The 57,671-nt window shown below is 29.2% G+C and carries 60 protein-coding genes, 1 pseudogene and 1 riboswitch (1 of these 62 running past the window's edge); of the genes and pseudogenes, 45 read left to right on the forward strand and 16 right to left on the reverse strand.

The features are described from left to right. The first annotated feature begins 157 nt into the window (after positions 1 to 157). Positions 158 to 1,117, forward strand: coding sequence for an HRDC domain-containing protein (locus LJD34_RS03995; RefSeq protein WP_117864140.1), 960 nt, complete (start codon positions 158 to 160; stop codon positions 1,115 to 1,117). Positions 1,118 to 1,552: 435 nt separating this feature from the next. Next, positions 1,553 to 3,577: a glycogen synthase gene (locus LJD34_RS04000; protein ID WP_227359237.1), complete on the forward strand. Its 2,025-nt coding sequence runs from the start codon at positions 1,553 to 1,555 to the stop codon at positions 3,575 to 3,577. Between the two features lie 311 nt (positions 3,578 to 3,888). On the opposite strand, the gene feoB is transcribed toward LJD34_RS04000, so the two are convergent. Further along, the gene (feoB, locus tag LJD34_RS04005; RefSeq protein ID WP_227359238.1) at positions 3,889 to 6,219 is read right to left on the reverse strand and encodes a ferrous iron transport protein B; all 2,331 of its coding nucleotides are present in this window, start codon (positions 6,217 to 6,219) and stop codon (positions 3,889 to 3,891) included. Positions 6,220 to 6,364: 145 nt separating this feature from the next. Between feoB and LJD34_RS04010 the strand changes: the two genes are divergently transcribed. Both LJD34_RS04010 and LJD34_RS04015 read left to right on the forward strand, forming a co-directional pair. Beyond that, entirely contained in the window at positions 6,365 to 7,798 is a 1,434-nt protein-coding gene (locus tag LJD34_RS04010; protein WP_227359239.1) for an ABC transporter permease, read from the forward strand. Between the two features lies 1 nt (position 7,799). Then, the gene (locus LJD34_RS04015; protein ID WP_227359240.1) at positions 7,800 to 8,474 is read left to right on the forward strand and encodes an ABC transporter ATP-binding protein; all 675 of its coding nucleotides are present in this window, start codon (positions 7,800 to 7,802) and stop codon (positions 8,472 to 8,474) included. Between the two features lie 75 nt (positions 8,475 to 8,549). Here LJD34_RS04015 and LJD34_RS04020 read toward each other — a convergent pair whose 3' ends face one another. Further along, on the reverse strand, positions 8,550 to 9,224 hold the full coding sequence (locus tag LJD34_RS04020; protein WP_032091063.1) for a transcriptional regulator: 675 nt from the start codon (positions 9,222 to 9,224) through the stop codon (positions 8,550 to 8,552). 231 nt (positions 9,225 to 9,455) lie between these two features. Between LJD34_RS04020 and LJD34_RS04025 the strand changes: the two genes are divergently transcribed. The 7 genes and pseudogenes from LJD34_RS04025 to LJD34_RS04050 all read left to right on the forward strand — a co-directional run bounded on the left by LJD34_RS04025 (position 9,456) and on the right by LJD34_RS04050 (position 15,551). Then, complete coding sequence (locus tag LJD34_RS04025) at positions 9,456 to 9,833, forward strand: RidA family protein (RefSeq protein WP_227359241.1); 378 nt, start codon at positions 9,456 to 9,458, stop codon at positions 9,831 to 9,833. 26 nt (positions 9,834 to 9,859) lie between these two features. Continuing rightward, on the forward strand, positions 9,860 to 11,476 hold the full coding sequence (locus tag LJD34_RS04030; RefSeq protein WP_227359242.1) for a PTS transporter subunit EIIC: 1,617 nt from the start codon (positions 9,860 to 9,862) through the stop codon (positions 11,474 to 11,476). A 26-nt stretch (positions 11,477 to 11,502) separates the two neighbouring features. Continuing rightward, entirely contained in the window at positions 11,503 to 11,841 is a 339-nt protein-coding gene (locus LJD34_RS04035) for a PTS lactose/cellobiose transporter subunit IIA (protein ID WP_032091060.1), read from the forward strand. A 56-nt stretch (positions 11,842 to 11,897) separates the two neighbouring features. Further along, positions 11,898 to 13,097: a pyridoxal phosphate-dependent aminotransferase gene (locus LJD34_RS04040; RefSeq protein ID WP_227359243.1), complete on the forward strand. Its 1,200-nt coding sequence runs from the start codon at positions 11,898 to 11,900 to the stop codon at positions 13,095 to 13,097. Between the two features lie 5 nt (positions 13,098 to 13,102). After that, a complete protein-coding gene (locus tag LJD34_RS04045) occupies positions 13,103 to 14,575 on the forward strand; it encodes a glycoside hydrolase family 1 protein (RefSeq protein ID WP_147580160.1) in 1,473 nt (490 codons plus the stop codon). Next, positions 14,568 to 14,711, forward strand: coding sequence for a hypothetical protein (locus LJD34_RS16585; RefSeq protein WP_318532709.1), 144 nt, complete (start codon positions 14,568 to 14,570; stop codon positions 14,709 to 14,711). The genes LJD34_RS04045 and LJD34_RS16585 overlap by 8 nt, the downstream gene beginning before the upstream one ends. Positions 14,712 to 14,726: 15 nt before the next feature. Further along, a pseudogene (locus tag LJD34_RS04050) lies at positions 14,727 to 15,551 on the forward strand (proline racemase family protein). Between the two features lie 893 nt (positions 15,552 to 16,444). Here LJD34_RS04050 and LJD34_RS04055 read toward each other — a convergent pair. After that, positions 16,445 to 16,903 (reverse strand): Lrp/AsnC family transcriptional regulator, encoded by a 459-nt coding sequence (locus tag LJD34_RS04055; protein ID WP_032091057.1) that lies wholly within the window; start codon positions 16,901 to 16,903, stop codon positions 16,445 to 16,447. Between the two features lie 150 nt (positions 16,904 to 17,053). Between LJD34_RS04055 and LJD34_RS04060 the strand changes: the two genes are divergently transcribed. Both LJD34_RS04060 and LJD34_RS04065 read left to right on the forward strand, forming a co-directional pair. Beyond that, positions 17,054 to 18,397, forward strand: coding sequence for an MATE family efflux transporter (locus LJD34_RS04060; RefSeq protein WP_227359244.1), 1,344 nt, complete (start codon positions 17,054 to 17,056; stop codon positions 18,395 to 18,397). Between the two features lie 106 nt (positions 18,398 to 18,503). Next, on the forward strand, positions 18,504 to 18,713 hold the full coding sequence (locus LJD34_RS04065; RefSeq protein WP_227359245.1) for a hypothetical protein: 210 nt from the start codon (positions 18,504 to 18,506) through the stop codon (positions 18,711 to 18,713). A 63-nt stretch (positions 18,714 to 18,776) separates the two neighbouring features. On the opposite strand, the gene LJD34_RS04070 is transcribed toward LJD34_RS04065, so the two are convergent. From LJD34_RS04070 to LJD34_RS04085, 4 genes are all read right to left on the reverse strand, one after another. Continuing rightward, positions 18,777 to 18,914, reverse strand: coding sequence for a hypothetical protein (locus tag LJD34_RS04070; RefSeq protein WP_167693749.1), 138 nt, complete (start codon positions 18,912 to 18,914; stop codon positions 18,777 to 18,779). Positions 18,915 to 19,033: 119 nt separating this feature from the next. Continuing rightward, complete coding sequence (locus tag LJD34_RS04075) at positions 19,034 to 19,957, reverse strand: calcium/sodium antiporter (RefSeq protein WP_227359246.1); 924 nt, start codon at positions 19,955 to 19,957, stop codon at positions 19,034 to 19,036. Between the two features lie 201 nt (positions 19,958 to 20,158). After that, a complete protein-coding gene (locus tag LJD34_RS04080; RefSeq protein ID WP_227359247.1) occupies positions 20,159 to 20,998 on the reverse strand; it encodes an HAD family hydrolase in 840 nt (279 codons plus the stop codon). A 197-nt stretch (positions 20,999 to 21,195) separates the two neighbouring features. Continuing rightward, entirely contained in the window at positions 21,196 to 21,432 is a 237-nt protein-coding gene (locus tag LJD34_RS04085; RefSeq protein WP_106987385.1) for a hypothetical protein, read from the reverse strand. Positions 21,433 to 21,919: 487 nt separating this feature from the next. On the opposite strand from LJD34_RS04085, the gene LJD34_RS04090 reads away from it, so the two are divergent. Further along, a complete protein-coding gene (locus tag LJD34_RS04090) occupies positions 21,920 to 22,465 on the forward strand; it encodes a flavin reductase family protein (protein ID WP_032091052.1) in 546 nt (181 codons plus the stop codon). A gap of 23 nt (positions 22,466 to 22,488) precedes the next feature. On the opposite strand, the gene LJD34_RS04095 is transcribed toward LJD34_RS04090, so the two are convergent. Together LJD34_RS04095 and LJD34_RS04100 are read right to left on the reverse strand one after the other, a co-directional pair. Continuing rightward, complete coding sequence (locus LJD34_RS04095; RefSeq protein WP_032091051.1) at positions 22,489 to 23,253, reverse strand: zinc dependent phospholipase C family protein; 765 nt, start codon at positions 23,251 to 23,253, stop codon at positions 22,489 to 22,491. Next, complete coding sequence (locus LJD34_RS04100) at positions 23,253 to 23,600, reverse strand: arsenate reductase family protein (protein WP_256187221.1); 348 nt, start codon at positions 23,598 to 23,600, stop codon at positions 23,253 to 23,255. Before LJD34_RS04100 ends, LJD34_RS04095 begins: the two co-directional genes overlap by 1 nt. Positions 23,601 to 23,700: 100 nt before the next feature. Continuing rightward, positions 23,701 to 23,874: riboswitch (Lysine riboswitch) on the forward strand. Between the two features lie 88 nt (positions 23,875 to 23,962). Between LJD34_RS04100 and LJD34_RS04105 the strand changes: the two genes are divergently transcribed. The 6 genes from LJD34_RS04105 (at position 23,963) to LJD34_RS04130 (ending at position 32,108) form a co-directional block, all read left to right on the forward strand. Beyond that, positions 23,963 to 24,439 carry an ACT domain-containing protein gene (locus LJD34_RS04105; RefSeq protein WP_032091049.1) on the forward strand — a complete coding sequence of 159 codons (477 nt, stop codon included), beginning with the start codon at positions 23,963 to 23,965 and terminating at the stop codon, positions 24,437 to 24,439. 2 nt (positions 24,440 to 24,441) lie between these two features. Beyond that, a complete protein-coding gene (gene dapA / locus LJD34_RS04110; protein WP_119364247.1) occupies positions 24,442 to 25,335 on the forward strand; it encodes a 4-hydroxy-tetrahydrodipicolinate synthase in 894 nt (297 codons plus the stop codon). Between the two features lies 1 nt (position 25,336). Then, positions 25,337 to 26,080 (forward strand): 4-hydroxy-tetrahydrodipicolinate reductase, encoded by a 744-nt coding sequence (gene dapB, locus LJD34_RS04115; RefSeq protein ID WP_227359248.1) that lies wholly within the window; start codon positions 25,337 to 25,339, stop codon positions 26,078 to 26,080. An 11-nt stretch (positions 26,081 to 26,091) separates the two neighbouring features. Beyond that, positions 26,092 to 27,390, forward strand: coding sequence for a diaminopimelate decarboxylase (gene lysA / locus LJD34_RS04120; RefSeq protein ID WP_227359249.1), 1,299 nt, complete (start codon positions 26,092 to 26,094; stop codon positions 27,388 to 27,390). A 205-nt stretch (positions 27,391 to 27,595) separates the two neighbouring features. Next, positions 27,596 to 28,993 (forward strand): ATP-binding protein, encoded by a 1,398-nt coding sequence (locus LJD34_RS04125; RefSeq protein ID WP_178467842.1) that lies wholly within the window; start codon positions 27,596 to 27,598, stop codon positions 28,991 to 28,993. Positions 28,994 to 29,189: 196 nt separating this feature from the next. Beyond that, positions 29,190 to 32,108 (forward strand): TOTE conflict system archaeo-eukaryotic primase domain-containing protein, encoded by a 2,919-nt coding sequence (locus LJD34_RS04130; RefSeq protein WP_227359250.1) that lies wholly within the window; start codon positions 29,190 to 29,192, stop codon positions 32,106 to 32,108. Between the two features lie 33 nt (positions 32,109 to 32,141). Here LJD34_RS04130 and LJD34_RS04135 read toward each other — a convergent pair whose 3' ends face one another. Continuing rightward, entirely contained in the window at positions 32,142 to 32,444 is a 303-nt protein-coding gene (locus LJD34_RS04135) for a hypothetical protein (protein ID WP_227359251.1), read from the reverse strand. A 95-nt stretch (positions 32,445 to 32,539) separates the two neighbouring features. Here LJD34_RS04135 and LJD34_RS04140 point away from each other — a divergent pair, with 95 nt between their 5' ends. The 5 genes from LJD34_RS04140 to hypB (LJD34_RS04160) all read left to right on the forward strand — a co-directional run bounded on the left by LJD34_RS04140 (position 32,540) and on the right by hypB (LJD34_RS04160) (position 37,798). After that, the gene (locus LJD34_RS04140; RefSeq protein ID WP_227359252.1) at positions 32,540 to 33,139 is read left to right on the forward strand and encodes a pyridoxamine 5'-phosphate oxidase family protein; all 600 of its coding nucleotides are present in this window, start codon (positions 32,540 to 32,542) and stop codon (positions 33,137 to 33,139) included. A 184-nt stretch (positions 33,140 to 33,323) separates the two neighbouring features. After that, positions 33,324 to 36,131: an FAD-dependent oxidoreductase gene (locus tag LJD34_RS04145; RefSeq protein WP_227359253.1), complete on the forward strand. Its 2,808-nt coding sequence runs from the start codon at positions 33,324 to 33,326 to the stop codon at positions 36,129 to 36,131. 1 nt (position 36,132) lies between these two features. Continuing rightward, positions 36,133 to 36,492: a hydrogenase maturation nickel metallochaperone HypA gene (locus tag LJD34_RS04150; protein WP_032091024.1), complete on the forward strand. Its 360-nt coding sequence runs from the start codon at positions 36,133 to 36,135 to the stop codon at positions 36,490 to 36,492. Beyond that, on the forward strand, positions 36,473 to 37,135 hold the full coding sequence (gene hypB / locus LJD34_RS04155) for a hydrogenase nickel incorporation protein HypB (protein WP_227359254.1): 663 nt from the start codon (positions 36,473 to 36,475) through the stop codon (positions 37,133 to 37,135). The genes LJD34_RS04150 and hypB (LJD34_RS04155) overlap by 20 nt, the downstream gene beginning before the upstream one ends. Beyond that, positions 37,136 to 37,798 carry a hydrogenase nickel incorporation protein HypB gene (gene hypB / locus LJD34_RS04160; RefSeq protein WP_147580130.1) on the forward strand — a complete coding sequence of 221 codons (663 nt, stop codon included), beginning with the start codon at positions 37,136 to 37,138 and terminating at the stop codon, positions 37,796 to 37,798. A 28-nt stretch (positions 37,799 to 37,826) separates the two neighbouring features. Here the strand turns inward: hypB (LJD34_RS04160) and LJD34_RS04165 are convergent, their stop codons facing one another. Then, positions 37,827 to 38,714 (reverse strand): LysR family transcriptional regulator, encoded by an 888-nt coding sequence (locus LJD34_RS04165; RefSeq protein WP_227359255.1) that lies wholly within the window; start codon positions 38,712 to 38,714, stop codon positions 37,827 to 37,829. 125 nt (positions 38,715 to 38,839) lie between these two features. On the opposite strand from LJD34_RS04165, the gene LJD34_RS04170 reads away from it, so the two are divergent. From LJD34_RS04170 to LJD34_RS04180, 3 genes are all read left to right on the forward strand, one after another. Beyond that, positions 38,840 to 39,448 (forward strand): AEC family transporter, encoded by a 609-nt coding sequence (locus LJD34_RS04170; protein WP_227359256.1) that lies wholly within the window; start codon positions 38,840 to 38,842, stop codon positions 39,446 to 39,448. Further along, positions 39,445 to 39,774 carry a hypothetical protein gene (locus LJD34_RS04175; RefSeq protein WP_227359257.1) on the forward strand — a complete coding sequence of 110 codons (330 nt, stop codon included), beginning with the start codon at positions 39,445 to 39,447 and terminating at the stop codon, positions 39,772 to 39,774. Before LJD34_RS04170 ends, LJD34_RS04175 begins: the two co-directional genes overlap by 4 nt. Positions 39,775 to 39,840: 66 nt before the next feature. After that, entirely contained in the window at positions 39,841 to 41,304 is a 1,464-nt protein-coding gene (locus tag LJD34_RS04180) for a family 1 glycosylhydrolase (protein ID WP_032091019.1), read from the forward strand. Positions 41,305 to 41,668: 364 nt separating this feature from the next. Here LJD34_RS04180 and LJD34_RS04185 read toward each other — a convergent pair whose 3' ends face one another. Continuing rightward, the gene (locus LJD34_RS04185; RefSeq protein WP_022000677.1) at positions 41,669 to 42,349 is read right to left on the reverse strand and encodes a GTP pyrophosphokinase family protein; all 681 of its coding nucleotides are present in this window, start codon (positions 42,347 to 42,349) and stop codon (positions 41,669 to 41,671) included. Between the two features lie 63 nt (positions 42,350 to 42,412). On the opposite strand from LJD34_RS04185, the gene LJD34_RS04190 reads away from it, so the two are divergent. The 10 genes from LJD34_RS04190 (at position 42,413) to LJD34_RS04245 (ending at position 51,714) form a co-directional block, all read left to right on the forward strand. Beyond that, complete coding sequence (locus tag LJD34_RS04190; RefSeq protein WP_032091018.1) at positions 42,413 to 42,775, forward strand: hypothetical protein; 363 nt, start codon at positions 42,413 to 42,415, stop codon at positions 42,773 to 42,775. A 63-nt stretch (positions 42,776 to 42,838) separates the two neighbouring features. Next, positions 42,839 to 44,761 carry an AAA family ATPase gene (locus tag LJD34_RS16370; protein ID WP_264474782.1) on the forward strand — a complete coding sequence of 641 codons (1,923 nt, stop codon included), beginning with the start codon at positions 42,839 to 42,841 and terminating at the stop codon, positions 44,759 to 44,761. 142 nt (positions 44,762 to 44,903) lie between these two features. Next, positions 44,904 to 46,304 carry a glycoside hydrolase family 1 protein gene (locus LJD34_RS04210; protein ID WP_227359258.1) on the forward strand — a complete coding sequence of 467 codons (1,401 nt, stop codon included), beginning with the start codon at positions 44,904 to 44,906 and terminating at the stop codon, positions 46,302 to 46,304. Between the two features lie 65 nt (positions 46,305 to 46,369). Beyond that, positions 46,370 to 46,774, forward strand: coding sequence for a hypothetical protein (locus LJD34_RS04215; protein ID WP_227359259.1), 405 nt, complete (start codon positions 46,370 to 46,372; stop codon positions 46,772 to 46,774). Beyond that, entirely contained in the window at positions 46,702 to 48,039 is a 1,338-nt protein-coding gene (locus LJD34_RS04220; RefSeq protein ID WP_227359260.1) for an ATP-binding protein, read from the forward strand. The genes LJD34_RS04215 and LJD34_RS04220 overlap by 73 nt, the downstream gene beginning before the upstream one ends. A 132-nt stretch (positions 48,040 to 48,171) precedes the next feature. Continuing rightward, positions 48,172 to 49,002: a MurR/RpiR family transcriptional regulator gene (locus LJD34_RS16590; RefSeq protein WP_318532710.1), complete on the forward strand. Its 831-nt coding sequence runs from the start codon at positions 48,172 to 48,174 to the stop codon at positions 49,000 to 49,002. Between the two features lie 118 nt (positions 49,003 to 49,120). Further along, positions 49,121 to 49,966, forward strand: coding sequence for a Cof-type HAD-IIB family hydrolase (locus LJD34_RS04230; protein ID WP_227359261.1), 846 nt, complete (start codon positions 49,121 to 49,123; stop codon positions 49,964 to 49,966). Further along, complete coding sequence (locus tag LJD34_RS04235) at positions 49,924 to 50,319, forward strand: HAD hydrolase family protein (protein WP_227359262.1); 396 nt, start codon at positions 49,924 to 49,926, stop codon at positions 50,317 to 50,319. The genes LJD34_RS04230 and LJD34_RS04235 overlap by 43 nt, the downstream gene beginning before the upstream one ends. A gap of 70 nt (positions 50,320 to 50,389) precedes the next feature. Beyond that, positions 50,390 to 50,560 carry a hypothetical protein gene (locus LJD34_RS04240; protein ID WP_227359263.1) on the forward strand — a complete coding sequence of 57 codons (171 nt, stop codon included), beginning with the start codon at positions 50,390 to 50,392 and terminating at the stop codon, positions 50,558 to 50,560. A gap of 83 nt (positions 50,561 to 50,643) precedes the next feature. Next, entirely contained in the window at positions 50,644 to 51,714 is a 1,071-nt protein-coding gene (locus tag LJD34_RS04245) for a hypothetical protein (RefSeq protein ID WP_227359264.1), read from the forward strand. Between the two features lie 16 nt (positions 51,715 to 51,730). On the opposite strand, the gene LJD34_RS04250 is transcribed toward LJD34_RS04245, so the two are convergent. Continuing rightward, positions 51,731 to 52,648, reverse strand: a complete 918-nt coding sequence (locus LJD34_RS04250) for a nucleotidyltransferase family protein (protein ID WP_032091010.1) — start codon at positions 52,646 to 52,648, stop codon at positions 51,731 to 51,733. 105 nt (positions 52,649 to 52,753) lie between these two features. On the opposite strand from LJD34_RS04250, the gene ispD reads away from it, so the two are divergent. Together ispD and LJD34_RS04260 are read left to right on the forward strand one after the other, a co-directional pair. Further along, on the forward strand, positions 52,754 to 53,392 hold the full coding sequence (gene ispD / locus LJD34_RS04255; RefSeq protein WP_227359265.1) for a 2-C-methyl-D-erythritol 4-phosphate cytidylyltransferase: 639 nt from the start codon (positions 52,754 to 52,756) through the stop codon (positions 53,390 to 53,392). Beyond that, positions 53,389 to 53,739: a hypothetical protein gene (locus tag LJD34_RS04260; RefSeq protein WP_032091008.1), complete on the forward strand. Its 351-nt coding sequence runs from the start codon at positions 53,389 to 53,391 to the stop codon at positions 53,737 to 53,739. Before ispD ends, LJD34_RS04260 begins: the two co-directional genes overlap by 4 nt. Here the strand turns inward: LJD34_RS04260 and LJD34_RS04265 are convergent. After that, positions 53,719 to 54,063 carry a hypothetical protein gene (locus tag LJD34_RS04265; protein ID WP_022001177.1) on the reverse strand — a complete coding sequence of 115 codons (345 nt, stop codon included), beginning with the start codon at positions 54,061 to 54,063 and terminating at the stop codon, positions 53,719 to 53,721. The genes LJD34_RS04260 and LJD34_RS04265 overlap by 21 nt on opposite strands. Positions 54,064 to 54,242: 179 nt before the next feature. Between LJD34_RS04265 and rpsF the strand changes: the two genes are divergently transcribed. Genes rpsF through rpsR form a run of 3 tightly spaced genes read left to right on the forward strand, consistent with a single transcriptional unit; the run spans position 54,243 to position 55,272 of the window. Continuing rightward, on the forward strand, positions 54,243 to 54,524 hold the full coding sequence (rpsF, locus tag LJD34_RS04270) for a 30S ribosomal protein S6 (RefSeq protein WP_022001178.1): 282 nt from the start codon (positions 54,243 to 54,245) through the stop codon (positions 54,522 to 54,524). A 17-nt stretch (positions 54,525 to 54,541) separates the two neighbouring features. Continuing rightward, positions 54,542 to 55,024 carry a single-stranded DNA-binding protein gene (ssb, locus tag LJD34_RS04275; RefSeq protein WP_022001179.1) on the forward strand — a complete coding sequence of 161 codons (483 nt, stop codon included), beginning with the start codon at positions 54,542 to 54,544 and terminating at the stop codon, positions 55,022 to 55,024. Between the two features lie 17 nt (positions 55,025 to 55,041). Continuing rightward, positions 55,042 to 55,272 (forward strand): 30S ribosomal protein S18, encoded by a 231-nt coding sequence (gene rpsR, locus LJD34_RS04280; protein ID WP_227359266.1) that lies wholly within the window; start codon positions 55,042 to 55,044, stop codon positions 55,270 to 55,272. Positions 55,273 to 55,343: 71 nt separating this feature from the next. Here rpsR and LJD34_RS04285 read toward each other — a convergent pair whose 3' ends face one another. Beyond that, on the reverse strand, positions 55,344 to 56,396 hold the full coding sequence (locus tag LJD34_RS04285) for a site-specific integrase (protein ID WP_158548220.1): 1,053 nt from the start codon (positions 56,394 to 56,396) through the stop codon (positions 55,344 to 55,346). Between the two features lie 108 nt (positions 56,397 to 56,504). Continuing rightward, complete coding sequence (locus tag LJD34_RS04290; protein WP_032091005.1) at positions 56,505 to 57,206, reverse strand: helix-turn-helix domain-containing protein; 702 nt, start codon at positions 57,204 to 57,206, stop codon at positions 56,505 to 56,507. A 185-nt stretch (positions 57,207 to 57,391) separates the two neighbouring features. Here LJD34_RS04290 and LJD34_RS04295 point away from each other — a divergent pair, with 185 nt between their 5' ends. Further along, complete coding sequence (locus tag LJD34_RS04295) at positions 57,392 to 57,592, forward strand: helix-turn-helix domain-containing protein (RefSeq protein ID WP_117574420.1); 201 nt, start codon at positions 57,392 to 57,394, stop codon at positions 57,590 to 57,592. A 2-nt stretch (positions 57,593 to 57,594) separates the two neighbouring features. Continuing rightward, on the forward strand, positions 57,595 to 57,671 hold the start of the coding sequence (locus LJD34_RS04300; protein ID WP_032091002.1) for a hypothetical protein. The gene runs 112 nt beyond the window's last position; only the first 77 of its 189 coding nucleotides appear in the window; its start codon is at positions 57,595 to 57,597; its stop codon lies off the right edge, out of view.

Raw genomic sequence — 57,671 nt, forward strand, 5'->3', positions numbered from 1 at the left:
ACAAGAACTTACTTAAACAAAACTTAATTATAAACTTCCCTTTTTAAAAAAGATAATAATAGATAAAAAAACAGATTCTCCCCCTCCCTTTTGAATCTGTTTTTTGTTGTTTCTATATAATGAAAATGATAAGGTAGATAGAGAGAGGTACAAATCTATGTTATTTAAAGATAAATTAAAAGAACCTGTTATTTATAAAGGAAGTAATAAGGCAATAAATGAACTAAATCAAATACAAGAATATTTAAAAACACATACAAGTAAAGAATTAGAAAAGAAAGCAAGACTTATTCAGTATGGTATTGAAGGAGAAGAGAATATTTTATTTGAATTAAAGAATAGCCATTTTCCAATGTATGTTTTACATGATATTTATATGGTAGATCATGATTTAAGTGCACAAATTGATTACATTATTATTACGCCATCAATGGTTTATTTTATTGAATGTAAAAATCTTATAGGGACAATCATGATCGATTCTATGGGAAATTTTACAAGAGAGTACACTTATAATGGAAAAATAATTAAAGAAGGTATTTATTCACCCATAACACAAAATCAAAGACATTTAGAGTTATATAAAATGTTACGTGAAAAGGATAAAGGATCAGTAATGAAATTTCTTTATGATAAGACCTTTTCAAGTGGTTTTAAATCACTTGTTGTCCTTGCTAATCCAAAGTCTATCTTAAAAAGCCGTTATGCTCCTAAAGAAATAAAAGAAAAAGTCATTAAAGCAGACCAGCTTATAGATTATATAAAGAAACATGAACAAAGTGCTTTTAGAAATCAAAAAGATATGATTGCTATGGCAGATGGACTTTTATCGTATCATCAAAAACAAGAAATACCACCAATTCAAGAAGAAAATACATTTGAAAGTATAGAAGCTAATAATGATGATCAATTAATTGAGTCTTTAAAAAAATATCGTATGAATAAAGCTCAAGAAAAGAATTTACCACCTTATTATATATTTAATGATATTACTTTAAATGAAATCATTGCTTATAAACCAACAACAATAGAAGAACTCCTTGCAATAAAAGGATTTGGACCAAAGAAATGTGATTGGTATGGAGAAGATATTTTAGACATAATAAGAAGTTTGTAATGAACTTCTTTTTTAATCCCATAATTTTTGACAAAACAACCAAAGAGAAAACATCAAAAAGTTAAATAAAGTTCATATTTCTTCTTTATGATAATACACGAAAGGAGGAACAAGAACTTACTTAAACAAAACTTAATTATAAACTTCCCTTTTTAAAAAAGATAATAATAGATAAAAAACAGATTCTTCCCTCCCTTTTGAATCTGTTTTTTTGTGCAGAATATATAAACAACATTCATTGATTATGGTACAATAAATAAAAGAACATTTTGAATATAAAAGTAAATTAAAATGAAATAATTTTTGTATGAATAAAGTTTTAAAAAGATACAAAAATCGCAAATTCTAATGACTATAATAGGAGATGTTAATAAGAAAAAATGATGAAGTTAGAGTTTTAAACATGATATTATTTTAAAGATGGGAGAAGAAAGTATGAGTAAAAAAACAGTTCAAAAAAGTAAGAAAAGAACAACAAGAGCCAATAAAAAAAGAACAACGGGTGTAAAGGCCAATACGGTTGTTAAATCGGCACCAGTTACCAGTGAAAAGGTAACTGAAGTCAAACCAGTAGAAGTACCAAAAAAAGTTGATACTGTTGAATCAACACCAAAGACAACTGTTCAACCAAAAGAAACAAGTGAAAAAGTTGTTGCTGCTGAATCAGCACCAGCTGTAAAAACAGCGCCTGCTAAGAAAGCGACTACTAAAAAGGCTACAGCTGCTAAATCAACAACAGCTACAAGTAAAAAGACAGCTACTGCAAAATCAGAAACCACAACTGAAAAAGTTGCTGCCAAAACAACATCAACTAAAAAAACAGCTTCTACTAAGAAAGCAACTACTAAAAAGACAACAACTGCTAAATCAACAACAGCTACAAGAAAAAAAACAACTACTGCTAAACCAAAATCTGTAAAAAGTGAAACACCTGTTGAGCCTAAACCAACAGAAGTTATTCAAGAAGTTCCTGTTGAAAAATCACAACCAATTGATTTAGGACCTCGTAGAAGTGTTGCTTTTATTGGTTCAGAATGTTATCCATTTGTAAAAACGGGTGGATTAGGGGATGTTATGTCAGCTCTTCCAAAGAGTTTAGCTAAATTAAATATGGATGTTAAAGTTATTATTCCTAGATATAAATGTATTCCTCAAAAGTTCCAAGAAAAGATGGAATATAAAGGATCATTTTATATGGATCTATGTGCAGATGGAAAACAATATTATGTAGGTATTATGGAATATCAAGAAGATGGTGTTGTTTATGATTTTATCGATAATGATGAATTCTTCTCATGGGGAAATCCATATACGAATCTAATCGATGATATTCCTAAGTTCTGTTATTTTAGTAAAGCAGCTCTTGCGGCACTTAATTATTTAAATTGGACACCAGATATTGTACATTGTCATGATTGGCAAGCAGCTTTAGTTCCTCTTTATTTAAGAACAAGCTTTAAAGATACAAATGTAGGACGTGCAGGTGCTGTTCTTACAATTCATAACTTAAGATTCCAAGGTATCTATGATCGAAAAACAATTCAATATTGGTCAGCTCTTCCTGATTATGTCTTCAATAAAGATTGTATGACACAAAATTGGTTAGATGCGAATATGTTAAAAGGTGGTATCACTTATTGTAATAAATTAACAACAGTAAGTAATACGTATGCTGGAGAAATTCAAACAGAAGAGTATGGTGAAGGTCTTGAAGAACATTTAAGATATCATAGTAGTAAGATTTTAGGAATTGTTAATGGTATTGACACAGATATTTGGAATCCAGCAAGAGATAAACTTTTAGCTGCTCAATATGATAGCCAATCTGTTATCAAGAATAAAAAAGCGAATAAAAAAGCACTTCAAGAATCCTTAGGATTAGAAGTTGATGATCATAAAATTGTTATTGGACTTATTTCGCGTCTTACAAATCAAAAAGGCCTTGATCTTGTTAATGATGTTATTCCAAGTATTATGGATGAACATACACAAGTTGTTGTTTTAGGTACAGGGGATGCGATGTATGAAGATGCTTTCCGTTATTATGAAAATAAATATAAAGGAAACTTCTGTGCATATATTGCCTACAATGAAAATGTCGCTCACAATATTTATGCAGGATGCGATGCATTATTAGTACCATCAAGATTTGAACCTTGTGGACTTACACAACTTATTAGTATGAGATATGGTTCTATCCCAATTGTAAGAGAAACAGGTGGACTTAAAGATACTGTTCAACCTTATAATCTATTTGATAATACAGGTAATGGCTTTACCTTTGATCGTTATGAAAGTGGACTTCTTTATGATGCAATTAATCGTGCTAAAACACTTTATTTTGAAAATAGAAAATCTTGGGATGAAATGGTTGTTCGCGATATGAATAAAGATGTCTCTTGGCAACAAAGTGCAAAACAATACAAAGATATGTATGTAGAATTAACACCAAAATATTAAAGCAATTTAAAAATGCAATGTTATTTAACGTTGCATTTTTAAATCCCATAATTTTTGACAAAACAAACAAGAAAGAAACATGAAAAAGTTAAATAAAATTCATAAAACTTATCTATGATAATACCCGAAAGGAGGAACAAGAACTTACTTAAACTCAAAACTTAATTATCAATTTCCTTTTTAAAAAATAATAATAGATAATAGTAATAAGCAGATCTTTTCCCTTCCCTTGGATCTGTTTTTTTGTTGTAACAATAAAAATTTCATTGTAACAATCTAATTGTTACAATGAAAAAACTGATGTTACAATACTAAAATACCAATAAAATCAAATGATACACAACAAAAGAGGCAAGCCAGGCGATAAGGCATTGTCCAAAGACAACAATCAATGCCCATTTACCATTAAGTTCTCTTTTGATTGCAGCAATCGCTGCAATACAAGGTGTATAAAGTAAACAGAAAATAAGTAAAGATAAAGCAGCTGGTGTTGTAAGTGACATCAACAATGATTGGGTTGAACCATAAAGAATAGATAATGTCGAAACAACACTTTCCTTTGCCATAAATCCTGAAATAAGGGCTGTTGAAATGCGCCAGTCACCAAATCCTAATGGATTAAAGATTGGAGCAATATATCCTGCAAGAATAGCAAGAATACTATCTTTAGATTCAGTTACAATATTAAATCTTAAATCAAATGTTTGTAAGAACCAAATAACGATGGTTGCGACAAAGATGACAGTAAAAGCGCGTTGTAAGAAATCTTTAGCTTTTTCCCATAATAATTGACAGACGTTTTTAGCACCTGGCATACGGTAGTTTGGAAGTTCCATGACAAAAGGAACAGGTTCACCTTTAAAAAGGGATCCTTTTAAAATCAAAGCAAAGATAATACCTGTTAAAATACCAAAAACATATAAGAAAATCATTACCAAAGCACCTTTGCCTGGAAAAAAGACAGAGGTAAAGAAAGCATAAATTGGTAGTTTTGCTGAACATGACATAAATGGTGTAAGAATAATTGTCATTTGTCGATCTCTTCTTGATGAAAGAGTTCGACTAGCCATAACACCAGGAACAGTACAACCAAAGCCAATCAACATTGGAACAATACTTCTTCCTGAAAGACCAATTTTTCTAAGGAGTTTATCCATAATAAAAGCAACACGAGCCATATAACCACTATCTTCTAATATAGATAAGAAGAAAAATAAAGTAACAATAATTGGTAAGAAACTTAAAACAGTTCCTACCCCATTAAAAATCCCATCAATAATCAAAGAATGTAAAGCTACATTGATTTGTGCTTGGGTTAGAAGAGTATCAACATAATTTGTTACAATAGATACACCATTTTCTAAGATGCCTTGTAAAAAAGAACCAATAACATTAAAGGTCAAAAAGAAAACGATACCCATAATTCCAATAAATGCGGGAATACCTGTATATTTTCCAGTTAAAAATTGATCAATTTTCTGACTTCTTAATCTTTCTTTACTTTCATGAGGTTTCTTCACAGTTTGTCTACAAATATTAATGATTGAATGAAAACGATCACTGGCAATAGCAGCTGAACAATCAAAACTACTTTCTTCTTCAAGTTGTTTACGAATGTGTTCTAAAATTTCCTTTTCATTTTGACTTAAATCAAGTTGTTCTAATAAAAGAGAATCATTTTCTGCAAGTTTACTTGCTGCAAAACGTAAAGGAATTCTTGCTTTTTTTGCATGATCTTCAATAAGATGTTCAATTGCATTAATACAACGATCAAGAGCTTGATTATCAAAATGTTGTAAAAATTGAGGTTTTTCTTGATAATAAGCAACATGTAAAACATGACTGACTAATTCATCAATACCTTCTCCTTTAGCGGCAGAAATAGGAACGACAGGAACTCCTAAATGTGCTTCTAATTCATTAATAAGAACGGTTCCCCCATTTCCTGACATTTCATCCATCATATTTAAAGCAACAACCATAGGCATATTGAGTTCTAATAGTTGCATTGTTAAATAAAGATTTCTTTCAATATTTGTTGCATCAACAATATTAATGATTGCTTTTGGTTTTTCTTTTAATAAGAAATTTCTAGTCACGATTTCTTCACTACTATAAGGTGACATTGAATAAATTCCTGGTAGATCCGTTATAAGGGTATTTTTGTAGCCTTTAATCACACCATCTTTACGATCAACAGTGACTCCTGGAAAATTACCAACATGTTGATTAGAACCAGTTAGTTGATTAAATAAAGTTGTTTTACCACAGTTTTGATTACCAACTAAGGCAAAAGTAAGTAGATCACTTTCATGATAGATTTGGTGATTATTGATTTTATCGTAACTTGATTCACCATACCCTGGATGTTTTTTATTTTTAAAAATAATGTTTTCATTTTTTAACTCTTCTTTTTTAGTAATTTCTTTAACTTCTATTTTTTGAGCATCTTCTTTCCTTAAAGTAAGCTCAAAATCATGTATTTTAATTTCAATAGGATCCCCCATTGGTGCATATTTTACCACAGTTACTTCTACACCTTGGATAAGTCCCATATCTAAAAAGTGTTGTCTTAATGCTCCTGTTCCTCCTACAGAGACAATTACAGCACTTTTTCCTATAGCCAAATTATCTAATTTCATATTTTATCCCTTCTCTTTCTTTATAAGGGTAACTTTAAATAAAAAGAAAAGCAATAAAATATATAATGTATCCCCCTTTTTTTTACATAATTATTCCATTTTATGGATATACTTTTTCTTTATATTGAAGATGGAGGTAGAAAGTATGATAAAAAACGCACTTTTAAGTTTAAAGAAAAACATAGGAAAAACGATTTTATTATTTGTAATAATTGTCGTTATTACCAATCTCGTCATTGCTGGTTTATCCATTCAATCAGCAACACAAAAATCAATGGATCAAATTCGTAGTAGTTTAGGAAATGATGTAACTCTTTCTGTTGATTTTAGAAACATGATGAAAAATAGAGAACCAGGTGCAGCCGTAAGTAATGAGACATCATTAACAACAACCATGGCAGATAGTTTAAAAAATTTAAAGTATGTAGAAAGTTATAATTATCAAATATCTACATCAGCTGATAGTGATTCTATTTCAGCAGTAGAAAATGAATCGGATAATAGTAATAATCAACAAGATACAAAGAAACCAAATGATCAACCAGAACAAGCTTCAAATCAAGGCGATTTTACAATCAGTGCTAATACTACAATGGAATATTTAGATTCATTTACAAACAGTAATTATACCTTAACAGATGGTCGTTTGCTTACAAGTGATGATGCAAATACAAATAACTGTGTCATTGAAACCAATCTTGCAAGTGATAATGATTTAAGTGTTGGTGATACTTTTACTATTACAACAACAGTTAATGATGAAACAATTATTCAAGAACTTACAATTGTAGGTATTTATGAAATTCAATCAACAAATGAAATTGGTGCTGCCCATTTCAATAATCCAGTAAACACGATTTATACTGATTTATCAGTTGGGCAAACACTTACTGGAAGTAGTGAAAACATTACATCAGCAATTTATTATTTAGATGATCCAGAAAATGCAGAAGCTTTTGTAGAACTTGCGAAAAAGAAAAGTGATATTGATTTTGATACATTCTCATTAGATGCCAATGATCGTCTTTATCAACAAAATGCTTCTTCTCTTGAAAGTATGCAATCATTCGCAAAGATGTTTGTATGGATCGTATTGATTGCTGGTAGTGCAATTCTTTGTTTAATTTTAGCTCTAACAATTAGAAATAGATATTATGAAATTGGTGTTCTTTTATCACTTGGACAAAGTAAAGTTAAAATTATTGCTCAACAACTTATTGAAATAGGGTTAATTGCAGTAGTTGCTTTTGTGCTTTCTTTAGGTACAGGACAATTAACATCTCATTATATGGGTAATATGTTAGAAAGTGGTTCTTCTTCAAATGTCATGCAAATGAATCAAAAAGGTGATCAGTCAAATGATAATCAACAAAAAAATAATACACAAACAAAAGAAAATTTCCTAGGAAATATGATGGAAGGACCATCAAATCAAGAATTAGATGTTTCAATTACAGGTGAAAATGTCATTCAACTTGCCGGTGTTACAGCAGCAATCTGTATTGTTTCTATTGCTGTACCTGCAGCCTATGTATTAAGACTTACACCTAGACAAATCTTATCTAGAAAGGAAGGTTAAGATGGAAAAGTTATTAGAATTAGAAAATGTAAGCTATAGTTATCAAGATGGTAAAGAAAAAAATAAAATTTTAGAACATGTTTCTTATTCATTTGAAAAAGGTAAAATATATGCTGTTGTTGGTGCGAGTGGAAGTGGGAAAACAACAACTCTTTCCCTTTCATCTGGTTTAGATAAACCAGATGAGGGAAAAGTCTTATTCAAAGGAAAAGATATTCAAGAAATAGGTTTAAATAAATATCGTCGAGAAGATATCTCTATTGTCTTTCAATCATATAACCTCATTTACTATATGAATGCTTTAGAAAATGTTATGTCTGCTTTAGAAATTGCAGGGATCAAAAGAAAAGATAAAAAAGAATATTGTTTATCTATTCTTGAACAACTTGGACTTTCCAAAGATGAATGTAAAAGAGATATTCGACAACTATCTGGAGGACAACAGCAAAGAGTTGCGATTGCACGTGCTATTGCAAGAGAAGTCGATTTGATCCTTTGTGATGAACCCACAGGTAACCTTGATGAAAAGAATTCAATAGAGATCATGAATACTTTCTTGGATTTAGCACATATTCATCATAAATGTGTTATTTTGGTAACCCATTCACCTACTCTAGCAAAGATGTGTGATGTATCTTTAAAAATTAAAGAAGGAAAAATAGAAGCAAAACGTTAAAGCTTTGCTTCCAAATTGATTAAAAAATTTTAATTAATAAAAACACCTAAGAGAATAGTATCTTAGGTGTTTTTATTAATTTCCTTGAGGCGATAAATTGCGCAAATGTAAATATACAGTATTTTTTGAAATGTTTAATTCGTCTGCAATTTTTGGAACAGAATCTTTTATTTGGAAAATACCCCTATCATATAATTGAGAAATTATAGCCTTGTTTTTATTAGAATATGAAATTGAAGAATCTTCGTATACTTCGTTCTTTACATATTCCAAAGTAGATAAAATCATTTCATCTACGTTACTTGCAAAAGTTTCAGTAACAGATTTAATTTGTACTTCTTCTTGTTTTTTAGGAACATAAGATTGAATAAAATCGTTTAAACTAATATTCATATAATAGTTCATACATAATAATCCAATAATTCTATTATTTTCACCACGAATTGCAATAGTAGTACTTTTTAATGGTTCACCTTTAGCGTTTGTAGAAAAGTAAGTTTCACTTGATTCACCGCTATCTTTTAAACGACTAAGCATTTCTAACGCTTTGTCTGTAATAGGAGCCCCTATCTTACGGCCAGTATGTTCACCGTTTACTATATTTATGACTGAGTGTTCATAACTATCTAAGCTATGCAATACAATTTCATAACCATATCCTAAATATTTTTCTAAGCCTTCTAGTAGTGTACTGTAACTTTTTAAAATTTGTTGATCGATTAATGTAAGTTGAATTTCTTTGAATTTCATAGTTACCTCCAATACCTATTATAACATAAATTAAATAAATTTAAAATAAATAATGAAAAATATTTCATTTAATAAATATGTTTAATATAATTAAGTTAAAAATAAGCGCTACCATTTTATAAAATAGTAAAAAATAGTTTATAAAATTAAAGAAAGTTTATTGACTAAAATAAAATAACATATTACAATGTAATTGTGAAAAATATTTCATTAGAGAGAGGAGCTAAGAAAATGAATAGTGAAATTAAAACAAAAGAAGCCCCAGCAGCAATTGGGCCATATTCTCAAGGAATTATAGCTGGTGAATTTGCATTTGTTTCTGGACAAATTCCAGTTAATCCTAAAACAGGATGTGTGGAATCTGATAATATTGAAGGACAGGCTAAACAGTCTTTAGAAAATGTTAAAGCTGTTTTAGAAGAAGCTGGTTTTAAATTAAGCGATGTTGTTAAGACAGCATGCTTTATTGCAGATATGAATGATTTTGCGACTTTCAATAAAGTATATAGTGAATATTTTAATGGAATGTGTCCAGCAAGATCTTGTGTGGCTGTTAAAGAACTTCCAAAACAAGTGCTTTGTGAGGTAGAAGTAATTGCTCATAAATAATAAAGAAAGAAAATAGGTGAAGAAATATGAAAATATTATTGATGTGCGGTGCCGGTGCTTCGAGTGGGTTCATGGCTCAAGCTATGCGTAAAGCCGCAAAAGAACAAGGATTAGATGATATTGATGTTATTGCAAGAAGCGAAGCTGAGATGACAAATAATCTAAAAGGAACAGACATTATTATGTTTGGACCACACTTAGCTTATAAGAAAGATGCTTTAGCAAAAGATTTAGAACAATATAATATTCCATTTGCTTTTATTGATAAAGATGCATATGGAGCTATTGATGGTGCAGCAACTTTAAAACAAGCAATGGATGTTTTAAAAGGTGCTAAACCACAAGAAGTAGAAAAAGAACCAGTAAAAGAAGTAGAAAAAAAAGAAGTTAAAGCTGACAAAAATGTTGAAAATCAAAAAGGTTTTATGGGTTGGATTACAAATTCATTAGCACCTAAGTTAGATAAATTAACACAAAATGTTTATATTATGGCAATTCAACAATCAATCATGAGCATTTTACCAATGATTATGATTGGATCGGTATCTTCAATTGTTGGTGTATTTAGAAATTTTAAAGCATTGAGCTGGATTCCAGACATTTCACAATTGAATACTTTCTCATTTGGATTAATTGCTATTTTCTTAACAATATTAGTTCCAATGAAAGTATTAGAAAAAAAGGGAAATGAAAAATTAAAAATTTCCGCTATGTTATCAAGTTTAGCATTATTCTTTATTATCACTATACCAAATATTGCAGATGGTAATATTTCATTTGTAATGGATAAAATTGGTACTGGAGGTATGTTGACGGCTGTTGTTACTGCAGTATTTACTGCTTGGATTTTCAATGTAGCATCAAATCATTCAATGTTTAAAAAAGATACAGTTATGCCTGATATGGTTGTGGCTTGGATGGATGCACTTGTTCCAGTTACAATTACATTGGTTATTGGTTTAGTTATCATGAATACTGGATTTGATTTACCATTATTTATTCGTGGATTATTCTCTCCAATTTCAGCATTTGGTCAAACTTGGTTAGGATTAATTGCGATTACATTCTTTACATGTTTCTTATATTCATTTGGATTTACTTGGATCTTATTCCCAATTGCATGGGCAATTTGGATGGAAGGTATGGATGCTAATATGGCGGCTGTAGCTGCAGGGCACGTTGCACAAAATATTAACTTAATGGAAACAGTTATGGGATTAACTTATATCGGTGGTCAAGGATGTACATTAGCATTAGTTATTATGTGTATGCGTTCTAAAGTAAAACGTTTAAAAGCTATTGGAAATGTATGTGTTTTACCAGCAATTTTCAATATTAATGAACCAATTGTTTTCGGTGCACCAGTAGTTTGGAACCCAATTTTAATGATTCCATTATGTTTAAACTCAATTGTCATTCCTAGCATCATGTATTTAGTTATGAGAATTGGATTAGTGCCTGTTCCTAGCGCACCAATGCAAATGTGGTATTTACCAAATATCATTCAAGGTTATTTAACAACAGGAAGTCTTGCTGGAGTTGTTTTAGTAATCGTATTGTTTATCGTTTCATGGTTTATTTGGTTACCATTCTTTAAAGTTTACGAAAAACAACAATATTTAGAAGAAAACAGTAAAAAATAAAATTAGAGTAGAAATGAGGGAATAAAATGAATTTAGAACACGCACAAACAGCAATGAAGATTATTTTACATGCAGGAGATGCTAGAGAAAAAACAATGGATGCTTTAAAAGCTTTGGATACATTTGATATAGAAAATGCAAAAGAATTATTAAAGCAAGCAAATGAAGCTATTGTACAAGCTCATCAAGTACAAACAGATGCTTTACAAGCAGAATCTCGTGGAGAAGAATTAGAATATTCAATATTATTCTCTCATGCACAAGATACATGTATGTGTGCAAGTAGTGAATTAAATGTAGCAATGCATTTAGTTGATTTGTTTGAAGTTATTGATAAAAGATTTAAAAAATTAGAAAATAAATAATTACTTATTTGGCAGGAATATATTCCTGCCAAATTTAGAAGATAGGAGATGAATATATGTCATTTTTTGATGATGAAAATGTAAATTTAGATGTATTAAAAAGAAAAGCGTACAATTTGCGTTGGGCAGAAGTTGAGGAAGGAGTTATTCCATTAACAGCTGCAGATCCTGATTTTCCTTGTCCACCTATGGTAAAACAAGCAATGCTAGATTATATTTCTGATGGGTATTTTTCATACACACCAAAAACAGGATTTGATGATTTTAAAATTGCTTTATCGAATTATGTTAAAGATTTAAAGAATGAAAATATTCCAGCAAAAAATGTATTACCGGTAGATAGCGCAGCACGAGCAATGTATATTGTAGCAAAAGCATTTTTAAAACCTGGAGATGAAATGATTGTTTTTGATCCTTGTGATTTTTTATTTAGAGAATCATGCTTAGCAGCAGGAGCAACACCAGTATATTATTCTTGTGTAATTGATGAAAAAAATAGAAAAATGGATCTTTCTAAATTAGAAAGTTGTATTACTGATAAAACAAAAATGATAGGATTATGTAATCCACATAATCCTTATGGATTGACTTATACAAAAGAAGAATTAGATTATATTATGTCACTTTGTGAAAAATACGATCTTTATATTATGAATGATGAAATTTGGTCAGATATTGTTTATCCAGATGCAAAATTTGAAAGTATTTATTGTTTAGGAAATGAACGATGTCACCGAGTTATGTCTGTATTTGGTTACTCAAAAAGTTTTGGACTAGCAGGTCTTAGAGTGGGATGTGTTTATACTACAAATGATGATGCATTTAATAAATTGGTAGAAGCAAGTGATGTTATGTCTACTGCAGGAGGTGCAACTTCAATTTCTCAAGTAGCTGCCATTGCGGCAATGAATGATTCTAGAGACTGGGGAAAAGAATTTATAAAACATTTAACAGAAAATAGAGACTATGCGGTAGACTTTATTAATAACAATATTCCTCAATTACATGCATATAGACCTAAAGCAACTTATTTATTATATGTAGATATTAAAGATTTAAACTGTACAGCAGTTGAATTAGTTGATTTCTTAAAGAAAGAAGTTAAGCTTTCAGTTGTTCCAGGAGGACATAATTATTTTGGTGATCAATCTGAAGGACATGTTCGAATTTGTATAGCTACAAGTAAAGGAATATTACATGAAGGATTAAATCGTTTAAAATTTGGCGTAGAAAAATTTGTTAGTCAGAAAGGATAATGATTATGAATAATAATGAATTCCCAAAAGGATTTTTATGGGGAGGTGCAACAGCAGCTTACCAATGTGAAGGAGCATGGAATGAAGATGGAAAAGGATTTGCGATAACTGATTTATTAACAGCAGGAACACGTAGAAATCCTAGAAAATTAACAATGAAAGAAGAATCAGGAGTTTATTATCCTGCAAAAATAGGTATTGATCATTACCATCGTTATAAAGAAGATATTAAATTATTTGCTGAAATGGGATTTAAAGTCTATAGAATGTCAGTTTCATGGGCGAGAATTTTCCCAAATGGAGATGATGAAAAACCAAATCAAAAGGGATTAGATTTTTATAGAGATGTATTTAATGAATGTCACAAATATGGAATAGAACCATTAGTATCAATTATGCATCATGATACACCAATGGCATTAGCTATTAAACAAGATGGTTGGTTATGTAAAGATACAATTGGTGCTTATGTTAAGTATGCTAAAACTTTATTTAATGAATATAAAGGTTTAGTTCATTATTGGATTACATTTAATGAAATTAATATGACAATGAACTACTTTGGTGATGTTTATGGTGCAGGTATCTTATCAAATCAAACAACGGTAATTGATATTAATAATGTAAGTGATGATTCAATGTCTAAAGAAAAACAAAATAAACGTTTTGCGGCATTACATAACCAATTTTTAGCTAGTGCTTTAGTGGTTAAAGCAGGACATGAAATTGATCCATCAAATAAAATTGGTTGTATGATAGCATCGGATGCACATTATCCATATTCTTGTAATCCAATTAATATTTTAGCTGCACAAAACTCAATGCGTAAACTATGGTATTGTGGAGATGTGCAAGTAAGAGGTGAATACTCTTACTTTACAAAAAGCTTCTTAAAAGAAAAAGGTGTAACACTAGAAATCACAGAACAAGATAAAAAAATTCTCAAAGAAGGAACTGTGGACTTTTATTCATTAAGTTACTATACTTCTGGAACAGATTGCTTAGATCAAAAAGTTGATACAGATTCAGGAAACTTTAATTTAGGAGCTGCAAATCCCTATTTAAAAAAATCAGAATGGGGTTGGGCTTTTGATCCTGATGGATTACGTTGGGTATTAAATGAAATTTATGGACGTTATCATATACCATTATTTATTGCAGAAAATGGATTGGGTGCAATTGATGAAGTGAGTGAAGATGGTAAAGTTCATGATCCTTATCGTATTGAATATTTAAAAGCACATACAAAAGCAATGAAACAAGCGATTGATGATGGTGTAGACTTATTTGGTTATACTTGGTGGGGACCTATTGATTTAGTAAGTGCTTCAACAGGAGAAATGAAAAAACGTTATGGGTTCATTTATGTAGATTTGGATAATGCTGGAAATGGAACGTTAGAAAGACAAAGAAAAGACTCATTCTATTATTATAAAAAATTAATTGAATCGAATGGAGCGTGTGTCTTTGATGAATAAAAAAGCAATTTGTTTTAAGACGATTGAAACACATACTTTAGGAGAACCTACACGTATTGTTACTGAAGGTTTTCCTAAGCATAAAGCAAAATCTATGATGGAATATCAAGAGTATTTAGAAAATAATTATGATTAATATCGATCAGCACTTATGTGTGAACCTAGAGGTCATAAAGATATGGTTGGAGCACTTCTAGTAGAACCAATTTCTAAGGAAGCGGATATAGGTGTCATTTACATGGATGCCAACCGATGGATAAATATGTGTGGGTATGCTACTATCGGAGTATCTATGACATTGGTTAATGAAAATCTAGTTAAAGTTGTAGAACCTGTAACTCATTTAATTTTAGAAATGCCAGCTGGACTTATTCATGTAGATGTAGAAGTTGAAGATGGAAAGACAAAAAGTGTTTCTTTTGAAAATATTCCTTCTTTCTTATTTGAAGAAAATTATCTCGTAAATAATATCCACTTTGATATTAGTTATTCAGGATCATTTTTTGCTTTGGTAGATGCTGATCAATTAGACATAGAAATCAATATTAATAATGCAAATAAATTTAAAGAACTTGGAGTAAATTTATTGAGACAAATTAACGAAAAATATGATGTGAAACACCCTACTTTACCGATAAATTGAGTGGTTAATGTAGAATTTTATCATAAGACAGATGATGGACAAAAAAATATTGTTATTAGTGAAGAAGGCATAATTGATCGTTCCCCATGTGGTACAGGAACTTGTGCAAAACTTGCATATATGTATAACACAAATAAATTAAAGTTAAATGAAACATTTATTAATCAAAGCTTTACCGGGGTTTCTTTTAAAGGAAGAGTAATAGAAGAAACTAAAATAGATAAATATAAAGCTATTATACCAAGTATTACGGGAGTAGCCTATATTGATGGATATAGTACATTTTTAATAGATGAAGATTATCCTTTAAAATATGGATTTGTTATTAATTAACATGATGAAAATGTGATTTTCCTTCCTTGTATACATTAACATTTTAATTGTTTAATATAATCAAATCTTTTAAAAAAAAGAGAGAAATTTTTAAAATGGACCCTGTAAAACGGACACAAGAAAAAAGTACTTTGGTGCTTAGTCCTGTTTTACAGGGCTTTTATTTTGTGTATTATGATTATTAGAGAAATGGTGGTGTATTTATGGGAGTTAATTATTTGACAGATGAACAGCTTAGTTTATCAGAAGAAAATCCCTATGTAATAAAAGCATAACCTATTCAGAAGAATTTAAAGAACTTCTGCTTGAATTGGATTGATTATCAAAATAGGATGCAGCCAATAGAGATATTTAAAAAATATGGATTTGATCCCTATGCTTTGGGATTAAGAAGACGAAATAATTTTACGAATCGTTAAAAAGGCTGTAAGAGAAGATGGCTTCAAAGACACAAGAAGCAAAAATTGTAGTAGACCATCTACCAAAGATTTATCTTTAGAAGAACAACTGGAATAAGAACAAAGTTCTCCAACAGGAGAATGATTTTTTAAAAAGAGTGAGATCTATCAACAGAAAACAAATTACAAAACAATTGAAAAACAAACAGTAAGAGAAAAATATGAACTTATTGATAGAACGTTAAATTCACCAAAAAATGTATTAACAGTGTCATATATTTGTGAAAAAGAACAGAACATAGAAATATGTCTGTCCTTAACTTAATGATATTTCTTTACAGCTTTTTTTATTCTCGCATTGGCACAAGTTTTCTGACAATATGATGACATGGATAATTGACATAATATGATGTGTTGGAAAAACCTACTAAATGACTATTTCTAGAGCTTGATAGATTTTCAAATAACTCCTTTATTAAAAAAGATGATATATAATTATAAACGTAATCCTTTAATATCTTTAATACGTGAGAGAATAATATTACAACTACAACTCGTAACCCCTGGTAACGTATCAATAGTAGTATGTAAGAAATGTTCCATTTCACTATTAGAAGCAGCAACAGCATGTACATGTAATTTGTTTTTTCCTGTAACACGATAAATTTGAGTAACAATATTATTTTGGTTTAATATGTCTATAACATCAGTAAACGAATTTGACAATGTTTCAATTTCAAAATAGCAAGATATAGCGCCACTGATTTTTTGAGGATTGATAATTGTTGTATATTCTTCAATAACCCCTTTTTTTTCTAATGCTTGAATTCTAGCTTTTACAGCAACTCTAGAAATCCCTACCTCTTTTCCAATATCAGAGTAAGAAAGACGTGCATTTTTTATTAATAATTGAACAATTTTTTGATCTAATTCATCAAGTCCATTTAAATACATAATCATTCCTCCGTTAATCATTTATTTAATACTATCATGCTCCGTATTATAAGTAAATCTTTTAAAAATTAGAGATATTGACTGAAAATAAATATTTGATTATAATACTTACGAAACGTAAGATAAATATTACGAAAGGAATACAAAAAGATGAATAGAGATTTAACAAAAGGTTCAGTTTTAAAGTCAATGCTTCTTTTTTCAATTCCAATGATTTTAGGTGATTTACTTCAACAATGTTATAACATTGTTGATACATTGATTGTTGGTCAATTTCTCGGTAAAAATGCTCTAGCAAGTGTTGGCTCATCGTTTACCTTAATGACATTTATAACATCTATAATCCTTGGTTTATGTATGGGAAGTGGAGCGTTGTTTTCAATTAGATATGGACAAAAAGATGAAAAAGGATTACGGGAAGATGTATGTGCATCATTTTTCTTTATTGCACTCATCACGTTTATACTAACAGTAATATCTTATATTTTTCTTAATCAGCTTTCTGTTTTTTTACATGTTCCGCAAGAAGTGTGGGGAGATATGAAAGGCTATCTTATTGTTATTTTTATAGGAATACCAGCTATTTTTTTATATAACTATTTTGCTTCTTATTTAAGAGCTATTGGTAATTCAATGATTCCACTTATATTTTTAGCTATTTCGGCAATACTTAATATTGGATTAGATTTATTTTTTGTAATTGTATTAAAATTAGGAGTTGAAGGTGCAGCTATTGCTACGGTGATTTCCCAATATCTTTCAGGTATTGGCATCAGCCTTTACTCACTTATAAAAAATATACAAGTACGAGCAATTATGAAATTACAATATTTTCATTTAAAGAGGGTTCATAAAGTGATCTCGTTTTCAGTTCTTACATGTATTCAACAATCAGTAATGAATTTAGGTATTTTAATGGTACAAGGGTTAGTGAATAGTTTTGGAACTGTAGTTATGGCAGCATTTGCTGCTGCTGTTAAAATAGATGCTTTTGCATATATGCCAGTACAAGATTTTGGAAATGCATTTTCTACTTTTATTGCTCAAAACTATGGTGCAAAAGAAAAAATGCGTATTCAATCAGGATTAAAATCAGCAGTTTGTCTTTCTATGGGATTTTGCATGATTATTTCAACTATTGTATGTATTTTTGCTAAAGATTTAATGACTATTTTTATAGATGCAAAAGAAACAGAAATTATTATGGAAGGTGTCAAGTATTTAAAAATTGAAGGTGCCTTTTATTGTGGAATTGGTTGTTTGTTTTTGTTGTATGGTTTGTATCGTGCTTTAGGTAAACCTGGTATGAGTGTCGTTCTTACAATATTTTCTTTAGGGACACGTGTTGTGTTAGCTTATGTTTTATCAGCAATTCCAGCGATTGGTGTTACTGGTATTTGGTGGTCTGTTCCTATTGGATGGGCACTTGCAGATTTAATAGGATTAATTTATTATAGGTGTAAAAAAAAGGAATTGCTTTCTTTTAATATTTAGGGGATTATTTATGAACAACAAATGTGTTTTATTAAATGCCAAAAAAAAATGAATTTTGATAGAAAATTAGATTTATCAATACTATCATCTGATTTAACAGTATACGATGATACGACAATTTCCAGATTCTGTAAAATTAATTTGTGAAGCTGGAACAGGTTATAACAATATAGATCTTGATGCAGCAAAGGAAAAGAAAATTACTGTTTGTAATATTCCATCTTATAGTTCAAAGCGTGTTGCTCATACTGCAATCATGATAACTTTACTCATAATTTACAAGTCCCTCATGTTGAAGTTAATGGTAAAACGTTAGGTGTTGTAGGAGTTGGGCATATAGGTGAAAATGTGATTTAAATTGCACAGGCGTTAGATATTGTTAAAAAATGGCTTGCTCAAGGGCGTGGGTTAGATAAAGATTACTTAGCAAAAGATCTTGGTAACTACATAAAAACGCTTGAGCACAGTTGAAACCTTGGTTATGTAATTCTCTTACTTTTTCTTCTCTTTGACTCATCACCCTCACCTCACATCCATTAGTTTATTGATTTTAAAAAGTTTTGAAATATAAAAAAATGTAAACGGAGAGACATTTACATTTTCTGATTTATTATTTAATTTTTTTGTAAATAGAATTTACATCAAACACAAATACATAAAATAAAGTCCATAACATAAAAGCATAACGATTCCACAAGGTTTCCTTAATTCTTTGTGTTTCATTGTACCAAACCAGAGAACTAATCCAGCTATTACTGCAATCATAGAATCGATCATAAACTTACTTTCAAAAGGAACACTACAAATAAGAGATGTTGTTCCAATAACAAAAAGAATATTAAAAATATTGCTTCCTACAATATTGCCTATCGCAATTCCTGCATTACCACGTTTTGCAGCTGTTACTGAAGTGACGAGTTCAGGAAGAGATGTTCCAAAAGCAACAATTGTTAAACCAATAAATCGTTCACTCATACCAAAATAACGAGCAATGGCACTGGCCCCACTTACCGCAAAGTCACTTCCTTTAACAACAAGGATTCCTCCAAGGAGAATAAAGAGAAGACATTTCCAAACGGGAATATCTTTTTCTTCTTCTTGAGTTTCACTATTTTTTGCCATGATAAATAGATAAACAAGATAAGCAATAAAAAGAATCCAAAGGAAAACACCTTCAATAAAATTAATTTTCATATCTGTCATACCAAAGATCATGAGGATGATTGTTATAAAAATCATAAAGGGAATTTCATAACGGATGGTTGATTTTTGTATTTTTACATTGGTGATCAAGGCTGTAATACCTAAAATAATAAAAATATTTAAGATATTACTACCTACCACATTTCCAATAGTAATCCCTGCATTTTGTTGCATGGCAGCCGTAATACTTACAGCAGCTTCAGGCATACTTGTTCCCATAGCAACAATTGTAAGACCAATGATTAGTTGGGGGATACCCATTTTTCTAGCAATACTTGCCGCCCCGTCTACAAACCAATCAGCTCCTTTTACTAGAAAAATAAAACCTACTAATAAAATAATAATTTGTTGAATCATAACGATTACTCCTTCCTTTTATTTTGCAGTAGGTATAAAAAAAAGCGGACTCCTACTGCATTGCAGTAAAAGTCTCGCTATTCAATCACTTTCCGAGTTATAAATTTTATAACTGTACTGACGAAGAAGTGAACCAAGTGCTTGGCAAGCTACTCCCTTTTATGAAATTTATTCTATCAAATAATATTTATTTAAGCAACTTTAAATTAATTTTAAATATTTAAAGGCATTGTATAAACCATCTTCATTTACATCATCAGTAATATAATCAGCGGCTTCTTTAATTTCAGAACCACCATTACCCATCGCAACATTATAAGCGCAACATTCAAACATCGACAAGTCAATTTTAGCATCACCAAAAGAAATCGTATCTTTAGGATCAGCATGTAAATAATCTAATAGGACTTCAATAGCATTTCTTTTAGTAATACCTGTAGGTCCTAAATCACCAAATAATGCAACTTCTCCTTTACCTCCCCAAGTATTCGCAACTAAATGAGGGAAGTCTACTTTAGAATCTAAATGGTCTTGATATGTTCTTAAAATGAAACTGATTTTATTAACATCGTCGCGGTATAACTCATCTCCTTGTAAATGAATGAAACCATCAATAAAATGTTGAGCAGAACTTTTGGCATTCTCTAAGCTTGCTCCTTTACCTTTGGCGTATTTTACCATGGTTTCAGGTCCTTGTTCTAACATATAATCATTACAATACATACCACTATTAGCTTCTAAATAAAAACCAATATGTCTTTCATTACACCAATCAACAATATTTTTTACATCTTCTTTAGACAAACCTTGATGCATTACAACATGATTATTATCTTCAACATAAGCACCATTTCCACCAATCATTCCATCTAAATCACATAAATTTCTTTGTAAGATTTCTGCTTTTGAACATCCTGTACAAATATAAACTTTATGGCCATTAGCTCTAGCTTGATCAACAGCTTTTGCGGCTGAAGCAGGTAATTTTGCTTCATAATCAATTAATGTTCCATCGACATCTAAAAATACAATTTTACTCATACTTTTCTCCTTTTTCTTATAACTTCATTGTACTAAAAATGAAAGGGAAAGTCATTGATAATATTGCTACAAATTTAAAAGCATAAAAGAAAAGGTTAGAGCTGCAATTCTAACTCTTTCTCTTTAATAAGAACCTTAACATGTAAATATGAATTAACTATTTCTTTTAATAAAACCTGTAAAATTTTTAATAAAGTTTATATTTTTTTTAAAATGTGTTTTTTGACTATGATTTTAATAAAATAATAAAGACAAGCAATAAATACAATAAAAAGGAAAAAGAATGGAATAGGATCTATATTTGCAAATACAAAAAATGCTTGAATTGAATCAAAATTATATTTGATTGTTAATAATAACATACCTATAAAAAAGTTAGAAAAAAATACTAAAAAGTATATCTCGTCTCTATCAATCAATTTTCTATTTTCCATATTATTTACCTCATTTTTAAACTCTTCTATATGAACATTGTATAGGATATAAAATAATTAAAATAGAATTAAAAAAATATAGATATTATGGTATAATATAAGATTTAAAAGGAACTATTTATTGAATATTAAAAATGATAAAGTTTATATTTTTTATCGTAGATAGTCTTAAGATGCAATGCTATAATATTGATGAAATTCAAAAACATTAGATATCACAAAATGAAAAGGCTAGAGTGGCAGCTCTAACCTTTTCTTGTTTTTTAGCGTGAACATTTAACACGAGGCTAGTTATCGTTTGAAAAATCTGTCTAACCATTTGCATATGTAATAAGTCATTACGCCTGCCATGACAGAACAAACTAAGTTAAATACCATCTCCTGTCAAGGAGTGTCCGATAACACTTTTATTATATCAAAGTCTTTTACTCAATTTGTCTCAAATTTAAGAAGTGATATAATAGAAATACACAGGAGAATTATATATATGAGAAAAGATTTAGGAGATAAAATGCAATTTATGCCTTTACCTGTTTTAATGCTTGCAACATATGATCAAGATGGTAAGGCCAATGTCATGAATGCTGCGTGGGGTGGTGTTTATGATTATAATCAAGTTTATGTATCACTTTCTAAACATAAAACAACAGATAATTTAGAATTAAAGAAAGCTTTTACTTTATCTTTTGCGACAAAGAAAACGGAAAAGATTTCTGATTATTTTGGTGTTGTTTCTGGAAATAAAGAAGATAAGATTGAAAAAAGTGGTGTCCATGTAACACCTTCAAAATATGTAGATGCACCAATTATTGAAGAATATCCACTTACTTTAGAATGTACTGTTGAATCTTTTGAAGATGGAAACTTAATTGGAAATGTTGTGAATGTTTCTATTGATGAAGATTATTTAGATGAAAATGGTAAGATAGATGTAGATAAAATGGAAATTATTGCTTTTGATATGGTAAATAATACGTATCGTGTTTTAGGAGAAAATGTTGGTAAAGCTTTCAAAGATGGTTTTGATTTATAAAAAATAGTGCATCGTTTGATGCACTATTTGTAGTTGTGATAGTAGCGTTCTGGTAAAGGAGCGTGTTTTTTATAGTTTTGAATATATAAAGGAAGATAAATAAGAGCTTCTTTTAAGGTTTGTTGGTAGATCTTATCAAGAATATCATTATATTTTTCCATTTCTTTATTATGATGGTAGTTAATAATTAAACCTTGGAGTTTATGAAAATTGAATGTGAGATGGAAACATCCATAAATAAGCCCCCTTTTTAAAAAACTAGGGGCTTTTAATAAATGATCAATTCTTTTTAATCCTTTAAGAGCTTTTTCAATATCTAAATAAGATAGTTCAGGAAAAAAGGATTGAATAGTACATATTTCTTTTTCTTTAAAGCGAATATGTTCATAGATTTCTTTATGTAATGGATCTTGATGATTTCTTTTTAAAAGAAGACGATCGTAATCGGATTCTATTTCAAAATGATCCATATTTGTATTTTTAATCATCCTTTTAATATAAGGGTGCATTTGACTATCTAATAAATAATGACAAATAAAACCAAGAATATAAGCAAGTTGTGCTTCACTTTGAATAATATCTTGTGCCTTTTCAAAGAAAGTATTGGCTTTTTCTTGATGCATCTTTCTTGCTATTTTATTCCATCTTTCATAAAAGAAAATATCTGGACCATGAAGACCAATTAAAAAACAATTTTCATTTCTGAGTAATAAATCTTTAATATTTTGATCATCAAGATGTTTATAAACATCTTTACCAAAACAATAATGTGTATATCCAGCAGGCATTAGAGAAGTTCCTTATATTGTTCTTCTTTAAAACCAACAAGAACTTTGTCTTTCGTTTCAAGTATAGGTCTTTTAACAAGCATTCCATTAGTAGAAAGCAGTTCTAATTGTTCATCTTCACTTAAAGTCGGTAAAATATCTTTTAAATGTTTTTCTTTATAAAGATTACCTGATGTATTAAAGAATCTTTTAAGTGGTAATCCACTCTTTAAATAAAGTGCTTTTAATTCATCTTTATTTAGTTTTTCTTCAACGATATGTCTTTCATCAAACTCAATTTGATGATCCGTTAAGAATTTTTTAGCTTTTTTACATGTAGAACATTTTGGATAACAAATAAATAACATAAATATCCCTCCTGTTTCCATCATATCAAAATTACTGATAAATGAAAAATAATAAGGCTTATTATTGTATACTATTTAAAGATGTGATAAAATCTATTCAAATAAAGATAGAGGCGCAAGATGTTATGAGATTATTATTATTTGATGCAACAAGGTAATGAAGGAGGAGCACTTGCCGAAAGATTGTATCTATTGCATGAGGTATAATCTTGGGTGTCTAGGAAAGACCTATTCAACTGTCATTATCTAAAGGTAATGGGGAGCTATCATTGATAACGAATTTTTTTGTTGCAATGATACTCATTGCAATTTTTTATTTGTCACTTTTTATATGAGGGTGAATAAAATATAGGGAGGAAATTATGAACGATATTATTGAAGCTATAAGTTGTGAAAGAGAAATCATTCAACTTAAGTTATTAAATGTACCAAAACATCCTAAAATGATTGCGAAAATCTTTTCTATATTAAAAGATGAAGAAATTAATGTAGACATGATTTCACAAGTTACTGTTGATGATTTTGTTCAAATTGAAATTACATTAGATCAAGAATTCCAATTAAAACTAAATCAAGCAATCATGAAATTAAAAGATGAATTTAAACAAATTCAAATTTATCAAATTAGAAAATACGCTAAAGTTGCTGTTGGGGGAAAATTGGTGGAAACAACACCAGGTTTAGCAGCTGAAGTATTTGATGTCTTAGGACAAGCTAATATTCATTTTTATCAAATTACGACAAGTAAAAGAACAATTTCTTTAGTTATTGATAAAAAGAATTTAGATCAAGCAATTCAGTTATTAAAAGAAAGATTTCATATCGAGGAGGATAAATAAATATGACAATTTTTGAAGGAAGTGCAGTTGCACTTGTATTACCAATGTTTGATAACGGAGACATTGATTTTGAAGGATTTAAAAAACAAGTTCAAAGAATGATTGATGGTGGTGTACAAGCTTTACTTGTAAATGGAACAACAGGTGAAACAGCAACCATTACAATTGAAGATGAATTTAAATTATTAGATCTAACATTAGAACTTGCGAAAGGAACAGGGGTTAAAGTTATTTGTGGAGCTGGTTCAAATGATACACAAACAGCTTTAAAGAAAGCACGTTATGCTAAAGAAAAAGGGGCAGATGCGATTCTTGTTGTAACACCTTACTACAATAAAACAAGTCAAAGAGGTTTAATTCAACATTATACAACAATTGCTGATGCTGTTGATATTCCAATGATTTTATACAATGTACCAGGAAGAACAGGATTAAATATTTCAGTTGATACCGTTGTTGAACTTGCTAAACATAAAAATATTCAAGCAATGAAAGATGCCACTGATAATATTGCTTATGCCATGGAAGTCTTAGCGAAAACAGCTGATTTAGACTTTGATTTATATTCAGGATGTGATGATAATATCCTTCCATTTATGGCAGCTGGAGGAAAAGGAGTTATTTCTGTTACTTCTAACTTATATCCAGAAGCGGTAGAAAAATTAACACAATTAATTTTAAAAGGAAATATTAAAGAAGCACAACCATTAGCTTATGCTTTAGATCCTATTTCACGTTTATTATTTATTGATGTAAACCCAATTATGCCTAAAGCAGCTCTTGCTAAAATGGGTGTTTGTGGAGAATGTTTAAGATTACCATTAATTACAACAACTGATGAAAATAAAAAAGCATTATTTGATGCAATGGATGAATTTGAAAAATTGGGGTATTAGGATGAAAGTATTATTATATGGATATGGTTTGATGGGTAAGAAAGTTGCTCATCAATTAAGAGAAAAAGATGAGTTTGATTTAATTGGTGTGGTTTCTTATGAATTTGATGAAAAAGCACCAGAAGCAATGTATAGTAATTTAACAGAAGTCCAAGATCGTGCGGATGTGATTATTGATTTTTCACATCCAAACAATCTTGATGATATTTTAGCTTACGCTAAAAAGAATAAAACAAAAGTTGTTTTTGCAACAACTGGTTTTTCTAAGAAAGAATTAGATAAGATTGAAGAAGCTTCTAAAGAAATTGCTATCTTCCAATCTTATAATACAAGCTTTGGAATTCAAATGGTGACAAAAATTTTAAGACAAGTTGCTAAAGAATTCTATGATAATGGTTATGATATTGAAATCTTAGAAAAACATCATAATCAAAAAATTGATGCACCATCAGGTACAGCAAAACTTTTATATGAAGTAATGGAAGATGAAATTCAAGGAACAACACCTGTTTATGATCGTAGTTCACTTCATGAAAAAAGAAAAAAAGAAGAAATTGGTATTCAAGCTCTTCGTGGTGGAACAATTTTTGGTGAACATGAAATTATGTTTGCAGGATTAGATGAAATTATTGAAATTAAACATACAGCTTTATCAAAAGATGTTTTTGTTCAAGGTGCTTTGGCTGCAGCTAAAGCTTTGCAAGATAAAGAAGCTGGTTTATTTACATTAAAAACACTTTATTAGGGAGAAAAGAAATGGTTTTACAAACTGAATTTGCACAAATTAAGGGAAACGATTTATACATAGATGATGTCAAAGCAACTGATTTAGTAAAACAATATGGAACACCACTCTATGTTATGTCTGAAGGACATATTAGAAAACAATTTAATACACTAAAAACAAAAATGATTGATAAATATGAAAATACATTACCACTATTTGCTTCAAAATCATTTTCGTGTAAAGCAATCTATAAATTAGCTATGGAATATGGAGTAGGAATTGACTGTGTTAGTGCAGGAGAAATCTCTGTTGCTTTAAAAGCAGGATTTGATCCTAAAAAAATCTATTTCCATGGAAATAATAAATTACCTTCAGAAATTCAATACGCATTAGAAAACGGTGTTGAAAACTTTGTTATTGATAACTTCTATGAAATTGAACTTGTTGAAGAAATTGCTTCAAAATTAAATGTCATGGTCAATGGTTTAGTCAGAATCACACCAGGTGTTTATGCGGGTGGACATGATTATATCCGTGTTGGAGCCAAAGATACAAAATTTGGTTTTTCAAGTCATGATAATACATACTTAAAAGCAATTAAAAAAGTTATTGATGCACCACATATCAACTTTGATGGAATTCATTGTCACGTAGGTAGTCAAATTGAAGAAATTCAAGCTTATGTACTTGCAATGAATAAATTTGTAGATATCGCTTATGAAATCTATGATATCTTTGGAATCGTTATTAATAAATTAAATGCTGGTGGTGGTTTTGGTATCCAATATACAGCAAGTGATCACCCACTAGAATTTGATGATGTTGTTTCAACGATCATGGATATCATCTATAAAGGTTTCGATAAAAGAGATATGAAAAGACCAATGGTCTTAGTAGAACCAGGACGTTATTGTGTAGGTAATGCTGGAATTACTTTATATACAGTAGGTTCTTATAAATATATTAGAGATATTAGAGATTATATTAGTGTCGATGGTGGAATGACAGATAACATTCGTTCATCATTATATAATGCTAAATACGATGCTGTTATTGCTAATAAAGCAGGAGAAGAAGCAGATCATTTAGTAACAGTTGCTGGTAAAAACTGTGAATCAGGAGATATTTTGATTAAAGATATTATGTTACAAGATCCTCAACCAGGTGATATTCTTGCAATGTTCTCTACAGGAGCTTATCATTATTCAATGTCTTCTAACTACAACCAATTACCAAAACCTGCTGTTGTCTTTACATACCAAGGTCATTCTAAAGAAGTTATTCGTAGACAAACTTTTGATGATTTAGTAGCTTATGATGTAGATTAAAAATATATAAATAGCCTCTAGGTTCATAACCAAGGGGTTTTTAATTTGGAATTGATTAATAAAATTTTTTTTATAGAATGAATATTAATAAATGTGAAAAAATATAATTATAAATTTTATATTAAAAAGCGATGAAATAAATACTATACAATGGTAAAATAGGGTATCTAATATATAAACTTTTTTGAGGAAAGGGGCTTTAGGAATGATAATAAAAAATATTACTAATCAATACCTTATTGAAAGTGAAGAAAATCAGTATTTTGATCGTAAAAGTGCAAGAATAAAACCTGTAGACATTCTTAGACATATAGTTGCTTTTGCAAATGCAAACGGTGGAGTTTTAGTTGTTGGGATAGAAGATAATGGAGAAATTACTGGTTTTGATTGCATGAATGCGCATAAAGTAAATGAATTTTTAGAAGCACCTTATTTAATTGATGGAAATGTAAAAATTAATTATGAAGAAAGGTTAATAGAAAATAAAAAAGTTCTTTTATTTGAAATAGAACCAAGCGAAAATTATGTAATAAAAACTAAAGATTCTAAAGTATATTTAAGAGTAGGCGATAAATCAAAACTATTAAATCATGAACAAATAATTCAATTAGAATATGATAAAGGTGAGAGAAGATTTGAAGATTTAGTAGTAGAAGAATCTACATTTGAAGATGTTGATACCGAATTACTTTCTAAATATAAAGAAATTTTAAATACTAATTTATCTTTAGAAGAAATTCTTGAAGCGAGAGCCCTCATGAAAAAAGGACATTTAACTTATGCTGGAATATTACTATTTGGAAAATTTCCTACAAAATATTTACCTAATGCGCGTGTTAGGTTATTAAAGTTTGAAGGAAATAAAATGGAAACAGGGAGAAGATTAAATATTATTAAAGAAATCAATTATGAAAGTGCAATTCCTAGAATTATAGAAGATATAAAGCGAGAAATGCATTCTCAATTAAGAGATTTTCAATATTTAGCAGAAGATGGTATGTTTAAAACAATTCCAGAATATCCTGAATTTCCTTGGTTTGAAGGAATTGTTAATGCGATAACACATAGAAATTATTCATTACAAGGTGATTGCATTAGAATTTCATTATATGATGATCATTTAGAAATTTTTAGTCCAGGGAAATTACCAAATATAGTAACACTTGAAAACATGAAATATACAAGATATTCTAGAAACCCTCGAATTGCAAGAGTATTAACAGAGTTTGGATATGTTAAAGAATTAAATGAAGGAGTAAAACGTATATATGATGAAATGCAAGAATCATTTTTAAAAGATCCAATATACACAGAACCTAATTCATCATCAGTTTTATTAACTTTAGAAAATAGTATTGTTTCTAGAAAAGCAAGAATAGAAGAGAATAGGAATATTACTTTTGATCCAACCACTCTACCAGAAAAACAACTATTGGTTTACGGTATTATATCTAGTCATCCAGGATTAAATGCAAAGCAAATTTCAGAAATATTAACATTAAAAAAGAGTAGTATAGAAACAGCTATTAAAGGATTAAAAAAGAAAGATATAATAGAACATACTGGAAGTAGAGCTTATGGAGGGTATGTGGTAAAAAAATAAATTAGTATTAGGACCGCCGAAAGACCGCCGAAAGACCGCCGAAAGACCGCCGAAAGACCGCCGAAAGACCGCCGATATGACAACCGAGATGAAAAATTTTGTTAAAGAAAATACGAATAAGTGTTCTCTTTTTTATATATTTATAACTTAATACATTGTAAAATATATGTAATAAATTGTTTAAGGAGATTCTTTTATGAATATTACAGGTTATAACTTAGAAACATTGAGGGAGAAAATAAGAAATTTACAAGAAGAAAATAATAAATTAAAAGAATTGCTAAAAAAGTCAAATATAGTATTTGGTGAAAATATGAATACTCTAACAAATGATATAACTGAATATAATGAAGATCAGGGTGCTTGTATAAAAGACCAATACATTACAAGTAAAATGGCTGCATTTTTTTTAACTATATTTCAAGGTAGAAGAGATGTTTATGCATTAAGAGGTTCACGAGGAGGTTATTTTCCACAATGTATTAATAGATGGAATAATGTTTGTCCTAAACAAAATAACATAAAAATATCATGTACAGATTGTCAACATAAGCAATGGAAAGAATTAAACAGAGATATTGGATTAAACCATTTACTTGGTTACAAAGATAATTGTACAGATGTAATAGGCATTTATCCTCTTTTAGAAAATGACACGTGTAAGTTTATTGTTTTTGACTTTGATAATCATGATGAAGAAAATATAGATAATAGTGATTGGAAAGATGAAGTGGATGCTTTAAGAAAAATTTGTGAAGAAAATAATATTGATATTTTAATAGAACGCTCTCGTTCTGGAAATGGGGCACATGCTTGGATAATATTTACAGAATTTATACCAGCATCTTTAGCAAGAGATTTTGGTTATCTATTAATAGAAAAAGGAGCTGCATCAATTAACTTAAAATCATTTAGATATTATGACCGAATGTTTCCTACACAAGATCATAGTCAAGGGCTAGGGAATGTTATAGCACTTCCGTTACAAGGTAAAGCGTTGAAAAATGGTAATAGTGCTTTTGTTGATGAAAATTGGAACGCTTATTATGATCAATGGTTGATTCTTAATAAATTTAATAGATTAACAAAAAATGATATCGAAAGATATATTAAAAAATGGAAGATTGAATTAGCAGAAGGTAAAGGATTGTTGATAAATCCTAATCGGGAAGCGAGGATTAAGCCATGGAAAAAAGAGGAGGGCTTTTATAAAGAAGACGTTGTAGAAAAAATGACAATTGTACTTGCAGATGGTATTTATATAGATGCTTTGAATTTAAAACCTAGGATTCAAAATCAAATAAGAAGTTTAGTTGCTTTTGATAATCCAATATTTTATAAGAATAATAGATTAGGTTATTCAAATTGGAATCAACCTATGGTTGTTTATATGGGAAGAGATGTTAATGATTATATTAAAATTCCTAGGGGATTAATGGAAAAAATCGTCGAAAAATGTTCACAGGCAAATATTTTATATGAGGTTGTTGATAAAAGAGAACGAGGAAAACCAATTGATGTAGAATTTAAAGGACAATTAAAAAACAATCAAGTTATAGCAGAAAAAGAATTATTAAAATATGATAATGGTATTTTAAATGCAACAACAGCTTTTGGAAAAACGGTTGTTGCGAGCCATATTATTTCAAAAAGAAAAGTAAGTACATTGATTATTATGCAAAGTGTCAATTTAATTAACCAATGGGTAGAAGAATTACACAAATTTTTAGACATAAACGAAGAATTGCCAACTTATCAAACCAAAACAGGAAAAATAAAAACAAGAGCTGATGTGATAGGAGTTCTTTATGGAAATAAAAATACATTAACAGGGATAATAGATGTTGTATCTGTTAATTCAATTTATGATAAAAATGGGAAAAGTAAGTTAAAAGATTCCTATGGTATGGTGATTGTTGATGAATGTCATCATGGGGCATCTACTGTATTTGAAAGTGTACTAAATAAGATAAATTCAAAATATGTTTATGGTGTTTCAGCAAATGATAAGAGAATTGATCGATTAGAAAAGAAAGTATATATGTTGATAGGACCTATAAGGCACCAATTTACAAGTAAACAAAGAATAGAACAACAAAATATAGATCATTATGTTTATCCACGTTTTACCCGTGTTATTAATTTAGGGGATAGTAAACAAGATATAAATAGTGCTTATTTATTAATAGCAAAAAGTACAATAAGAAATGAAATGATTATTTCAGATGTAAAAGAATGTATTAAAAATAAAAGAACACCCATTGTTTTAACTCGTTATAAAGAACATGCAAAATATTTATATGATGTTTTGAAGAAAGATGTGCTAGATAATACTTTTTTGATATATGGTGATAATACACAAAAGAAAAATGAAGAAGTAAGAAAACAATTGTTGGAAATAAATCAAAATGAATCATTTATTTTAGTTGCTACTTCACAATCTGTAGGTGAAGGGTTTAATGTTCCAAGATTAGATACACTCTTTATTACAACACCGGTTTCAGGAGAACCATTGGTAGAACAATTTTTAGGAAGAATAAATAGGGATTATAAATTTAAAGAAAGTGCTATAGTATATGATTATGTAGATTTACATATTAACTTTTTTAATAATATGTATAAAAAGCGGTTAAGAGCTTATAGGAAAATTGGTTTTGATGTTATTACAAATGTAGTAAACAATAAACAAGAGGTTCACCATATTTATAATTATAATGATTATTTTGAGATATTTGCGCAAGATATTCATGAAGCAAATAAAGAAATAATTGTATGTAGTCCACAATTAGATGAAAAGAAAATATTTGAATTTATTGATTTAGTAAAAAACAAACAAGAAAAAGGAATTACAGTAATAGTCATTACAAAAAATCCGAATGATTTACAATTTGATAACCCAGATTATGCAAATTATCTTATATGTCATTTAAAGCAAGCAGGGATAATTGTTGAATTATATGAAAATCTAGATAATCATTATGCTCTTATTGATCAAGAGATTGTATGGCATGGAGGAATTAATTTATTAGGAAGACCAGATATATATGATAATTTGATTAGATTAAAATCAGTTGAAATTGCAACGGAGTTATTAACGTTAGATAAAAATGAATAAGAGGGAATGTTTGGCTTATTTTCCCTCTTTACTTTATCTCGTCATCATTTTAATCCAAGCAGTACTGCCAAATTCAATTTCGTCTTCATAATCATCAAAGTCATTATAATAAAATAAATCATATTCTTTATTAGATGATGTATGTAGATAACCGTAAGTATAATTTTCTATATCTAATTGAAGAAATACAGTATAGTTAGAAAGATTCATTTGTTTAAGAAGTAATTGGATTTCTTCTTCATCTTTATTAGTAGATAAACAATGTATTTGATCATCTTTTAAATTAAATGGATTATTTTGATAATAGGGTTTGATTTGTATTTTTAATGTATTCATATGACACCTCAAAAATATTATAAGATATTTTTCATTTATTGAAAGTCATTTGAAAATAAAACAAAACAAAGTATAGTGTAATTGAGGTGAGTGAAATGAGACGATTTGAAAGAGAAGTAGTCGATTATAAATTAATAGAAGCTATGCTTCAAGAAATGAATATTATTAATGTGGGAATGAATGATGAAGATGGTTTTCCTTATGTTGTGCCAATGAGTTTTGGGTTTGAGATGACAGATGCGCATTTGAATGTATATACACATTTTATGAAAGTAGGAAAAAAAGTAGAATTACTTAAGAAAGATCCAAGAGTATGTATTGAATTTAGTATCTTTAATGATTTTCCTGATAAGAAATATAAAGGACATTATCATGATTATCGTAGTGTGATTGCGAAAGGGAAAATGAAGATGTTAGATTATAAAGATGATCCAGAAACATGGGAAAAAGGTTATAATTTGCTTTATATATGTAATGATCGTGCTATTAAACCATTGAGTGAAAGAAAAGTTATTCCAGGTATATATATTGGTGTTATTGAATGTGATTTAAAAGATGTGACTGCAAAATCAGAGTTTCCACTTAGAAGTGTAGAAGATGTTCCATTTTTAAATGTTTATGAACAAGAAGATGATGAAGTACCATTTGATATTTCTGATATTATTGCTGATAGAAAAGCAAGAAGAGATAAATAGGAGCTTAAAAGTCTCCTTTTATTTTTAGGCAAAAGAAACAAAATGTTTGAATTTATGTGGAAAAATAATCGTTTTTTCAATAAATGTTTCTAAACAATATCTTAATATTTAGGATTCATGTATAATGAAATTGATATATTGTTTTTGATTTAAAACAATTTTATTGGAGAAAGGAATATAAAAAATGAGTATGAAAAAATATGAGGAGTGGAATGCAAACCATAAGCATGACAATCCTCCAAGAGAGAAAATTGTTAAATTAGGAAGAAAGATTACTGATGTTGCCGGACACATTTTCGGTGGTGTCAAAGTTGAAGATCCTGAATATTGGGGATTGGCTGAAATTGTCAGTGATGAAATGGCAGATATTGCTTTAGCAATGAAAAAGCGTACCCCTTATACATTTAAAGAAATGTGTGATTTATGTAAGGTTTCAAAAGATCAAGAAGAGCATTTCCAAAAAACTTTAGATGAAATGAGTTATTTAGGATTGTTAGAATATGATTATGGTTATCATTATGACCATCATGGACGCACAGCGCCACAAAGTGAAAGAAGATATATTCTACCAATGTTTGTACCTGGAAGTGCTGAATTATTTAATATGGAAGAATTACCAGATCGTTCAAATCCTCGTCTAGAAGATCATCCTGATGTCGCGGCATTTTTTGAACGTATGACTTATATTCCTCTTGCCGGTATTACACAAATGGTTCCACCTGGAGGGGCAGGAGTAGGAATGCATGTTATTCCTGTAGAAAAAGCTATTTCAATGGAAAATGAAGCTATTGATATTGAAAAGCTTTCTTACTGGTTAGAAAAATATGAAGGTAAAATTGGTGTAGGAAGATGTTCTTGTCGAGCTTCAAGAAAAGCCATTGATGATGGTTGTGCTGATGATGATTTTGGTTGGTGTATTGGTGTTGGTGACTTTGCTGATTATTGTAGAGAAACAGGTAAAGGACATGATATTACTAAAGAAGAAGCCTTAGCTATTTTAAAGCGTGCGGAAGATAATGGTTTTGTTCATCAAATTACGAATATTGATGGAGAAAATAAAATATTTGGTATTTGTAACTGTAATGTTGAAATTTGTAATGCTTTAAGAACATCACAATTATTTAATACCCCAAATATGTCACGTTCTGCTTACGTTGCTCATGTAGAAAAAGATAAATGTGTAGCTTGTGGTAGATGTGTGGAATATTGTCCAGCAGGGGCTGTACGATTAGGACAAAAATTATGTAAAAAAGATGGTACAGAAGTACAATATCCAAAACAAGAATTACCTGATGCTGTTAAATGGGGACCAGAAAAATACGATTTTAACTATCGTGATAATAATAGAATTAATACCCATGAAACAGGAACTGCTCCTTGTAAAAGTGCTTGTCCTGCACACATTGCTGTTCAAGGATATATTAAAATGGCCTCTCAAGGAAGATACAAAGATGCTTTGGCTTTAATTAAAAAACAAAATCCATTCCCAGCAGTATGTGGAGCGGTATGTAATAGAAGATGTGAAGATGCGTGTACACGTGGTAAAATTGATGAAGCTTTATCAATTGATGCCATTAAAAGATTTATTGCCAAACAAGATTTAAATGCTGATACAAGATATATTCCACCTGTAGTTATTCCAGCAAGTATTCATATGGATCATTTTGATGAAAAGATTGCGATTATTGGTGGGGGACCTGCTGGTTTAACAGCAGCTTTCTATCTTGCACAAACAGGATATCGTCCTACTGTTTTTGAAAAGAACGAACATCCAGGAGGAATGTTACGTTATGGTATTCCATCTTATAAATTAGAAAAAGATGTTCTAGATGCTGAAATAGATGTCGCAAAAGAAATGGGTGTAGAAATCAAAACAGGAATTGAAGTAGGAAAAGATGTAACAATTCAACAATTAAGAGAACAAGGGTATCAAGCGTTCTATATTGCCATTGGTTGCAGTGCGGGTAGCTTACCTGATATTAAAAATATAAATTCACAAGGTGTAATGACAGCGATTGATTATTTACATGAATCTAACTGTGGAAATATACCGTTTGATGGTAAAGTCGTTGTCGTTGGTGGTGGAAATGTGGCCATCGATGCTTCTCGTGTATCATCAAGAAATAAAACAAGTCAAGTACAACAATTCTGTTTAGAACAAGAAGTAGATATGCCAGCTTCTAATGAAGAAATTGCAGAAGCAAGAGAAGATGGTGTAACGATTCATTGTGGATGGGGACCTCAAGAAATAATTGAAACAAATGGTAAAGTAAGTGCTATTGTTTTCAAAAAATGTGTTTCCGTATTTAATGATGAAGGTAAATTTGCGCCAGTTTATGATGAAAATACAACAGTTACAGTTGATTGTGAACGTGTTATCTTTGCCATCGGTCAACGTAGCGTTTGGGGAGATTTATTAAAAGGTGAAGATGTGAAGTTTAATGGACCAGCCATTGAATTAAATAAAGTCACTTTCCAATCAAGTGTTGAAGATATCTTTGCAGGTGGAGATGTTTATACAGGACCTAAATTCGCTATTGACGCAATTGCACAAGGAAAGATTGCTGCTGAATCATTACATCGTTATGTTCATCATGGACATATGGAAACAGGACGTAATCGTTGGGAATTTAAACCACTTGATACAGATGATATTTTAGTGGAAAGTTATGATCGAGGACCTAAACAAGTAGAAGGTATTAATTCAAAAGTAACTGATAAGTTTAAAGATAATGTTTTAGCACTTACAGAAGAACAAATTAAAAAAGGAACATCAAGATGTTTAGGCTGTGGTGCAACGATTGTTGATGCTAATAAATGTATTGGTTGTGGTATTTGTACAACAAAATGTGATTTTGATGCTATTAAATTACATCGTGATCATCCAGAATGTTCAACAATGACAGTAGCTGAAGATAAATTTAAAGCAATTATTCCTTATCAATTAAAACGTGTAAAAAATATTATTTTAAAGAAAAAGGTAGAACATTAAGATGCATGAATTAGGAGTAACCTTTTATGTTGTAAGAGATGTAAAAAAAGTAGCTGAAGAAAACAATGTAAAAAAAATAGATTATGTGACACTGGAAATTGGAGAAGTTTCTGGTGTCATTCATGATCAATTAGTAGATTGTTGGAACTGGGCAAGAAAAAAAGAAGCTGTGACAGAACATGCAAAAATCTATATTGAAACATTAGAAGCGATTACTTATTGTGAAGATTGTAAAGGACAATATAGAACCATTGATTATGGGAAAAAATGTCCTTATTGTCATAGTGAACATACTTATTTACTCAAAGGAAATGAGTTTAATATTAAGGAGATTGGTATTTATGAAGATAGTGGAACTTAAACAAAATATCTTTAAAGAAAATGAAGTCACTGCAGATAAAATACGTGATGAATTTAAAAAACAAGGAAAATTAATGATCAATGTGATGTCTTCACCGGGATCAGGGAAACCCACAACACTTCTTCGTACCATTGAAAGATTAAAAGATATTTGTCGTGTCGGTGTTATGGAATGTGACATTGATGCCAGTGTTGATGCTCAAACCATTGAAGAAGGGGGCGCTAAGGCCATTCAACTTCATACGGGTGGAATGTGTCATATGGATGCAGCAATGACACAACAAGGTTTAAATGAAATGGGGATTGATGATGTTGATCTTATTTTCATTGAAAATGTTGGAAATCTTGTATGTCCGGCAGAATTTGATACCGGTGCAGGAATCAATATAACGATCTTATCAGTTCCTGAAGGGGATGATAAACCTGCAAAATATCCTCTTGTTTATACTGTATCTGATGTTGTTTTAATTAATAAAGTAGATGCTTTAGCAGTCTTTGATTTTGATAAAGAGTTGGTTGAAAAAAGAATTCATACTTTAAATCCAAAAGCACAAATCTTTTATATTTCTGCTAAAAAAGATGAAGGATTTGAATCTTGGATCAATTATTTAAAAGAAAAAATGAAAGAATGGGAGGAAAAATAGGTGTCAAAAGTAAGAGTCATAGAAGTTCATGAAAATGTCTTTAACGCTAATAATCTAGCAGCTGATGAACTTCGTGAAAGATTATCTGAAAAAAAGGTAACCATGCTTAATGTGATGTCTTCACCAGGTTCTGGAAAAACAACCCTTCTTTCAGATGTCATCAATAGAATTAAAGACCAATATAAAATAGGTGTTATGGATGTTGATATTGAAACATCTTTAGATGCTCAAAAGGTTGCGGATAAAACAGGTGTTCCTTCTATTCAAATTCATAATGGAGGTTTATGTCATATTGATGCAGAAATGACAACAAGAGCTATTGATGAATTTGGGGTCGATGATTTTGATCTTCTTTTTCTAGAAAATATAGGAAATCTTGTCTGTCCTGCAGAATTTGATACGGGGGCTCATAAAAACCTTATGATTTTATCAGTTCCTGAAGGAGACGACAAACCATTAAAATATCCTTTAATGTTTAGTGTTTGTGATCTTGTATTGATTTCTAAAATAGATACATTAGATTATTTTGATTTTGATATTGAAAAAGCAAAAGAAAATATCAAAAACTTAAATCCTAATGCAACAATTCTTTGTGTCAGCGCTAAAAGTGGTGAAGGCATGGATGAGTTTGTAGATTGGCTTAAAGAAACAATAACTAACTAAAAAGCAGTGATGAAATGAAGTCGTTTCATCAACTGCTTTTTTTAATTTCTTCATTAAGTATTTCTAAAAAGATTTCAATAGCTTTAGGAAAAACTTTATATTTTTTCCAAACAAGATGACTCCTTAAAGTAAGAGGAGGATTTAAAGGTTTAAAACAAATAGGACTATCATTTGATTCATTATAAAGATGCTTTAATGTTAAAACATAACCAACATTTTCTTCACACATCAGTTTAGCGTTATAAAATAAATTATAAGTTGCTACGACATTTAAAGCTCTTTGATTACCACCAAGCCAACCACTAATACCATTTTTTACCATTTCTTGATTAGAAATAATCATTGGTTTATCTAATAAGTCTTTTGGAGAAATAGTTTCAAAATGTGCAAGTTCACTGTCTTTTTTCATGAGAACACCCCACGTATCAAGAGTCGGTAATGTAAGATAATCATACTTTGATAAATCGGCAGGATCAGTTACAATTCCTAAATCAAAAATACCTTGATCAAGTTGTTCTTCAACATATTGAGCATTTCCACTATAAATATGAAACCTAATATCAGGATGGTGTTGTTGGGTTTTACTGATTGCTTTCATGACAATACGATTTGCTTCACTTTCACTACAACCAAGATAAATATCACCACTAATATATTTATTAATATTCTTTAAATAAGAATCTGTACGATTTACTAAACTAATAATTTGTTTTGCTTGTTCCTTAAATAATCTGCCTTCTTCTGTTAAAGATAAAGAACGCGTTGTACGATTAAATAATGTTATCTGATATTCTTCTTCTAAATCTTTAATTTGTTTAGAAAGTGCAGGTTGTGAGACATTGAGTACTTTAGCGGCCTTGGAGAAACTTTGTTCCTGTGCAACTGTTAAAAAGTATTTTAAAACACGTATTTCCATAAAATCACCTCTAGTAAGAGTATATCACTATTTATAAATAAAAGTAATAAATATATATAATATATAAGTATTTGTAATTATAAATGATGAACTATACAATACAAACGAAAAAAAGGAGGTTATTTATGAATGCATTATCAACATTGTTTCCTGTGTTTTTTATGATTATATTAGGTATGATTGCTCGTATAAAAGGCTTTATTAGTCCTGAACAAAAAGAAGGAGCCAATCATATTGTCTTTAATGTATTATTTCCAATACTTATTTTCAATGTTTTATTTACTGCTAAGATAGAATCATCAGCTATTTTGATTGTTTTATATGTTTTAATTGCTTTTACACTGGCTTTGGTTTTAGGTAAATGTATTACTAAGTTTACAGGTAAGGAAGTAGGACATATTTTTCCTTATTTACTAACTACTTGTGAAGGTGGAAATGTTGCATTACCTCTTTATACTTCTATTGTAGGAGTTGCTTATGCCAGTAATACAGTTATTTTTGATATTGCTGGAACAGTGATTGCTTTTATTATTATTCCTGTTTTAGTTGCCAAAGCTACATCAGGTAATACCAGTACTAAAGAATTATTAAAGACGATTTTTACGAATTCTTTTGTAATTGCAGTGATGTTGGGATTAGTTTTAAATCTTTTAGGTGCCTATGATATGTTGAGTCAAACAGCGTTTATTGATGTTTATACAAATACCATTCAACAAGCGACAGCACGATTGTGAGTCTTATTTTATTGATTATTGGTTATAATTTAAAAATCAATAAAGATACTTTAGGATCATTACTAAAGCTTGTAGGTGTAAGAATTGTCTTCTATATTTTTGTTATTGCAGGATTCTTTGTCTTCTTCCCACATTTAATGGCAGATAAGATCTATATGATGGCTGTTCTCATTTATTTCATGTGTCCAACTGGATTTGCGATGCCAATGTTGATTTCACCACTTAATAAAAGTGAAGAAGATGAAGACTTTACGGCTGCTTTCATTTCATTATTTATGGTAATTACATTGATTGTTTATACATGTGTGGTTTTATTTATTGCATAGAATGAAAATTTAATACATAAGACATAAAAATATTTTATAATAAAAATAATTTAAGGAGGAAAATCAATGAAATTTAGTGAAGATTTTTATTGGGGTGGTGCAGTAGCTGCTAACCAATGTGAAGGTGCTTGGAACGTGGATGGACGTGGAATGGCACGTACAGATGTAACGACAGGTGGAACAGTAAATACACCGCGTATGGTTACTTTTATTGATAAAGATGGGAATAAACAAAAATTACCTAACCATGGATTTAAATTACCAGAAGGAGCTCATTTTGCTGTATTTGATGATGAACTTTATCCAAACCATGATGGTATTGATTTCTATCATCATTATAAAGAAGACATTGCTTTACTTAAAGAAATGGGATTTAAGATGTTTAGATTATCAATCTCTTGGTCAAGAATTTATCCAACAGGAGAAGAAGAAAAACCAAATCAAGCTGGTTTAGATTTTTATCGTAATGTTTTTACAGAACTTAGAAATGCAGGTATTGAACCACTTGTTTCTATTTGGCATTTTGATACACCACTTGCTTTAGAAGAAAAATATGGAGATTGGTTAGATCGTAAATATATTGCCCTTTATGAAAAATACGTAACAACAATCTTTAATGAATACAAAGGACTTGTTAAATACTGGTTAACATTCAATGAAATCAATAATACAATCAATTTCTTACCAGATAATGCCAGTGATGAAGCATATCAAGAAGCTTATCAACATTTACATTATCAATTTGTCGCAAGTGCAAGAGCAGTACAAATTGGACATGAAATTGATCCTGAAAATAAAATTGGATGTATGATTTGTGGTATTACTTATTATCCATTAACATCTGATCCAGAAGATATCTTATTCAATCGTTCTAAATGGGAAAAAGGTATCTTCTATTGTGGAGATGTTCAATGTAAAGGTAAATATCCAACATTTACAAAACGTTTATGGAAGGAACATAATGTTCAATTAGATATTACTGAACAAGATTTAGAAGAACTTAAAAAAGGAACAGTAGATATGTATACTTTCTCTTATTACATGTCACAAGCTGTTACTACTCATAAAAATGATGATACAGTAAGTGGTAATATGTCATTTGGTGTACGTAACCCATATTTAGAATATTCTGATTGGGGATGGGCACTTGATCCTAAAGGATTAAGATATTATTTAGAAATGATTTATGATCGTTATGAAAAACCATTAATGGTTGTAGAAAATGGTTTAGGTGCTTATGATACTGTAGAAGAAGATGGAAGTATTCATGATAATTATCGTATTGAATACTATCGTGCACATATTGAAGAAATGGCAAAAGCTATTGAAAATGGTGTAGACCTTATTGGTTATACAACTTGGGGATGTATCGATTTAGTTTCTGCAGGTACTGGAGAAATGAGAAAACGTTATGGTTTCATTTATGTTGATAAACATGATGATGGAACTGGAACAATGGCAAGAAGTAAAAAAGATTCTTTCTATTGGTATAAAAAAGTCATTGCTTCTCAAGGAGAAGATTTAGACTAACATAGTGAGAACTATTCAATTGAATAGTTCTTTTCTATTTAATAATCGTTTTAATTAATTGCATCATAATTTCCTTATCTTCAGGTCTTGAACTCGCTACTAGGATAGTAAGTGTTGCAAGAGCGTCATTATTAATTCTTTCCATGCCATTTTTATAAAGAGCGTTATTCATGTTTAAAAAGTATAAAAAGATGGTTGCACCAATTTAGACGTGGTTTTTATTTAAGAAACAATTTTTGATTCTTCAAACGATAGTAACATGGTATTTTTAGGTTGTCATTGGACAGATTGTCCACTGGTATTAAGCATAATAAAAACACTACGTAGATGTAGTGTTTTAAGATAAATTTTTAACTATTATATTTTAGATTTTGTGATGACCAAAGACTTCATTATGTATATCTTCCATTTCATAATCAATATCTGTAATGCTTTTAGCACAATCTGATAAACGATTACGAATATCATCGGAAATTTCTTTATCATTTTTATAACGTAAATGATGTTCTAATGTTGCCCAAAAATCCATCGCAATAGTACGAATTTGTATTTCTACAGGAACCATTACTTTTTCATTCGCTAAATAAACAGGAACTTCTACAACAAGATGTAAACTACGATAACCATTTTCTTTAGGATTTTTAATATAATCTTTAATCTTTAATAAATGAATATCATCTTGTCTTAAAAGAAGATCAGACATACGATAAATATCTTTAATATAATGACAAATCACACGTATACCAGCAATATCTTCAATATTTCCTTTGATTGATGAAACTTCTACAGGAAGATTTCTTCTTTTCATTTTTTCAACAACACTATGGGGAGATTTTAAACGCCATTCCATATGATGAATAGGATTATGATCAAAACGATGATGAAATTCATCATCTAAAATTTCTAATTTTGTTCTTACTTCCTTAATACCTGCTAAATACTTTTGTTCAACGTTGACATATTCATGATAAAAATCTAAATGATCTTTCGCAAAGAAAAAATCATTCATTTCACTTTTTATTTCTTTTTGCATGATACGACTCATAAAAGTTCACTCCTTATGTTTATTTTTATTATAAACGAACATAATGAACTTGAGGTGAAGTTTATGAAAAAAATCATTATTTTTCTTTTAATTATGATGAATTTAACAAGCGTTTGTGCAGTAAATGAAACACCAAGATATAAGATCATTGGTTCTTCTTATCAACAAGAAGATATTGATGAAATGTACAAAGTAAAAGATCAACTTCTTTTAAATTATAAAAAATGGGTCAAAGGTGTTGATGATGTTTATCAAGTTTTAGCAGATCATCAAGATGATTTTAATGCAAAATATTATAATGGTCTTTATACGATTGTATTAGGTGAAGGTAAAGGTAAATCTTTAGAAGGAAAGTTACAAGTTTCTTATTGTACATCAAGTAAAGAAATTAAAAAGAAATCTTGGTTGATTAAGATGTTTTCTTAATGGTGTGTACTAATAATTATTAAGTTTGTACATACTATTATAAGGAAAGAGGTGAAGTCATTGTTGAGAGAATTTGATGAACAAGCACAAAAGGCGATTGTGGTAGCTGAAAGTTTATCTTTTGATTTTGGTCATCAAAATGTTGGAAGTGAACATTTATTGCTTTCATTATTAAAGATTCATGATAATCAATTAAAAAGATTATTACAAAAATATGATGTCAATGATACAGCTGTAGAAGAAGATATAAAAAGGTTGTTTGGCACAAATGATGATCAACCTTTTTATATGGAATATAGTCAAAGTGTAAAAAGAATATTAGAGAGAAGTATTGAATACGCTAAAGATAAAAATCAAGATCAAGTGACTTTAAATATCTTAATTATTTCTTTATTAAAAGAAAAAGAATCAGTTGCTTATGAAATATTACAAAAATATCATGTAGATGTAGAAGAAGTTATTTATTTGTTGCAGGAAAAATCTGCTTTTGAAACACCGTTGGATCAAATACCAACACTTGTCAATATTAATAAAAAAGTGAAGACTAAAAAATATAAAATTATTGGTAGAGAAAATGAAATTGATCAAGTATGTACTATTTTATCTAAAAAAGAAAAAAATAATGTTTTGATTATTGGTGAAGCGGGTGTAGGTAAGTCAGCTTTAGTAGAAAAATTAGCAATGATGATCAATCAAGGAAAAGTAGTAGATTCTTTGAAGAATAAGATTATTTATGAACTTTCTTTATCTTCACTGGTTGCGGGTACAAAGTATCGTGGTGAATTTGAAGAGAAGTTTAAAAAGATTATTGATAAAGTAAAAGATTTGGATAATGTGATTATTTTTATTGATGAAATTCATAATGTCATTGGGGCTGGTGGAGCTGAAGGGGCAATTGATGCTTCTAATATTTTAAAGCCTTATCTTGCTAGAAAAGATATGACGGTTGTTGGTGCTACAACTATTGATGAATATTATAAACATTTTGAAAAAGATCATGCAATGAATAGAAGGTTTTCTATTGTCACTTTAAAAGAAAATACAAAAGAGGAAACATTAGAGATATTAAAAGGAATTAAAGGTTATTATGAAAGTTATCATCAAATTAAAATAGATAATGTACTTTTAAAAGAATTAATAGAATTAGTAGATTGTCATATTAAAAATAGAACTTATCCTGATAAAGCGATTGATATCTTAGATTTATCATGTGTTAAAGCTAAATTTTATCATGAAAAAGAACTTACAAAGAATAGAATTGTAGAAACAATTGAAAAGTATTTAAATATTACAATTCATCATCAAATGGATTACCAAAAATTAGAAAAACAATTAAATAAAGATATTTTAGGTCAAGAAAAAGGAATTCATCAGATGATTGAAACATTTCAACATAAACAATTACCTATCTCCTTTTTTATTTATGGACCAACAAGTTGTGGTAAAACATTAACGGCTAAATCCTTAGCTAAATATCTAAATTATCATTATTTAAAATTAGATATGAATCAATATCAAGAAAGCCATTCCCTCTATAAACTTCTAGAAACATATCATGAACAACCAAGTCTTCTTTTATCAACTTTACAAAGTTATCCACATACTGTTTTATTATTAGATCATATTGATCAAGCATGTGAAGAAATTATTCATTTATTTTCACAAATCTTAGATGATGGTTATTATGAAGATCAAGCTAAAAGAAAGATTAGTTTTGAAAATGTTGTTTTTATAATGAGTCAAACATGTACGTCACGTTGTTGTATGGGATTTAAAAAAAGTAGACAAACTAAGTATTTAAAGCATGAATTGTTTGATAAGGTTGATCAAACAATTGAATATCAACCTTTATCTAAAGAAATAATAGAAAAAATTATTCATTTACGTGAACATATTTCTATTGAGAAAATACACAATTTATTAAAAGAGGAACATGTTCCGATTAATCTATCTAAAATGATGAAACAAATTAAACAAATGTCCTAAATAAGGGCATTTGTTGTATTTTATTTACACTAAATTTTATAAAATAATAATACTTTGAAAATAAAATACATTTCCTCTAACAACTCTAGTTTCATGATATAATGACAGTATAATAATCATGAAAATAATGGAGGAAGAAAAGATGACTATTAAATTACCTAAAGATTTCTTTTTTGGTGCAGCAATGTCAGGGCCTCAAACAGAAGGTGCCTGGAATGTAGGTGGAAGATTACGTTCTTATTGGGATATGTATTCTGATCAAGAAATTAATGCTTTCTTTAATAATGTGGGATCATATGTTGGAAATGATATGTACCATAAATATGAAGAAGATATTAAATTATTAAAAAGTTTAAACTTTAAATCATTTAGAACTTCTATGCAATGGACACGTTTATTAGATCAAGATGGTAAATTAAATCCAGAAGGTGCCGCTTGGTATCATAAATTAATCGATTGTGCAAATGAAAATGGAATTGATATTTTCATGAACATGTATCATTTCGATATGCCTGAATATTTAGTAAAACGTGGTGGATGGAAAAATAGAGAAGTTGTTGAAGCTTATGCGAACTTTGTAAAGATTGCAATGGAAGAATTTGGAGATAAAGTAAAATATTGGTTTACTTTCAATGAACCTATTGTAGAACCAGAACAACAATTCTTACATGGTGTTTGGTATCCATATCAAAAAGATTTTAAACAATCAATCAACGTACAATATAATATTACATTAGCTCACTGTCTTGCAGTAGCAAACTTTAGAAAATTAAAAGCAGAAGGTAAACTTTGTGAAGGTGCTAAAATTGGTATGATCAACTGTTTTGCTCCACCTTATACAAAAGAAAATCCATCTCCTGAAGATTTAGAAGCCGTACGTATGACTGATGGATTACACAACAGATGGTGGTTAGACGTTGTTGCTCATGGACATTTACCACAAGATGTTTTAGATACTGTAGAAAACGATTGGAAAGTAGAAATCAATCGTCGTCCTGGAGATGAAGCTATCTTAGCTCAAGGTAAAGTAGATTGGTTAGGATTTAACTATTATCAACCAACACGTGTACAAGCACCCGATAGTAAGTTTGATGAAAATGGTTTACCATGTATTTCTAAACCTTATATTTGGCCTGAAAGAAAAATGAATGTATATCGTGGATGGGAAATTTATCCAAAGGGAATTTATGACTTTGGTATGAAAATTAAAAAGGAATGTCCTGATTTACCTTTCTTTATTTCTGAAAATGGAATGGGTGTTGAAGGTGAAGAAAAATATATGGATGAAAATGGAACAGTTCAAGATGATTATCGTATTGAATTTGTTAGAGATCATTTAGAATGGATTGCTAAAGCTATTGAAGATGGTGCTAACTGTTTAGGATATCATTATTGGGGTGTTATTGATAACTGGTCATGGTGTAACGCTTTTAAAAATAGATATGGGTTTATTCGTGTATGCTTAGATGATGGTTATAAACGTAAAGAAAAGAAATCAGCTGCATGGATTAGAGAAGTTGCTAGAACAAACGAATTTGAATAGTAATAAGGTGTCTACCAAGTGTAGGCACTTTTATTTTTGTCTATAAGAATGAAGTTAAATAAAACATGGAAGATATATTAAAAAGGCTAGAAAAGTATTACCATAAATACATACGCGGGACATTAAATATAAATCAATTTATATTTAATGTTTTTTTTGCGGAAATTGGAGGTTTGAGCGCTTTTTCAAATGCGGAAATTGGAGGTTTGAGCGCTTTTTCAAATGCGGAAATTGGAGGTTTGAGCGCTTTTTCAAATGCGGAAATTGGAGGTTTGAGCGCTTTTTCAAATGCGGAAATTGGAGGTTTGAGCGCTTTTTCAAATGCGGAAATTGGAGGTTTGATGATTGATACAAATGCGATTTTTGGATATACTATGTTTATAGGAGGTATAAATTCATGTTCAAAAGAAAAATATATAATAAAATTAAAGAATGGAAAGATACTTCACAAGGTAAAACAGCTTTATTGATAGAAGGGGCCAGACGTATAGGAAAGTCTACAGTTGTTGAGGAATTTGCTAGAAATGAGTACAAGAGTTACATTCTTATTGATTTTTCTATTGCTTCAAATGAAGTTAAAGAAATGTTTGAGGATATGTCAGATTTAAACTATTTCTTTCTACAATTACAGTTACATTATCATGTGGAACTTGAAAATAGAAATTCAGTTATTATTTTTGATGAAGTTCAGTTATGTCCAAAAGCAAGACAAGCTATTAAATTTTTAGTTAAAGATGGTCGTTATGATTATATAGAAACAGGTTCTCTTATTTCTATAAAGAAAAATGTAAAAGATATTTTAATTCCAAGTGAGGAAAGAAAACTTCAAATGCATCCAATGGATTATGAAGAATTTTTATGGGCTTTAGATGATAAAACAACAATGAGCTTGTTAAAAATGGCTTTTGATAATAAAAAGAAATTAGGGGATCAATTAAATAGAAAACTTATGAGAAGTTTTAGACTTTATATGCTTGTTGGTGGTATGCCACAAGCTGTTAATGAATATATACAAACAAATAATTTTAAAAAGGTAGATGATATTAAAAGAGATATTATTAATCTTTATGAAGATGATTTTAGAAAAATTGATTCTACTGGAAGACTTGCACTTTTGTTTGAAGCGATTCCTTCCCAATTAAACAAAAATACGAAAGGTTTTCAGACAAAGAAAATATTAAATTCTTATAAAACAGAAGATACAACAATTCTAAGTTTAATATCAAAATTAAAAGATTCCAAAACAATATCAGTTGCTTATCATGCTAATAATCCTGAAATAGGTCTTTCTGCATATAAAGATTTAAATCTATTTAAACTTTATATGGCAGATACAGGCTTGTTTGTAACCTTACAATTTAAAGATAGAGATTTTACAGAAAATACAATTTATGAAAAATTACTTAATGATAAGTTATCTACAAATTTAGGATATCTTTATGAAAATGCTGTTGCTCAAATTCTAATAGCTAATGGACATGATTTATTTTATTATACTTTTAAAAATCTTGAACAAAAACGTAATTATGAAATTGATTTTATCATCCCTAAAAAGAATAAAATATGTCCAATAGAGGTTAAATCTTCAAATTATAAAAAACATACATCAATTGATGAATTTTATAAAAAATACTCATCAAGAATTTTAGAAAGATATATCATTCATACAAAAGATGTATCTAAAGATCAAGATATACTATGTTTACCAATTTATTTAACACAATTTATTTTATAAAAAATGATAATTTATGAGTGTATTTTGTAAAAGACTCACTATTTTTTGAAAAAACAGTGAGTTGTATGTATAGAAAATCACTAAATTTAAAAAAAACAGTGAAAAATAATTAATAGATACTTTATTAATGAGATATTTTTCTCATCTAAAAATGAAAGAATATTAGCGGATTATATTTTAAAACATCCAGAAGATATTTTAAAAATGTCATCTAAAGATCTTGGAAAAGCTTGTTTTGTTTCTACAGCAACGGTTTATCGTTTATGTGATAAATTGAATCTTGCGGGATTTTCTGACTTAAAAATAAAGATTACTAGCTCTTTAAATGATTATCTAAAAAGTAATGGAGACTTTAATTTTGATTTTCCTGTTAATCCTTATCAAACGCATTATGAAATTGTTCATAAAATCAAAGAAGATTATGAACAAACCCTTAATCTTACAGCTAATCTTTTTAGTTTAGATCAACTAAGACTCATTGCTTCTGCAATGAAAAAGGCAAAAGTTATTGATATTTATACGTCGGCAGGAAAAATTAATTTTGCTTTAAATTTTCAATTTCAAATGAAAGAAATAGGCGTAAATGTCAATGTTCCTATTGAAGATTACCAACAAAGACTCAGTGCTGCCAGCAGTGATGAAAATCATCTAGCAATCGTGATTACTTTTGGAGGAAGAGGTATTTTATCAGATATACTACCTCGTATTTTAACTAAAACAAAAATCCCTATCGTTTTAATATCTTCTTATGATTATACCTTTAAAGAAGTAGAGGCAGATTATCAATTATATATTTCACCTTATGAAAATCACTATAAAAAGATCTCTTCATTTTCAACAAGATTATCACTTCTTTATATTTTAGATGTTTTATATACATGTTATTTTGAATTAGATTATCAAGAAAATATAGATAAGAAACTTATGTATTATCATAATATTGTTGAAGGAAGTATTAAATGAGAAAAGAATTCTAAATAATAAATGTAAAAAGAGAATTTTTGAGAAAAAAATTCTTTTTTTTATCTCTGAATTCTTTCAAATAGAAAGATTTTCTATGATATTTCTAGGAGGTATTTTTATGAACGTAAAAGCAATTATGTGTGATATAGATGGAACACTTCTTTCAAGTGATGGAGTGGTTACACCTAAAACAGTAGAAATGATTAAAAAAGCAAGAGAACAAAGAATATTATTTGGTTTATCAACAGGAAGAGATGTTAATAGTATTCAAACTTTATTAAAATCATGGGGAATTGATGGTTTAGTCGATATGATTGTAGGTACTGGTGGTGCAGAAATCTACGACTATACTTTAGATCTTGAAAAAGCACAATATCCATTAGATGGAAGATTAATTAAAAGTATTATTAAACATTATGAAGATATGGATTGTAACTTTGCAATTCCTGAAGATGGGATTTTATTTGTGCCTAAAGATGATAAACATATTCAAATGTTATCAAAGGCTGTTAAAATTCCTTATCAAGTGATTAATTATGATGAATTCTTACAAAATCCAAAACCTAAACTAATTATTAATTGTAAACCAGAGGATATGGATAAAATCATTGAAAGATCAAAAACATTCCATAGTGATGAATTTAAATCATCATCTCATAAAACAGCAAGTGTACTTTATGAATATATGGATCCAAGAGTCTCTAAAACAGCAGGACTTATTGAAATCTTAAAACTCCATCATATAGATCTAAAAGAAATTGTGACTTTTGGAGATGCTGATAATGTCTACGATATGACTTTACATGCCGGTGTTGGTGTCGTTATGGCTAATGGGAGTGATAAAACAAAAAGTGTGGCTGATTATATTACTGATGATAATGATCATGATGGTATTGAAAAATTTATTTTAGGAGAACAAAAATGGATAAAGTTATTTTTATTGATATTGATGGAACATTATTAGATTATGAAAACAAATTACCTGCTTCAGCCGATAGAGCTATCAAAGAGGCAAGAAAAAATGGACATCGTGTTTATATTTGTACAGGACGTAGTGAAGTCGAAGTTTATGATTATATTTGGGATATTGGTCTAGATGGGATGATTGGTGGAAATGGTTCTTATGTTAAAGATGAAGATACTGTTGTCATGCATCAATTGATTACCCTTGAACAATGTAAACATATTGTAGATTGGTGTCATTCGAGAAACTTAGAATTTTATCTAGAAAGTAATAATGGTTTATTTGCTTCTAAAAACTTTGAAGAAAAAGGAAATCCAGTGATTAAAGTATATTATCAAAGAAAATGCCAGTGAACAAACTGTACGCACAGTTTTTCCTGAAATGATTTATGGTGGTGAACTATACCGAGATGACTGTAATAAAGTGAGCTTTATTTTAAATAGTTATCAAGATCATTTAGATTCAATTAAAGAATTTCCTGATTTAAAACCTGGTACTTGGGGTGGCGCTGGAGAAATTGCTTTATTTGGTGATTTAGGTGTTAAAGGCATTGATAAAGCGCATGCCATTGATGATGTATTAAATCTTTGTTAAAAGTTTTTGCGCAAGCAAAAGCTTTTTTGTTTGACATCTTTTCTTTAATAGAGATAAGCTTATGTTAAGTAGAGGGTAAAAAAATGGAAATAGAATTAATACAAGATGGTAAGGGCGTTGATTATAATAAGTATCGAGATGTAATAGAGAATGTGAAAGAATCTCTTTTTAGAAGAAATATGGGTAAAGAAACAAAGGAATGGATATATATAAGTAATTTTGTAGGTATTCTTTTTGATAAAAATCGTTTGATTTTATCTTTACCAAAATCAGTTATTATTAAAGAGGATGTTGATAAAGAAACGTTACTTTATAAATATGCAAGATTATTTGATTTATATTTTATGGTTAATGGAAAAAAATGTGATTTTATAGATAAGAATGGGTTTATTGAATATTGGTGTAATCAAGCAATAAAAGAAAATAAAACAACAACAGTGACTCAAGAAATCATCACTTTTAAATTTGAAATGGTTTTTGAATGGATGATAGGAGAATTCTTTCATAATCAAATAAGTATTCAAAAAGGCGATGTTCTTTTTAATAGTCAATTATTAAATAAAGAAATAAATATTAATGATACAAAATATAATACTTATCATTGGAATGCGATAGGCAAACAAAAAAGAGATCATAAACAAAAACAAATTGTCAAAGAAAGAGAAAGTGTTTTTATCAATCAAAATAAAAAGAATATCCCAGATATTGTTTGTGAAAGAATCCTAGAAAATCCTAAATATGAAAGACCACAAAAAAGTTGTTGTATACTTGATGCTAAATATTATGGATGGGATTATGAAAAAGAAGCTTACTATTTACCAAGAAACCTAGACATTTATAAACAATTTTTCTATCAGGAACAATTTCAGCGTATTTATGAAAAGGAAAATGAGACGAATGTAGGTGTTTATAATTTTCTTGTGTTACCTGATTATCTAGGGGATACAAAGGATACAAAATGGGGAATTATAAGACAATGTGCGGTTATAGAATTTGATTATCATCAAAATCAAAAGATTGCTGTTTTACAAGTAGATATTGAGAAACTTGTGGATTTTATTTATAGTGGATTGGATATGAAAGAAGATGTACTCTCTGTTTTTTTAGGTAATAATCGTGTTGTACCGATGATTTATGGTAATGAAAAAGTCTAACTTTAAGCTAGACTTTTTATTTCCATAATTTTTCTGGATAAATACCTTGTTCAATAAGTTCATTAATAGAATCTTGGACTATCTGCTTATCTTCTGGATAAGTAACACCAAACCATTTATCAGTTGTTTCTAATACTTTTACTGAAGCTCTGTTTGTTTTAATTAATTGATCAACAATAATAGGTAATAAATATTCTTTAGTAAGTTCATCTCCACTATCATCTAATAAGAATTCTTTAAAACCATTTTCAAGATAATCAATAAAACAAGGATAACCAGCCCACATATTCATCGAAACGCGGTTATTTTCTTGAATGATGTCTTTGCTTTCTTCTGTATCACAATCAATTGTTCCTTGATTGTTTCTAATAATCCCTTTAGTTTCAATCACTCTATGTAAATAACCCGCTTCATCTTCTACACAAATACCACGAGTAACTGTTCCATTATCACTTAAAGTATTTTTTAAGATAAAACCAGCCATGGCCATGGTAAACTCGCTATTTCTATGACTATCTTCAATTAAAAAATCATGAAGCTTTTTAAAAGCAACTTTTCCATAATAATCATCAGCATTAATAATGACAAAAGGTTCATTAACAATACCTTTACAAGCTAAAATAGCTTGACCAGTTCCCCAAGGTTTTACTCTTCCTTCAGGGACACTACATCCACTAGGAATATGTGTGATTTCTTGATATACATATTCAACTTGAATATGTTGTTGGATACGATTGCCAATAACTTCTTTAAATTCTTTTTCGATATCTTTTCTAATAATAAAAACAACTTTATTAAATCCAGCTTCGATCGCATCATAAATTGAATAATCCATAATGATTTCATCATGAGGACCAATTTTCGCAAGTTGTTTAATTCCTTTTCCATAGCGTGAACCAATTCCAGCCGCCATAATAATAAGTGTTGTATTCATAAAATTCTCCTTTGTCTAAGTTAGATTATATCATATTTCTAGAAATATCTATGTAAATTTTATTATTTTATCACGGTGTGATAAAATAATCATGAGGTGAAAAACATGAACTATAGTTTAATTCTTTTATGTGCTGGAAGTGGCAAAAGAACAGGTTTGAAATATAATAAAATTTTTTATAAAATAAATAATCAAACTGTTTATGAAATGAATATTTCTCATTTTTTAGAGGATAATAGATGTAAACAAATTATTGTTGTAACGAAAGAAAATGAAATAGATGATATAAGAACATTAGTTAATGATTCAAGAATTGAGTATGTTTTTGGTGGTAAAGAAAGACAAGATAGTGTTTATGAAGGTTTACAAAAAGTAAAAGAAAATCATGTCTTTATTCATGATGGAGCAAGACCTTATGTAAGTAAAAAAAGTATTAATGATTTGGTTGAATGTTTAAAAACATATGATGCTGGGTTATTAATGGTTCCTTGTAAAGATACTATTAAAGAAGTTAAAGAGGGTATTGTTGTTAAAACTTTAAAAAGAGAAACTTTGATGCAGGCTCAAACACCACAAGTATTTAAAAGTGAAGATATTAAGGTGGCTTATCAAAAGGCAAAAGATGAAGGATATGTTGCGACTGATGATAGTCAATTATTTGAAAGATATATAGATAAGGATATTAAGGCAGTATTAGGAGATTATAGTAATTTAAAAATTACAACACAGGAAGATTTAAAATGAAAGGTAAGCATATTAGAAAAGAGAAAAAGAGTATAGTTTGGATTTTAATTGCTTTATTTGTTTTAATAGGAGTTATTTTTGGATATTTTCATTTTAAATCTGATGATCAAGAAGATTTAAGTCAATATGAAACAATTGTAGGAACAATTAAAAATGTGGGTGATGAAACATTATTGATAGAAACAAATGATCATCAAAAGTATTTAATTTCTATTGCGGGAGCAATAGAGTCTAATAAAGGTCTTATCAAAGGAAATAGAATATATATTTACTATGAAGGAACATTAGATATAAAAAATAAAGATATCCAAAGTATAAAAGTAAAATCATATAAAGTATTGGAGTAATAAACCTAGAACAATACCTATTAAAGAAGGTATTGTTTCTTTTTTATTTTCAATATTTATATTTTCTTTTTCATCTACTAACATCCATATAGAAACAAAAAACAAATCTACCCACATATCAAGATGTTCAAAAGTCTTACCCACAATAAAAGTAAAAAATGTATATAAAATAGTTTTTAAATACTTTTTTAAATATTCTTTAAATAAGGGAGAATATTTAAAAAGTTTATTAAGATATTTTTGAATAAAAGAAAAATCATTTTTGATTAAATAATGAAATAAAATCATAAAAAATATCCAAAATAAAAATAATAGATAATTCATAATATCACCTCAATATAGCATATGAAAAAAATATGCCTATAAAGGGGTAAAATTACATAAAATAATCATTTTATTATTGCATAAAAGTAAACAATAAGATATAATGGACGAGCATGTAAAGATTATTTTACTGCCTGCTTACTAAAAAGTAAGCCAAAAGACCATAGGAGGTAAAAGAGATGAATAAATATGAAATTATGTTTATTGTAAAACCAGATGTTGAAGAAGAAGCTAGAAATACTTTAATTGAAAACTTCAAATCAATCTTAACTGCTAACGGTGGTTCAGTTGATAATGTCAACGAATGGGGATTACGTGATTTCGCTTACGAAATTAAAGATTACACAAAAGGTTACTATGTTGTAGTTGATGTAACTTGTGCACCAGCAGAAATCGCTGAATTCGAACGTTTATCAAGAATCAACGCTTCAGTTTTACGTCACTTAACTCTTCGTAAATAATTAGGAGGCATTTGACGATGATTAATAGAGTTGTTATGGTTGGTAGAATGACTCGTGATCCAGAACTTAGAAGAACTGGAAACGGGGCTGCAGTTACAAGTTTTACGTTAGCGTTAAATCGTAACTATAACTCTGCAGATGGGCAACAAGCTGATTATATTTCATGCGTTGTATGGAATAAAGTCGCTGAAAATGTTGCACAATATTGTGCAAAAGGATCTTTAGTAGGAGTTGAAGGTAGACTTCGTTCTAGATCTTATGATAATGCTCAAGGACAACGCGTATACGTTACAGAAGTTGTTTGTGACTCTGTTCAATTCTTAGAAACAAGAGCTCAAAGAGAAAGAAACCAAAGTTCTATGAACCAAGGTATGATGAATAATCAATATTCTCAACCTGCTCAACCACAAACAGATAATTTCCAAGATATGCAAACAGTTGAATTAGAAAAAGATTTTGATAATTCATTTAATATCATGGAAGACGATATTCAATTTTAGAAAAGGAGTATATGAACATGGCTTTTAAAAGACAAAGAATGGGTAGAAGAAAAGTTTGTTATTTTAAAAAAAACAAAATTACTTACATCGATTATAAAGATGTTGAATTATTAAAAAGATTTGTTTCAGCTAACGGTAAAATCATTCCTAGACGTGTAACTGGAACTTCTGCTAAATATCAAAGACAATTAGCAGTAGCTATCAAACGTGCTAGACAAATGGGATTATTACCATACGTTGGTGAATAATAACTATTAAAAAACCTTGATGAATTCAAGGCTTTTTTGTTTTTTAAGAACATATTGACATCAATTTGACATCATTTGTATAAATTATTGAGTTTTTCTGATAGTGATTCTTTACTTTCGGCGTATAAATGGCTATATGTTTTTAAAACAGTATCTACCGTATCACCAATTCTATCGGCTACAATGGTTGGACTATAGCCTAAATCTATAAGTAATGAAACATGACTATGCCGAAAAGAATGTAAAGTAAATTCTTCGTTTAGGTTAGCTCTTTTTTGGGCTTTTTTTAATCTATCTCTAATTATTACATAATATTCTTTGAAAATTCTATCATCTTCGTTGAGAATATAATGCTTTTTTAGATATTCTTCTAATTGATCACATAAAAATTGTGGTATATCAACTTTTCGAAAACTGTTTTCGGTTTTAGGAGGACCAATAGTGTCTTTTGCTTTAATGCGTTGATATGATTTATCAATATTAATGATTCCATTTTTTGAATCTATATCTTTGACAGTTAGTGCAAATAGTTCTCCTTTTCTCATCCCTGTAAAATAAAGAATAGTAAAAATGATTTTTACTGTTTCATCCTGACAATTTTCTATTAGTTTATCAAATTCTTCTTTTGTATAAATAACTTTTTCTTTACTTTTGTGTTTTCCTATACTATCAACTGAATTACAAGGATTATTTTTTAGAGAATAGTATTTTTCAGCGTAGTTAAAAATGGCAATGAGTTGTGCATTGATTTTCTTTTGATAGGCAAGAGAAAAATTCATCTTAAGTATTTCGTTTTGCCATAAACGAATGTCAATAGCACCTATTTTATTCATTTTTTTATTTTCAAAATATGGGAGTATATGTTTTTTTATGATGTATTCTTTGACGAGAATAGTTTTAGGCTTAAGACGTGTTGACATATCCTCGTTGTATAAAACTAAAAATTGAGAAAATTTCATTTCGAGTGATTGTTGTTGTGTGGCTAAAAAATCTCTTTCAAACTCTTTAGCTTCCTTTTTTGTTTTAAATCCTCTTTTTCTTTTTTGCTTTTTATTACCGTTACTATCGGTATATCTAAATTGACAAAACCATGTTTTGGTCTTTTCGTCATAATACGTTGGCATTGTTATTCGCTCCTTTTCGTGGTAAAATTGGAGCATGAAAAATGATTGCTGTGGTAGGTAATTCTTTTTCATGCTTTACACTCTAGTTGGCGCTAGGGTGTTTTTTTATTATGTAATCTTATACTTATTTTTGAAATAGTAAGCCAAAGCAACTTTGTACATACCATCAATAGATTCTTCAGTTTCGAATTCGAAATTAAAATCATTATTAGGAAAAAGAATTTTATTAATAATTTGTTTTTTATAATCAGGATTTCTTTCCTTAAACTCGTTGATACATTCTTCGTTCATATATTGTGACTCATAGATGGTTTTTTCATATTGAAATCTAGTATCTATGTCAGTTCTTTCAAGTATATCTAAAATATCCCAACGAATATACTTGAGCTTTTCGTGATCAACTTCAACAAAAGTTTTAGCACGTAGTTCAATAAGTGCATTATAAAAATTATCAAACATGTCATGAACCTTCCAACTTTGTCTATATAACTCCTTACGATGATTATCGAATGTGTCTTTCATATACTCAAATTTTCCAGAATCATAAAGCATGATGCACTCTATTTCTGAGTGATCAATTGGATGAAAATTTCGTTCATATAATGGATCCCTATTTTCTAAGTCAAAGAATACAGATGGATTGATTCCTAATTCTTCAGATATTTGTTTGATAACATCAATTTTAGGTTCACGACCATTTTCGTAATTTTGATAAGTGGTATAGGGTATGTTAAGTTTTCTTGCTAATTCAGCCTTACTATAACCTTTATTCTCTCTTTCGCGTTTAAGTATTTCAGAAAACGTACTCATATTTCCTCCTTTCATTACACATTATAGGTAAATTTAGGGTTTATGTAAATATGATTTACCTAAAATAAGTAATAAATTACTCAAAATAAATAAAAATATGTTGAATATTAACCTAAATATGGTAATATTTGAGTGTAAGGTGACTTGAAATAGGTTGTTTACATAAGAGATGGAGGTGGAAAAAGATGTATATTAGTTCAGTTAAAATAAAGATTATTCTAGCAAAACAACAAATGAGTTTAAGACAGTTTTGCAAAATAAACAACCTAGCTTACAGTACAGTAATAGGCTTAATGAACAAAGAGAGAATAGGTAATTTACGTACAGTAGAAAAAATTGCACAAGCTTTAGGTGTAAAAATTTATGAAATATTGGAGGAGAAATAATTATGGAAAATAAAAGTGCGTATGTAAATGCTCATGAAGTATCTCAGTTATTGGGAGTAAGCCAAAGTAAAGCGTATCA

The sequence above is a fragment of the Faecalibacillus sp. MSK20_93 genome (assembly GCF_020589945.1).
Classification (GTDB): domain Bacteria; phylum Bacillota_I; class Bacilli_A; order Erysipelotrichales; family Coprobacillaceae; genus Faecalibacillus; species Faecalibacillus intestinalis.

Excerpts from the sequence above, each read along its gene's own strand:
- LJD34_RS03995 (WP_117864140.1), top strand. The coding sequence starts at position 158 with ATGTTATTTAAAGATAAATTAAAAGAACCTGTTATTTATAAAGGAAGT.
- LJD34_RS04000 (WP_227359237.1), top strand. The coding sequence starts at position 1,553 with ATGAGTAAAAAAACAGTTCAAAAAAGTAAGAAAAGAACAACAAGAGCC.
- feoB (WP_227359238.1), bottom strand. The coding sequence starts at position 6,219 with ATGAAATTAGATAATTTGGCTATAGGAAAAAGTGCTGTAATTGTCTCT.
- LJD34_RS04010 (WP_227359239.1), top strand. The coding sequence starts at position 6,365 with ATGATAAAAAACGCACTTTTAAGTTTAAAGAAAAACATAGGAAAAACG.
- LJD34_RS04015 (WP_227359240.1), top strand. The coding sequence starts at position 7,800 with ATGGAAAAGTTATTAGAATTAGAAAATGTAAGCTATAGTTATCAAGAT.
- LJD34_RS04020 (WP_032091063.1), bottom strand. The coding sequence starts at position 9,224 with ATGAAATTCAAAGAAATTCAACTTACATTAATCGATCAACAAATTTTA.
- LJD34_RS04025 (WP_227359241.1), top strand. The coding sequence starts at position 9,456 with ATGAATAGTGAAATTAAAACAAAAGAAGCCCCAGCAGCAATTGGGCCA.
- LJD34_RS04030 (WP_227359242.1), top strand. The coding sequence starts at position 9,860 with ATGAAAATATTATTGATGTGCGGTGCCGGTGCTTCGAGTGGGTTCATG.
- LJD34_RS04035 (WP_032091060.1), top strand. The coding sequence starts at position 11,503 with ATGAATTTAGAACACGCACAAACAGCAATGAAGATTATTTTACATGCA.
- LJD34_RS04040 (WP_227359243.1), top strand. The coding sequence starts at position 11,898 with ATGTCATTTTTTGATGATGAAAATGTAAATTTAGATGTATTAAAAAGA.
- LJD34_RS04045 (WP_147580160.1), top strand. The coding sequence starts at position 13,103 with ATGAATAATAATGAATTCCCAAAAGGATTTTTATGGGGAGGTGCAACA.
- LJD34_RS16585 (WP_318532709.1), top strand. The coding sequence starts at position 14,568 with ATGAATAAAAAAGCAATTTGTTTTAAGACGATTGAAACACATACTTTA.
- LJD34_RS04055 (WP_032091057.1), bottom strand. The coding sequence starts at position 16,903 with ATGTATTTAAATGGACTTGATGAATTAGATCAAAAAATTGTTCAATTA.
- LJD34_RS04060 (WP_227359244.1), top strand. The coding sequence starts at position 17,054 with ATGAATAGAGATTTAACAAAAGGTTCAGTTTTAAAGTCAATGCTTCTT.
- LJD34_RS04065 (WP_227359245.1), top strand. The coding sequence starts at position 18,504 with ATGATACGACAATTTCCAGATTCTGTAAAATTAATTTGTGAAGCTGGA.
- LJD34_RS04070 (WP_167693749.1), bottom strand. The coding sequence starts at position 18,914 with ATGAGTCAAAGAGAAGAAAAAGTAAGAGAATTACATAACCAAGGTTTC.
- LJD34_RS04075 (WP_227359246.1), bottom strand. The coding sequence starts at position 19,957 with ATGATTCAACAAATTATTATTTTATTAGTAGGTTTTATTTTTCTAGTA.
- LJD34_RS04080 (WP_227359247.1), bottom strand. The coding sequence starts at position 20,998 with ATGAGTAAAATTGTATTTTTAGATGTCGATGGAACATTAATTGATTAT.
- LJD34_RS04085 (WP_106987385.1), bottom strand. The coding sequence starts at position 21,432 with ATGGAAAATAGAAAATTGATTGATAGAGACGAGATATACTTTTTAGTA.
- LJD34_RS04090 (WP_032091052.1), top strand. The coding sequence starts at position 21,920 with ATGAGAAAAGATTTAGGAGATAAAATGCAATTTATGCCTTTACCTGTT.
- LJD34_RS04095 (WP_032091051.1), bottom strand. The coding sequence starts at position 23,253 with ATGCCTGCTGGATATACACATTATTGTTTTGGTAAAGATGTTTATAAA.
- LJD34_RS04100 (WP_256187221.1), bottom strand. The coding sequence starts at position 23,600 with ATGTTATTTATTTGTTATCCAAAATGTTCTACATGTAAAAAAGCTAAA.
- LJD34_RS04105 (WP_032091049.1), top strand. The coding sequence starts at position 23,963 with ATGAACGATATTATTGAAGCTATAAGTTGTGAAAGAGAAATCATTCAA.
- dapA (WP_119364247.1), top strand. The coding sequence starts at position 24,442 with ATGACAATTTTTGAAGGAAGTGCAGTTGCACTTGTATTACCAATGTTT.
- dapB (WP_227359248.1), top strand. The coding sequence starts at position 25,337 with ATGAAAGTATTATTATATGGATATGGTTTGATGGGTAAGAAAGTTGCT.
- lysA (WP_227359249.1), top strand. The coding sequence starts at position 26,092 with ATGGTTTTACAAACTGAATTTGCACAAATTAAGGGAAACGATTTATAC.
- LJD34_RS04125 (WP_178467842.1), top strand. The coding sequence starts at position 27,596 with ATGATAATAAAAAATATTACTAATCAATACCTTATTGAAAGTGAAGAA.
- LJD34_RS04130 (WP_227359250.1), top strand. The coding sequence starts at position 29,190 with ATGAATATTACAGGTTATAACTTAGAAACATTGAGGGAGAAAATAAGA.
- LJD34_RS04135 (WP_227359251.1), bottom strand. The coding sequence starts at position 32,444 with ATGAATACATTAAAAATACAAATCAAACCCTATTATCAAAATAATCCA.
- LJD34_RS04140 (WP_227359252.1), top strand. The coding sequence starts at position 32,540 with ATGAGACGATTTGAAAGAGAAGTAGTCGATTATAAATTAATAGAAGCT.
- LJD34_RS04145 (WP_227359253.1), top strand. The coding sequence starts at position 33,324 with ATGAGTATGAAAAAATATGAGGAGTGGAATGCAAACCATAAGCATGAC.
- LJD34_RS04150 (WP_032091024.1), top strand. The coding sequence starts at position 36,133 with ATGCATGAATTAGGAGTAACCTTTTATGTTGTAAGAGATGTAAAAAAA.
- hypB (WP_227359254.1), top strand. The coding sequence starts at position 36,473 with ATGAAGATAGTGGAACTTAAACAAAATATCTTTAAAGAAAATGAAGTC.
- LJD34_RS04165 (WP_227359255.1), bottom strand. The coding sequence starts at position 38,714 with ATGGAAATACGTGTTTTAAAATACTTTTTAACAGTTGCACAGGAACAA.
- LJD34_RS04170 (WP_227359256.1), top strand. The coding sequence starts at position 38,840 with ATGAATGCATTATCAACATTGTTTCCTGTGTTTTTTATGATTATATTA.
- LJD34_RS04180 (WP_032091019.1), top strand. The coding sequence starts at position 39,841 with ATGAAATTTAGTGAAGATTTTTATTGGGGTGGTGCAGTAGCTGCTAAC.
- LJD34_RS04185 (WP_022000677.1), bottom strand. The coding sequence starts at position 42,349 with ATGAGTCGTATCATGCAAAAAGAAATAAAAAGTGAAATGAATGATTTT.
- LJD34_RS04190 (WP_032091018.1), top strand. The coding sequence starts at position 42,413 with ATGAAAAAAATCATTATTTTTCTTTTAATTATGATGAATTTAACAAGC.
- LJD34_RS04210 (WP_227359258.1), top strand. The coding sequence starts at position 44,904 with ATGACTATTAAATTACCTAAAGATTTCTTTTTTGGTGCAGCAATGTCA.
- LJD34_RS04215 (WP_227359259.1), top strand. The coding sequence starts at position 46,370 with ATGGAAGATATATTAAAAAGGCTAGAAAAGTATTACCATAAATACATA.
- LJD34_RS04220 (WP_227359260.1), top strand. The coding sequence starts at position 46,702 with ATGTTCAAAAGAAAAATATATAATAAAATTAAAGAATGGAAAGATACT.
- LJD34_RS04230 (WP_227359261.1), top strand. The coding sequence starts at position 49,121 with ATGAACGTAAAAGCAATTATGTGTGATATAGATGGAACACTTCTTTCA.
- LJD34_RS04235 (WP_227359262.1), top strand. The coding sequence starts at position 49,924 with ATGGATAAAGTTATTTTTATTGATATTGATGGAACATTATTAGATTAT.
- LJD34_RS04245 (WP_227359264.1), top strand. The coding sequence starts at position 50,644 with ATGGAAATAGAATTAATACAAGATGGTAAGGGCGTTGATTATAATAAG.
- LJD34_RS04250 (WP_032091010.1), bottom strand. The coding sequence starts at position 52,648 with ATGAATACAACACTTATTATTATGGCGGCTGGAATTGGTTCACGCTAT.
- ispD (WP_227359265.1), top strand. The coding sequence starts at position 52,754 with ATGAACTATAGTTTAATTCTTTTATGTGCTGGAAGTGGCAAAAGAACA.
- LJD34_RS04260 (WP_032091008.1), top strand. The coding sequence starts at position 53,389 with ATGAAAGGTAAGCATATTAGAAAAGAGAAAAAGAGTATAGTTTGGATT.
- LJD34_RS04265 (WP_022001177.1), bottom strand. The coding sequence starts at position 54,063 with ATGAATTATCTATTATTTTTATTTTGGATATTTTTTATGATTTTATTT.
- rpsF (WP_022001178.1), top strand. The coding sequence starts at position 54,243 with ATGAATAAATATGAAATTATGTTTATTGTAAAACCAGATGTTGAAGAA.
- ssb (WP_022001179.1), top strand. The coding sequence starts at position 54,542 with ATGATTAATAGAGTTGTTATGGTTGGTAGAATGACTCGTGATCCAGAA.
- rpsR (WP_227359266.1), top strand. The coding sequence starts at position 55,042 with ATGGCTTTTAAAAGACAAAGAATGGGTAGAAGAAAAGTTTGTTATTTT.
- LJD34_RS04285 (WP_158548220.1), bottom strand. The coding sequence starts at position 56,396 with ATGCCAACGTATTATGACGAAAAGACCAAAACATGGTTTTGTCAATTT.
- LJD34_RS04290 (WP_032091005.1), bottom strand. The coding sequence starts at position 57,206 with ATGAGTACGTTTTCTGAAATACTTAAACGCGAAAGAGAGAATAAAGGT.
- LJD34_RS04295 (WP_117574420.1), top strand. The coding sequence starts at position 57,392 with ATGTATATTAGTTCAGTTAAAATAAAGATTATTCTAGCAAAACAACAA.